The organism is Kitasatospora sp. NPDC004723, assembly GCF_040609255.1.
GTDB lineage: Bacteria > Actinomycetota > Actinomycetes > Streptomycetales > Streptomycetaceae > Kitasatospora.
In genome coordinates this window covers 1-47,600 of sequence record NZ_JBEXJT010000028.1, presented here as the reverse complement: position 1 = coordinate 47,600, position 47,600 = coordinate 1, and the positions used below count along the sequence as shown (strand labels likewise).

The 47,600-nt window shown below is 73.8% G+C and carries 47 protein-coding genes and 1 pseudogene; 26 read left to right on the top strand and 22 right to left on the bottom strand.

The window, feature by feature from the left end; translation table 11 throughout:
• Nucleotides 1–198: 198 nt before the first annotated feature.
• The 5 genes from ABZW10_RS24545 to ABZW10_RS24525 all read right to left on the bottom strand — a co-directional run bounded on the left by ABZW10_RS24545 (nucleotide 199) and on the right by ABZW10_RS24525 (nucleotide 5,376).
• Nucleotides 199–561, bottom strand: coding sequence for a hypothetical protein (locus tag ABZW10_RS24545; RefSeq protein WP_355369477.1), 363 nt, complete (start codon nucleotides 559–561; stop codon nucleotides 199–201).
• Entirely contained in the window at nucleotides 554–2,533 is a 1,980-nt protein-coding gene (locus ABZW10_RS24540) for an SAM-dependent methyltransferase (RefSeq protein ID WP_355369561.1), read from the bottom strand. The genes ABZW10_RS24545 and ABZW10_RS24540 overlap by 8 nt, the downstream gene beginning before the upstream one ends.
• Nucleotides 2,534–3,166: 633 nt before the next feature.
• The gene (locus ABZW10_RS24535) at nucleotides 3,167–3,526 is read right to left on the bottom strand and encodes a DoxX family protein (protein ID WP_355369475.1); all 360 of its coding nucleotides are present in this window, start codon (nucleotides 3,524–3,526) and stop codon (nucleotides 3,167–3,169) included.
• A 75-nt stretch (nucleotides 3,527–3,601) separates the two neighbouring features.
• Complete coding sequence (locus tag ABZW10_RS24530) at nucleotides 3,602–4,096, bottom strand: cupin domain-containing protein (protein ID WP_355369473.1); 495 nt, start codon at nucleotides 4,094–4,096, stop codon at nucleotides 3,602–3,604.
• Nucleotides 4,097–4,200: 104 nt separating this feature from the next.
• Nucleotides 4,201–5,376, bottom strand: a complete 1,176-nt coding sequence (locus ABZW10_RS24525) for a serine hydrolase domain-containing protein (protein ID WP_355369471.1) — start codon at nucleotides 5,374–5,376, stop codon at nucleotides 4,201–4,203.
• Between the two features lie 185 nt (nucleotides 5,377–5,561).
• On the opposite strand from ABZW10_RS24525, the pseudogene ABZW10_RS24520 reads away from it, so the two are divergent.
• From ABZW10_RS24520 to ABZW10_RS24495, 6 genes and pseudogenes are all read left to right on the top strand, one after another.
• A pseudogene (locus tag ABZW10_RS24520) lies at nucleotides 5,562–5,648 on the top strand (IS5/IS1182 family transposase); the annotation flags it as partial.
• A gap of 216 nt (nucleotides 5,649–5,864) precedes the next feature.
• The gene (locus ABZW10_RS24515) at nucleotides 5,865–6,002 is read left to right on the top strand and encodes a hypothetical protein (RefSeq protein WP_355369469.1); all 138 of its coding nucleotides are present in this window, start codon (nucleotides 5,865–5,867) and stop codon (nucleotides 6,000–6,002) included.
• A gap of 283 nt (nucleotides 6,003–6,285) precedes the next feature.
• The gene (locus ABZW10_RS24510) at nucleotides 6,286–6,501 is read left to right on the top strand and encodes a hypothetical protein (protein WP_355369468.1); all 216 of its coding nucleotides are present in this window, start codon (nucleotides 6,286–6,288) and stop codon (nucleotides 6,499–6,501) included.
• 155 nt (nucleotides 6,502–6,656) lie between these two features.
• On the top strand, nucleotides 6,657–7,109 hold the full coding sequence (locus ABZW10_RS24505) for a GyrI-like domain-containing protein (protein WP_355369466.1): 453 nt from the start codon (nucleotides 6,657–6,659) through the stop codon (nucleotides 7,107–7,109).
• Nucleotides 7,110–7,323: 214 nt separating this feature from the next.
• Entirely contained in the window at nucleotides 7,324–9,372 is a 2,049-nt protein-coding gene (locus tag ABZW10_RS24500) for a hypothetical protein (RefSeq protein WP_355369464.1), read from the top strand.
• Nucleotides 9,373–9,384: 12 nt separating this feature from the next.
• Nucleotides 9,385–11,199 carry a hypothetical protein gene (locus ABZW10_RS24495; RefSeq protein ID WP_355369462.1) on the top strand — a complete coding sequence of 605 codons (1,815 nt, stop codon included), beginning with the start codon at nucleotides 9,385–9,387 and terminating at the stop codon, nucleotides 11,197–11,199.
• Between the two features lie 32 nt (nucleotides 11,200–11,231).
• Here the strand turns inward: ABZW10_RS24495 and ABZW10_RS24490 are convergent, their stop codons facing one another.
• Nucleotides 11,232–11,744, bottom strand: coding sequence for a helix-turn-helix domain-containing protein (locus tag ABZW10_RS24490; protein ID WP_355369460.1), 513 nt, complete (start codon nucleotides 11,742–11,744; stop codon nucleotides 11,232–11,234).
• A gap of 89 nt (nucleotides 11,745–11,833) precedes the next feature.
• On the opposite strand from ABZW10_RS24490, the gene ABZW10_RS24485 reads away from it, so the two are divergent.
• The 4 genes from ABZW10_RS24485 to ABZW10_RS24470 all read left to right on the top strand — a co-directional run bounded on the left by ABZW10_RS24485 (nucleotide 11,834) and on the right by ABZW10_RS24470 (nucleotide 15,029).
• Entirely contained in the window at nucleotides 11,834–12,844 is a 1,011-nt protein-coding gene (locus ABZW10_RS24485; protein ID WP_355369458.1) for a S41 family peptidase, read from the top strand.
• Nucleotides 12,845–13,095: 251 nt separating this feature from the next.
• Nucleotides 13,096–13,770 carry a hypothetical protein gene (locus ABZW10_RS24480; protein WP_355369456.1) on the top strand — a complete coding sequence of 225 codons (675 nt, stop codon included), beginning with the start codon at nucleotides 13,096–13,098 and terminating at the stop codon, nucleotides 13,768–13,770.
• Nucleotides 13,771–13,917: 147 nt separating this feature from the next.
• Entirely contained in the window at nucleotides 13,918–14,538 is a 621-nt protein-coding gene (locus tag ABZW10_RS24475) for a DUF2867 domain-containing protein (RefSeq protein ID WP_355369454.1), read from the top strand.
• A 14-nt stretch (nucleotides 14,539–14,552) separates the two neighbouring features.
• The gene (locus tag ABZW10_RS24470; RefSeq protein ID WP_355369452.1) at nucleotides 14,553–15,029 is read left to right on the top strand and encodes an NTP pyrophosphohydrolase; all 477 of its coding nucleotides are present in this window, start codon (nucleotides 14,553–14,555) and stop codon (nucleotides 15,027–15,029) included.
• A gap of 18 nt (nucleotides 15,030–15,047) precedes the next feature.
• Here the strand turns inward: ABZW10_RS24470 and ABZW10_RS24465 are convergent, their stop codons facing one another.
• A complete protein-coding gene (locus ABZW10_RS24465) occupies nucleotides 15,048–15,926 on the bottom strand; it encodes a hypothetical protein (protein ID WP_355369450.1) in 879 nt (292 codons plus the stop codon).
• A gap of 708 nt (nucleotides 15,927–16,634) precedes the next feature.
• Here ABZW10_RS24465 and ABZW10_RS24460 point away from each other — a divergent pair.
• From ABZW10_RS24460 to ABZW10_RS24435, 6 genes are all read left to right on the top strand, one after another.
• Entirely contained in the window at nucleotides 16,635–18,305 is a 1,671-nt protein-coding gene (locus tag ABZW10_RS24460) for an ATP-binding protein (protein WP_355369448.1), read from the top strand.
• Nucleotides 18,302–18,709, top strand: coding sequence for a roadblock/LC7 domain-containing protein (locus ABZW10_RS24455; RefSeq protein ID WP_355369446.1), 408 nt, complete (start codon nucleotides 18,302–18,304; stop codon nucleotides 18,707–18,709). Before ABZW10_RS24460 ends, ABZW10_RS24455 begins: the two co-directional genes overlap by 4 nt.
• Complete coding sequence (locus ABZW10_RS24450) at nucleotides 18,706–19,065, top strand: DUF742 domain-containing protein (RefSeq protein ID WP_355369444.1); 360 nt, start codon at nucleotides 18,706–18,708, stop codon at nucleotides 19,063–19,065. The genes ABZW10_RS24455 and ABZW10_RS24450 overlap by 4 nt, the downstream gene beginning before the upstream one ends.
• Entirely contained in the window at nucleotides 19,046–19,666 is a 621-nt protein-coding gene (locus tag ABZW10_RS24445; RefSeq protein WP_355369442.1) for an ATP/GTP-binding protein, read from the top strand. The genes ABZW10_RS24450 and ABZW10_RS24445 overlap by 20 nt, the downstream gene beginning before the upstream one ends.
• 215 nt (nucleotides 19,667–19,881) lie before the next feature.
• On the top strand, nucleotides 19,882–21,294 hold the full coding sequence (locus ABZW10_RS24440) for a cytochrome P450 (protein WP_355369559.1): 1,413 nt from the start codon (nucleotides 19,882–19,884) through the stop codon (nucleotides 21,292–21,294).
• Between the two features lie 118 nt (nucleotides 21,295–21,412).
• A complete protein-coding gene (locus ABZW10_RS24435; protein WP_355369440.1) occupies nucleotides 21,413–22,063 on the top strand; it encodes a dihydrofolate reductase family protein in 651 nt (216 codons plus the stop codon).
• Between the two features lie 108 nt (nucleotides 22,064–22,171).
• Here the strand turns inward: ABZW10_RS24435 and ABZW10_RS24430 are convergent, their stop codons facing one another.
• Nucleotides 22,172–22,957 carry an alpha/beta fold hydrolase gene (locus tag ABZW10_RS24430; RefSeq protein WP_355369438.1) on the bottom strand — a complete coding sequence of 262 codons (786 nt, stop codon included), beginning with the start codon at nucleotides 22,955–22,957 and terminating at the stop codon, nucleotides 22,172–22,174.
• Nucleotides 22,958–23,173: 216 nt separating this feature from the next.
• Here ABZW10_RS24430 and ABZW10_RS24425 point away from each other — a divergent pair, with 216 nt between their 5' ends.
• A complete protein-coding gene (locus ABZW10_RS24425) occupies nucleotides 23,174–23,647 on the top strand; it encodes a hypothetical protein (RefSeq protein WP_355369436.1) in 474 nt (157 codons plus the stop codon).
• Between the two features lie 65 nt (nucleotides 23,648–23,712).
• Here ABZW10_RS24425 and ABZW10_RS24420 read toward each other — a convergent pair whose 3' ends face one another.
• Nucleotides 23,713–24,255, bottom strand: a complete 543-nt coding sequence (locus tag ABZW10_RS24420; protein WP_355369434.1) for a hypothetical protein — start codon at nucleotides 24,253–24,255, stop codon at nucleotides 23,713–23,715.
• Nucleotides 24,256–24,432: 177 nt separating this feature from the next.
• Here ABZW10_RS24420 and ABZW10_RS24415 point away from each other — a divergent pair, with 177 nt between their 5' ends.
• Together ABZW10_RS24415 and ABZW10_RS24410 are read left to right on the top strand one after the other, a co-directional pair.
• On the top strand, nucleotides 24,433–27,270 hold the full coding sequence (locus ABZW10_RS24415; RefSeq protein ID WP_355369432.1) for a BTAD domain-containing putative transcriptional regulator: 2,838 nt from the start codon (nucleotides 24,433–24,435) through the stop codon (nucleotides 27,268–27,270).
• A gap of 191 nt (nucleotides 27,271–27,461) precedes the next feature.
• A complete protein-coding gene (locus ABZW10_RS24410) occupies nucleotides 27,462–28,859 on the top strand; it encodes a carbohydrate-binding protein (RefSeq protein WP_355369430.1) in 1,398 nt (465 codons plus the stop codon).
• A 275-nt stretch (nucleotides 28,860–29,134) separates the two neighbouring features.
• Here the strand turns inward: ABZW10_RS24410 and ABZW10_RS24405 are convergent, their stop codons facing one another.
• Entirely contained in the window at nucleotides 29,135–29,779 is a 645-nt protein-coding gene (locus tag ABZW10_RS24405; protein ID WP_355369428.1) for a GNAT family N-acetyltransferase, read from the bottom strand.
• Nucleotides 29,780–30,020: 241 nt separating this feature from the next.
• Here ABZW10_RS24405 and ABZW10_RS24400 point away from each other — a divergent pair, with 241 nt between their 5' ends.
• Nucleotides 30,021–30,572 (top strand): YceI family protein, encoded by a 552-nt coding sequence (locus ABZW10_RS24400; protein ID WP_355369426.1) that lies wholly within the window; start codon nucleotides 30,021–30,023, stop codon nucleotides 30,570–30,572.
• Between the two features lie 101 nt (nucleotides 30,573–30,673).
• On the opposite strand, the gene ABZW10_RS24395 is transcribed toward ABZW10_RS24400, so the two are convergent.
• Nucleotides 30,674–31,099: a hypothetical protein gene (locus tag ABZW10_RS24395; RefSeq protein WP_355369424.1), complete on the bottom strand. Its 426-nt coding sequence runs from the start codon at nucleotides 31,097–31,099 to the stop codon at nucleotides 30,674–30,676.
• Between the two features lie 197 nt (nucleotides 31,100–31,296).
• The gene (locus tag ABZW10_RS24390; RefSeq protein WP_355369422.1) at nucleotides 31,297–32,250 is read right to left on the bottom strand and encodes a glutathione S-transferase C-terminal domain-containing protein; all 954 of its coding nucleotides are present in this window, start codon (nucleotides 32,248–32,250) and stop codon (nucleotides 31,297–31,299) included.
• Nucleotides 32,251–32,773: 523 nt separating this feature from the next.
• Here ABZW10_RS24390 and ABZW10_RS24385 point away from each other — a divergent pair.
• Nucleotides 32,774–33,133 carry a cyclic-phosphate processing receiver domain-containing protein gene (locus ABZW10_RS24385; RefSeq protein WP_355369420.1) on the top strand — a complete coding sequence of 120 codons (360 nt, stop codon included), beginning with the start codon at nucleotides 32,774–32,776 and terminating at the stop codon, nucleotides 33,131–33,133.
• A gap of 127 nt (nucleotides 33,134–33,260) precedes the next feature.
• Here the strand turns inward: ABZW10_RS24385 and ABZW10_RS24380 are convergent, their stop codons facing one another.
• The 4 genes from ABZW10_RS24380 to ABZW10_RS24365 form a co-directional block, all read right to left on the bottom strand.
• Complete coding sequence (locus tag ABZW10_RS24380; protein WP_355369418.1) at nucleotides 33,261–33,737, bottom strand: hypothetical protein; 477 nt, start codon at nucleotides 33,735–33,737, stop codon at nucleotides 33,261–33,263.
• A gap of 483 nt (nucleotides 33,738–34,220) precedes the next feature.
• Entirely contained in the window at nucleotides 34,221–34,529 is a 309-nt protein-coding gene (locus ABZW10_RS24375) for a hypothetical protein (RefSeq protein WP_355369416.1), read from the bottom strand.
• A gap of 59 nt (nucleotides 34,530–34,588) precedes the next feature.
• Nucleotides 34,589–37,105 carry a SpoIIE family protein phosphatase gene (locus ABZW10_RS24370; RefSeq protein WP_355369414.1) on the bottom strand — a complete coding sequence of 839 codons (2,517 nt, stop codon included), beginning with the start codon at nucleotides 37,103–37,105 and terminating at the stop codon, nucleotides 34,589–34,591.
• Complete coding sequence (locus tag ABZW10_RS24365; protein ID WP_355369412.1) at nucleotides 37,102–40,962, bottom strand: HAMP domain-containing protein; 3,861 nt, start codon at nucleotides 40,960–40,962, stop codon at nucleotides 37,102–37,104. The genes ABZW10_RS24370 and ABZW10_RS24365 overlap by 4 nt, the downstream gene beginning before the upstream one ends.
• A gap of 204 nt (nucleotides 40,963–41,166) precedes the next feature.
• Between ABZW10_RS24365 and ABZW10_RS24360 the strand changes: the two genes are divergently transcribed.
• Nucleotides 41,167–41,490: a plasmid stabilization protein gene (locus tag ABZW10_RS24360; RefSeq protein ID WP_355369410.1), complete on the top strand. Its 324-nt coding sequence runs from the start codon at nucleotides 41,167–41,169 to the stop codon at nucleotides 41,488–41,490.
• Nucleotides 41,491–41,736: 246 nt separating this feature from the next.
• Here the strand turns inward: ABZW10_RS24360 and ABZW10_RS24355 are convergent, their stop codons facing one another.
• Nucleotides 41,737–42,228, bottom strand: coding sequence for an ATP-binding protein (locus ABZW10_RS24355; protein ID WP_355369408.1), 492 nt, complete (start codon nucleotides 42,226–42,228; stop codon nucleotides 41,737–41,739).
• 5 nt (nucleotides 42,229–42,233) lie between these two features.
• Nucleotides 42,234–42,368, bottom strand: a complete 135-nt coding sequence (locus ABZW10_RS24350; RefSeq protein ID WP_355369406.1) for a hypothetical protein — start codon at nucleotides 42,366–42,368, stop codon at nucleotides 42,234–42,236.
• A 120-nt stretch (nucleotides 42,369–42,488) separates the two neighbouring features.
• Here ABZW10_RS24350 and ABZW10_RS24345 point away from each other — a divergent pair, with 120 nt between their 5' ends.
• The 3 genes from ABZW10_RS24345 (at nucleotide 42,489) to ABZW10_RS24335 (ending at nucleotide 44,729) form a co-directional block, all read left to right on the top strand.
• Nucleotides 42,489–43,019 carry a DUF6328 family protein gene (locus ABZW10_RS24345; protein WP_355369404.1) on the top strand — a complete coding sequence of 177 codons (531 nt, stop codon included), beginning with the start codon at nucleotides 42,489–42,491 and terminating at the stop codon, nucleotides 43,017–43,019.
• Between the two features lie 67 nt (nucleotides 43,020–43,086).
• On the top strand, nucleotides 43,087–43,599 hold the full coding sequence (locus ABZW10_RS24340) for an SDR family NAD(P)-dependent oxidoreductase (RefSeq protein ID WP_355369402.1): 513 nt from the start codon (nucleotides 43,087–43,089) through the stop codon (nucleotides 43,597–43,599).
• Nucleotides 43,596–44,729, top strand: coding sequence for a YbdK family carboxylate-amine ligase (locus ABZW10_RS24335; protein WP_355369400.1), 1,134 nt, complete (start codon nucleotides 43,596–43,598; stop codon nucleotides 44,727–44,729). Before ABZW10_RS24340 ends, ABZW10_RS24335 begins: the two co-directional genes overlap by 4 nt.
• A gap of 31 nt (nucleotides 44,730–44,760) precedes the next feature.
• On the opposite strand, the gene ABZW10_RS24330 is transcribed toward ABZW10_RS24335, so the two are convergent.
• The 4 genes from ABZW10_RS24330 to ABZW10_RS24315 all read right to left on the bottom strand — a co-directional run bounded on the left by ABZW10_RS24330 (nucleotide 44,761) and on the right by ABZW10_RS24315 (nucleotide 47,094).
• Complete coding sequence (locus tag ABZW10_RS24330) at nucleotides 44,761–45,855, bottom strand: serine hydrolase domain-containing protein (RefSeq protein ID WP_355369398.1); 1,095 nt, start codon at nucleotides 45,853–45,855, stop codon at nucleotides 44,761–44,763.
• Nucleotides 45,852–46,328 (bottom strand): Clp protease N-terminal domain-containing protein, encoded by a 477-nt coding sequence (locus ABZW10_RS24325; RefSeq protein ID WP_355369396.1) that lies wholly within the window; start codon nucleotides 46,326–46,328, stop codon nucleotides 45,852–45,854. Before ABZW10_RS24325 ends, ABZW10_RS24330 begins: the two co-directional genes overlap by 4 nt.
• Complete coding sequence (locus ABZW10_RS24320; RefSeq protein ID WP_355369394.1) at nucleotides 46,325–46,561, bottom strand: hypothetical protein; 237 nt, start codon at nucleotides 46,559–46,561, stop codon at nucleotides 46,325–46,327. The genes ABZW10_RS24325 and ABZW10_RS24320 overlap by 4 nt, the downstream gene beginning before the upstream one ends.
• A gap of 98 nt (nucleotides 46,562–46,659) precedes the next feature.
• Nucleotides 46,660–47,094, bottom strand: coding sequence for a hypothetical protein (locus ABZW10_RS24315; protein ID WP_355369392.1), 435 nt, complete (start codon nucleotides 47,092–47,094; stop codon nucleotides 46,660–46,662).
• A gap of 198 nt (nucleotides 47,095–47,292) precedes the next feature.
• On the opposite strand from ABZW10_RS24315, the gene ABZW10_RS24310 reads away from it, so the two are divergent.
• A complete protein-coding gene (locus tag ABZW10_RS24310; protein WP_355369390.1) occupies nucleotides 47,293–47,517 on the top strand; it encodes a hypothetical protein in 225 nt (74 codons plus the stop codon).
• The last annotated feature ends 83 nt before the right edge of the window (nucleotides 47,518–47,600 follow it).

Below are 47,600 nucleotides of genomic sequence, written 5' to 3'. Positions count from 1 at the left end.
AAACCCGATGTCGTCACCCGCAACAACGGCAACGGCAACCTCTACGTCTACCCCGGAGCCGGCGGCACCGGCCAAGTCAACCCCGCCCGCGAAATAGGCAGCGGCTGGTGACCCACCGAGCCGGGCCGGTCCGGGCCGTCGGACGTCCCGGCAGCCCGCCCTGCTTCCCTGCAGGGCGGGCTGCCGGCCTCCGGGCGGTCAGACGAGGAGTTCGACGACCGCGAGATCGACGATGTCGACGGGAATCGTGATGTCGACGAAAGAGGCGTCGATCTCGACCTCGATGGCGTCGACGTCAAGCCCCGCGAAGGCCTCGGCCCGCACTCCGGGCCGCTGCACCCGCGGGTACTTCAGCTGGGGCGTGACGTACACGCGCCGTGCCAGCGACTCTGCGGAGAGCCGGGACGAGTCACCGTCCGGCTGCCCCAACTGCGCGCCTTGCCGAGCCGCCGCCGCGGTCAGCGCCAGTGTCGCCGCGCGGGCCTTGCGCGCCAGTACGGGCAGTCCCGCCGCCGCGATCGCACCCGGGTCGAGCTGTTCGTCCTTGGCCGGTTCACTCATGATCCACCTTCTGTCCCACCGCGCTGATCTTCAACGCTCCAGGTTCCGATGCCCGCCGCCACAAGCGGCCCAGGAACACCGGTCCCGGGCCTTCGCCGTCGGGCTGGTGTGTGAAGAACGTGATGCTGCCGGACCACAGGGGCTCGGGCTGCGTCCATCCCAGCACGCCGTCCGCGTACTGCGGGTCCGTGACCGGCTGACCGTCGCATTCGAGTTGCGGGCGGCCGCCGTCCGCGCCGATGCTCCCGAGCGTGAGGGCCGGTCCGGTCTGCCATCCCGCCGACGAGGCGATCCGGGTCTCATAGGTGCCCGCCCAGGCCTCTGCCGGATCCGCCGCGAACGGATCGGCGGCATCGGCCACGGTGTAGACGCCCACCTTCCCGTGCACGTTGTCACGGGCCGGGGCGTCGGAGGCCGCTCCGGTCCAGATGACGCCGTGACACTGCGGACCGGTGTACGAGTCCGGGCGCGGCTCTCCCCCGGCGGGGTTGACAGGTACCGAGAAGCGGAGCGATCCGGACGACGTGTTGTCGTCCCGTTCGTTCCAGGTGAGCACTCCCGCGTCGAAGCGTGCGCCGTTGAGCGCGGTACCGTCGAGGAGGACTCCGTCGGGCCCGACGAGCAGTTCGCGGGCAGGCCCGCCATCGACGAACAGGTGGTAGCCACCCGCCCAGACCGAGCCGTCGCTGCTGAGCTCGTTGAAGGCCTCCGCGATCGCCCCGGGAGCGGTGTCGTACCCGAGGCTCTGCAGCCCCTTCCTGACCTCGTCGAGCGCTTCGGAGTCGTTCCGGTCCGCTGCCGCGGACAGCATGCGCTGGTAGCGCACCGCGAGGCCCGGGTGAGTCAGGGCGTCCGTCACGAAGGTCCGGGCGACATCGTCCTCGGACCTCTGGAACTCGGTCCTGATCCAACCGTAGTTCCCGGTGACGACCGCTTCCTTGGTGCGCTCGGACATTCCGGAACCGCTTCCGAGGAACGCCTCGGGGTCATCCAGGTACCGCGCGAGCAGTGCCGGCTCCAGCGCCAGGTTCCTGATCATCTCGTAGAACTCGCGCGGCGGCCGGGACTGCCGGTAGTCGTCCGGTGTCCGATGCGAGTCCAGCTGCGCGATGTACTGCAGCTCGACGTCGGAGTACGGCACCCGGTACGGCGCGAACGGGCCGGTCGACGTCGCCCTGGGCACCTCCTGCGGCGGCTTGCGGTCGGGAAGGCGCAGTCCCAGCGAGGTCGCCATGTCGAGGTCGATGGCCCGTTCGACCTTCGGGGGGACGTAGAAGGTGGAGATGCCGGTCACCCAGGGGCGCGTGTCGGGGTCGAGGATCTTCGAGAGCGCGATCGGCTGGATCACCGGGTCCGCTATGGAGTACTGGGACGCGATGTAGTTGATGATCTCGTAGTCCTCGCCGTAAGCGGCCTGCAGGTAGCGGACGAGAACACCCAGGTGTGCGTTCGGGAATCCGGAGAACTTGAATCCCACGTCGCCGACGCTGCCCACCTGCAGGAGGATCACATGGCTGTCCACCAGAAGCGGTCGCCGACGTACCAGGAGATCGGTCGCCTCGACGATCTGGCAACCCGGCCGCGAGGGATCGATTCCCAGGTCCGCGAAGAGACAGTCGAGCGCGGACACGGCCGGCAACATGAACGCGGCGTGTCCCTCCTGTCGCGCGATGGCGATCGCCCGGTGGGAGGGATTGACGAAGACGCCCGGATGACCGTAGAAGACGCCCACCACGTTGAGCCCCTCACGGACCGACCTCAGCATCAGCTCGGCCATCTGGATGTAGGTGATCCGGCGGGGTTTGTCGTTGTCGTAGAGCGTGTACAGGTCGACGCTGTCCGGCTGTTGATCGAGGATCCACTGCTCCGTCGCAGGGTCCGACACACAGTAGTAGACCTTGTCCGCCCACTTCAGATACGCCTGCGCCTCCAGCGAGAACTGACCGATCGCACGTATTCCCGAACCCAGCATCACGAGAGTTCCCGGACGCCGGCCCGGTGCCGGTGCTGTGCGCGGGATCGTGGGGCTGGACTGGTGAGGCTGATCGTTTGATGTCACCGTTGCCTCCTTGCTCGGTGCTGCGAGCTTTGGCTGCCAGGTGTCTTCGACGTCCGCCCGAATCGGAGTTGTCGGATTGGTAGGAGCACCCCATCGGACCGGGGCCCACCTCAGGTGTCGGGGACCGGACTTCTGACGCGTGGTGTGACCACACGCGCTGTGCAGAGCGGTGCCGGCCGTGGTCTCGACGTCCATGGCAACCACGCTCAACCCTCGCGCAGAAACCCGTAGTCGGCAACATGGGGCGAGAACGGACACCGGCCGGGCCCGGGCATCGGCCGGGCGGATGCCGGGGGGACGCTGTTGCCATGATGGAACGGAAGACCTTCTCCGCACCAGGTCCGCTCTCCTCGAACTCCACTTCAGCAACGCCGTCGTCGGCCTCGCCCGCCACCTCCACACCAGCGGCACCATCACCAGGATCTTCGACCGCCCACTGCCCGTCGTCGTGTTCGACATGGACCGCCCCGGGTAGGAGGAGGAAACCACCGAAGCCGCCGATCCGGCCGAGCCGATCACGGACTACCTGATGTGAGCCGTGCTCGATCACCGCCGGGTCGTCAACCATAGGGTCACGGCCGCGGTGACGACGAGTCCGGCGTTCAGTGCGATCCGACGGTCCTCGCCCCGCAGGTGGACGGCGATCGCGCCGGTCTGCAGGAGTACGAAGCCGATCGCCGCGGCCGGCGCCAGCGAGGGAGCGACACCGGTCAGCGGCGGCAGGACCAGGCCGCTCGCGCCGAGTAGCTCGACCGCCCCGAGCGCCCTGAGAACCGGCAGGGGTGTGCGGTCGACCCAGGTCATCATCGGCCGGAGCTGGTCACGGCTGCGGATCGCCTTCAGCGTGCCCGCGTAGAGGTAGAAGAGTGCGAGCGGTGCCGCGACGATCCAGTAGGCGGTGTTCATCGGTCTTCCGTTCATGGGCCGCCGGTTCACGGGGGGGTCGGTCTCCGGCGGGCTCGGTTTCAGGCGGGGTCGGTTTCAGGCGGGGTCGGTGGCGGGCTCGGTCGCGTAGCGGCTCATCGTGTCGGCGTTGGTCCGCGGCGTCAGCGGCCGGCCGTCGGCGAGCGCCTCCTCGAGGTCGCGGAAGTACGGCACGTACAGGTCGGGGGTGAAGGTGCTGAGCATGACGGCGGGCTCGTCGGCCGGGTTGGCGAAGGTGTGCGGAGTGCCGGGCGGAACCATCACGAGCGTGCCCGCGGTGGCGTCGTGGTCCTCGTCCCCGACGGTGAACCGCACGGTGCCGGAGAGGACGTAGAAGCCCTCGTCGTGCCGGGCGTGACGGTGCTGCGGCGGCCCCTGGGTGTGCGGGGCGAGGACGGACTCGGCGATCGCGAGGCGGTGCCCGGTGTGGCTGCCGTCCTCCAGGACGCGCATGCGCGTGCTGCCCAGCACGATCTTCTCGCCCTCGCCGGGCCCCACCACCCATACGGCGGGGTCGGCCTGCGGCACGGTGGTCTTCGCTTGTTCGGTCATGCTCACCAGTGCACCGCCCGGGGCCTGCCGGCGTCCAAGACCCGTTCCGCTGCGCCGATACCCCGCGGGTATCGGCGCAGCGTGCGGCTACCGACCCGACCGGCTCAGCGACAAAAGGCCTCGTCCACCGCCGCCACCACGCGTTGCTTGAGGTCGGGCGAGGCCAGCACGGTCACCGCGATGCTCACGGCGCGCCCGTCCTCCGTGACCCCGCCCCGGGTGACGTACCCCGGGATACCCCCGCCGTGTCCCCAGGACACCCCGCCGCACGACAGCGGGCGGCTTGCCAGGCCGAGCCCGTACCGCGAACCCGGGACCGCGGGATCGGCCGGCACGGTCGTCCGCATCTGGGCGAGCTGCGCCGGTGGCATCAGCTCGCCGCCGATCAGCGCCGAGAAGAACCGGTTCAGATCCGTGTTCGTGGACACCATCGCTCCCGCTCCCCAGGCCCAGGACGGGTCCATCTCCGTGACGTCCAGCAGCGGATCACCGGGCTTGTCCGCGAAGTACCCGTGCGGGTGGCGCTCACGGATTCCGGTCTCCCCCTGGGCCGGGAAGTACGTGTGCCTGAGCCCGATCCGGTCGATGACACGCTTGGTGACCTCCTCCCCCAGCGGCCGTCCGGTGACCCTCTGGACGATCAACCCGGCCACCACGTAGCCCGTGTTGCTGTACTTCCACTGCGTTCCCGGGGCGAAGTCGGCCTTGTGCGCGAGCGCCGCGTCGAGCAGCTCACGCGGCTCGACGTACTGGGTGGCACTGGAGATCTCCACGAAGTCCGTGTAGTCCGGCAGCCCGCTGGTGTGCTGGAGGACCTGGCGCACGGTGATCCGCCGTCCGTCGATGTCCTGGCCCCGGACCAGACCGGGCAGGTAGGTGTCCAGGGAGGCGTCCAGGTCCACCCTGCCCTCCGCCACCAGCTGCAGGACGACGACCGCGACGAAGGTCTTGGTGTTGCTGCCGATCCGCACCTGGCCGTCGACGGGCACCTTGGCGCCGGTCCTCAGATCGGCCACCCCGGCGGTGTAGTTGAGGCTGCGGCCGTTCCGGTCGCGGACGGCCGCCAGGGCTCCCGGCGCGCCGCCACCGGCGACGAGCGTGTCGAGCCGCTGCTGGAAGGGGTCGGTCCTCGTGACGGCGGCCGGGGAGTCGCCCCCGGGCGCGGCGACGGCCGGCGGGGCGAGCAAGCCGAGGGCAAGCGCTCCGGCCGCCACCGCGACGGCGACGGCCGCCGCGCCATGGCACGGGGAGCGGAGACGGTACGGGGAAAGGGAGTTCACAAGGCGCCTCCTGAGGCTGGACGTACCCGACAGACCGGGATCCTGGCCCACTCAGGACATCACGCGATCGTCCCGGCCGCCGTCGCCACGAAGGACGAACACGACTCCCCCAACCTCGTCCTGATGGTGTATCGAACCCCCGAACACCCCCAGGGAACACCCCGATCGCGGCGCCCCGCGCCCGATCTGGCCTCACGGCATGGCGCAGGCTACGGGATCGGGCTGAGGCTGGAGTGCGGCCAAGGCTCCACGCCGCTCTGCTCACCGAGCTGAGCACCCCGAACCCGGCACAGATCCCCGTCCCTGTTCCGGCTGTGGAACACCTGTCAGAGCCGGTCGCATCGCTCGACCCGATGCCGGCACCCTCCTCGCACCGCCCTCCACGTCGGCGCCTGCCCAGTCCGTGGTCGTCACCGCTGAGCCTGAGCCTGCTCCCGTGCCCGCCGAGAAGACCGTATCCACCGCGCTCCCGGCCGTCCCTGAGGCCCTTGCTGATCGCAGCCCGGCGCATCGCCGAGACGCATCACGCCGCACAGGGCGAGCACATCACGCCCGGTCAGCTGGAGGCCCACCTGAGCGTCACGCTGCCGCCTGCCGCCGCCGCATACGCTCGGCTCGCCGTCTGAGCCCCGCCGGACCCTTCCCCACCTGACCGGCCCCGCCCGACTGGGCTCTGCTTCCCATGCCCCATGCAGCTCCAACACGTCCTCCTGACTGGCTGGTTACTACTCGGGGCCACCCGCTCACAATCGTCTCCGGACGATCCAGTTCTCCGCGACTACTGGAGTCCGCGCCGCAAGACGCGAACCGCACCTCCGATGGACAGGATCAGTTCTCCACCAAGTCCCACTGCTACTCCGTGCCCAGAACCCATCCCGGCTGCAGCCGCACCTCCGCGACAATCGGTTCGTGCGCCTGAACTTCGACGGGACCACCCCGATGTCTCGGATGCTGCTGCTCAGTGCACTCCTCCTTCACTCCGACTTCCACGTCGTGCTGGAGCGGCCCGTGTTCGTCGCGGCGGGCGACCTCGTCTCGTACCGGGACGACACCCTCGTGGTGACGGACCCGGTCGGCGAGCAACACAGGTGCCCGGCCCGGGACAGCTACTGGATCTGCCGATGACCGCCCGGCCGTGAAGACCGTTGAGGGCCGGATCGCCGCCCCCGGTCGTGCGGACTACGCCGCTAACCACCGAGCCCGAATTTTTAAAAGCCCGTCAAATATATTTTTATACCTTGCTACCGTGGCCCCACGCCACCCGAAAGGAAAGCAAGGAAATGTTCACCCTGGAAGAAATAGCAGAATCCCGCATCGTCTATCTGAGGCGCACCGGCGCCTACGGCGCGGCGAACAACAACCACATGGAGAAGCTCAAATCCTGGGCCGCCACGCACAAGCTCCTGCGACCCGACACCGCCGTTCTGGGCATCGCCCACGACGACCCTGCAACGACCCCGCCGCACGCCTGCCGCTACGACACCTGCCTCCTCGTCCCCGACGACACCGGCATCCAGGACCCCGAGATCCGGGAGACCCGCCTCACCGGCGGTCCCCACGCCGTCCTCACCGTCCCGCACACCGCCGAGGCCCTCCAGCAGGCCTGGAGCACCCTCTTCCACGACCTCACCGCCCACGGCCACGCCCTCGACACGACGCGCCCCGTCCTCGAGCGCTACCGCCCCGACCTCCTCGCCCAGCACCTCTGCGAGATCTGCGTCCCGGTCCACTGACACCACACCCGGCCGGGCTACGGGTGCGGCTGCGACGAACGTTCCGGCGTTCGTGGCCGGCGGCCGCTCCATTGAGGTGGTTTGCATGCGTATCCGTCTCCCGGCGGCAGCGCCACGGGAACGGAGACCTGCAGCTGGATCAGCATCACGTCCAGGTCCCGACCGGTCCCCAGGCCGGCCGCCCCGCTTCCCCACATCACTGAAGGTGTCATCCATGACCGAGCCGCAAGGCCCCACCATGGCCGGTGGGACCCAAGCCATCACCTCCCAGGGCTACTACGTCACGTTCTTCCCCGACGCCAACAACTTCGACCTGATCAAGGAGGGGAAGAGCCCGCACTACTACTACTTGCCGACGCAGCTGCGCATCGCCCGCCGGGACGGTGAGAAGGGCGACTTCAAGTTCAGCCTTCTGCGCTTCATCGGCGGCATCACGAATCCCGTGCGAGAAGGGTCCGGCAACGGCGGGGAGAGCGGGGCGGGGCCCAAGGCCACGGGCGAGACGGTCGGCGGCCTGCTCAGCCTCACCACCACCGGCACGATTCCGGCGGCGGCGATGCAGGAGGCTCAGCAGCAGATCGTCAAGAACAACGCCAACAGCTCCAACGGGCTGTGGAACCACAAGAACCTGAAGCCCGAGTTCTCCCCCGTGGTTCTGATGTCCAACAACACCACACTCTCCAACATCACGCTCACTCACGAAGGCTTCCGCTACTTCGTACAGGACAAGGACGGCGGGGTGCCGGAACTGGTCACCCAGGGTGATCTCGCCGACCAGGACGAGAAGCTGCTCCTGCACGGGTCCCCCGAGAAGGACGGGGACATCGGCAACTGGTACTGGGTGCTGCAGGGCACCGGCGAGGCGGGGATCGACCCGGAGGCCGAACACGCGTTCACCGCCCTGGTCGGCAACTACCCGTCGCAGATCCTCTACGCGGGCTTCCAGGGCACTACGACCAGCCCGGTCTTCGCGTCCTCCGTGATGCAGATGCAGATGTGGACGCCCAAGGTCGAACTGACGATCACCGGCGCCTGGGATTCGATCCGCAAGCACTTCTCCGCCCACGCGAACGCCCACGGCTGGTTCTTCAGCGCCGACGTCAAGGCGCGCTTCGACGAACTCCGCAAGAGCGGGGACATCAAGGTCGTCATCAAGGTGCCCGGCAACTTCCCGGGCGCCGACAAGGTCGCCCAGCAGCTGACCGAGCGGTCCGACCTGCTGGTCGACAAGTTTATGGAGCTCGCCAACCACGTCATCTTCGAGCCCGTGGCCCCGAAGGAAACGGCAGCGGAGGCGTCGTCCTCCAGCTCGGGGGCCAGTCCGTGGGGCTTCGCCGTCGCCCTCAAGGCGAGCTGGGACGAGACCCATCTGGACCTGAGCTACCACGAGGAGACCCAGTTCAGCCACCTGCAGACCCACGTGGTCTCCAGTTCACTGGACGGCATGCTCCAGGAGATGGCGGCCGGCGGGGCGGAGGCGGAGAAGAAGTACTTCCCGCTGATCTACCTGGACGACTACCCCCACAAGCTGGTCCGGAACTGTATCCCCATCGTCAAATGGCAGACCGGGATCTTCAACAGCCTCTCCGTCCAGCTCGGGTACCCCGAGAAGAACGGGCAGCTCCTCTGGGAGGGCCACGTCTTCACCCGGCCGGCCGCCGGGGACAAGCCGGAGGTCTACACGTACCGGCAGGCGCAGAAGCGGGAGACGGACGTCAACAACCCGCCGGTCGGCTGGCATCCCGACGTCACCTTCGTCAAGCGGACCGTGCACTTCGACGAGCCCGACCCGAACGACGACTACGTCGTCGCACACCTCGAAACCGGCCTGGGGACGCTGGACATCGACCCCGGGCCCAACGGCACCCCGGTCAACGACGAGCTGGTCGAGGTCCGGGCCGAGTCCGCCAGACTGGCCTCGACCGAGATCGCGTTCAAGACCACCAAGAAGCTGTTCAACGAGGACTGGTACCTCGAATTGGTGCTCGAACCGGTGGACGACAAGGGCAACCCGACCGGAGGACCGTCCGCGACCTTCATCGGCCAGCAGGCCGACATCAACCGCAAGCGCCACTGGATCGTCTACCCGGTCGCCCCCGGTGGGAAGTTCGGCTACCGCTACAAGGTCACGGTGACGGACCTGGCCGAGGACTCGGAATGGACGTCCCCCTACCTGGTCAGCAACACCGACAAGCTCAGCGTCAGAATCCCGCGGAAGAACGATCCCGGAGTCACCTTCCGGTTCAGGAACTCCCAGGCATAGCGGACTGTCACCGTGAATGGCCCGACCGAGATCGCCGGCGCCCGCACCCACGAGGCCGGCGCACACAGCTACGTCCTCTACCCTGACGCGCGGAATCCGGCTCGGGCGGCCGGCCAGGCATCCGTCTTCCACTGGATGCCCGGCCGGCTCCACCTCGGCCGCACCACCACCGGCTACGACTTCCGCTTCACCCGCTACCCCCGGCGCGACATGGACGACCAGGAGGTCTGCGGCATCCTGCGGTTCGTCCTGGCGCCCGACCTGTCGGCGGCCGACGTCGACGACGCGCTGCGGGCGTTCCTGCTCTCCTGCCCGAAGGACGACCCCTACTGGGGCTGGTCCTCCTACAGCCGCGACAACTTCGTCCCGCTGACCTTCCAGTACACCCACACCACGCTCTCCAACATCACGGCCCGCGCGGACCGGACCGCCCGCGGCCTCGCCGGGATCACCCCCTGGTACTGCGAGACCCAGGGAGCGACCAGCGGCCCGATGTCGTCGGGCGACGCACGGACCTACACCACGCTGATGGGACGCGTCCCCACCCAGTGGCTGGAGGAGGCGATCATCGACGGCACCGCGCCGCTGGCCGTCAACCGCACCCTCGGCATCGAGTTCACCGCCCCGGTGCGGCGCCTCACGGCGCAGGGCGACTGGCACACCATCCGCTCCGGTCTGCTGGCCGAGGCCGAGGCGAGCGGAACCGGCACGCACCTCACGCTCGACGCCCTCAGCCGCGCGGTCGGCCGGCTGCGCGCCGACGGCGAACTCACCATGGACTACGCGGTGGACTCCACCGTCCCCGTGAACAGCCGCTACGACGGCCGCGTGCTGGACCGCACCGGCTGCGCGGACGCGTACTTCCTGGAGCTCGCGCGGGCCGCCGTACTGGAAGGCCCCCGGGCGACGGGCACCGCGCTGGTCGGATCGGCGGACGGACCCCCGAACCCCTGGGGGCCGAGCTGGCAGGTCGCCGCCGACGGCCCGCCGGAGCCGACGCTGGCGCACACGAGCGAAGGCGGCTACCGCTACCTCCGGGGTCTCACCCTCGACACCCGCTTCACCACGGAGTTCGACGAGATCCGGCGCGAGCCGTCGAAGTACTTCTTCAACGTCTACCCGGACGACGAACGGCACGACCTGACCCGGGTGTTCCGCCCCGTCCACGCCCTCGACAACCCGGCCGTCAGGGGGGTCGCCCTGAGCTGCCGCTACCCCGACGAAACCGGCACGTTCGTCACGCACCCCTGGAGTTCGTTCCCTCCGGCCGCCTCGCTGCGGGAGGATCCGCCGCCGTGGTACTTCAGCACGCGGTGGGTGCCGTACGAGGACGTCAAAGAGATCCCGGAACAGATGAAGGACTGGACTCCCAACACGACCTACGTCCAGCGGAACGTCATTGTCCAGTATCCGTCGGACGTGAACACCGAGCTCTTCGTGCTGAGCCGGAGCGACAGCGCCTCCGTCCACATCGAGCCCCCCATTGTCGGACGACCGTTCGACGACATCGCCATCGACGTCTCCCCCGCCATGCTCAACCACCTGGACGTCCACCCGATCCGGCTGCTGCCCGGTCTGCGGGCCGGCGAGCGGGCCGAGGTGCGGTTCGAAACGGTCGAGGGGACGTACGCGGCGACCTTCGCGTGGCCGGACCGGGACGACGACCGGCCACGCCGGTGGATCGTGTTCCCGGGGAACGGGGAGTCGTTCTCCAGGAGGTTCCGCTACCGGACGACCGTCCACGAGCACGGCGGCGGCACGCGCACCGGCCCCTGGCTCGAACGCCGCGGCAGCGGGGCACTGCACGTGCGCGTCCCCTGGACCTAGGAACCGGGACCACTGGTGAGGACGGCGGAGAGTCAGTCGCGGCCGGCGCCCTGCTCGTAGAGCGCCACCAGCACGCCGTGCACCGGCTCGCCGTCCGGGGCCTCGACGGCCTCGTCCACCAGGGCCTGGAGGGTGGCGGCGAGGTGGGCGGCCTGGGCGGCGGTCAGCCGGAGGTGGCGCAGCGACAGCAGTGGCTCGCGCGGGGCCTTGGCGCACTCCTCGGCCACCGCGCCGAGCAGGGCGGTGGCCGGTCCGGCGTCCCGGCCGGCCACGGTGATGCGGCGGGCGGTGCGCCGGTAGAGGTGCTCGCTGCCGCCGCGCACCTTGCGGGTCTCCACGATGCGCACGACGCCGGCCTCCTGCAGCACCTTGAGGTGGTGCGCCACCGTGCTCTTGCGGCTGTCCAGCGCCGCCGCGAGCTCGGCGGCCGTGGCGGGCCGCCCGCCGAGGGCCAGCAGCAGCCGTTGGCGCAGCGGGTGGGCGAGCGCCTTGAACTGCCGCGGGCTCTCGATGGTGAGGTCCTGCTCCGGGGTCTGTTGCTCCATGCGTAAAGCGTCCAATTTTCTTGACGCTTTCGCAAGTCGCGTGCTCTACTCCCCAGACCCGATCGATCACCACCAGCAGGGGACGGCACATGGCACAGCTTCAGCGGCTTCAGTCGGCCGAGATCACCGAGATCGTCACCGAGGTCGGCCGGCTGACGACCGGGCTCTACGTCTTCCCCGAGGTCGCCGAACAGATCGCCGGTCGGCTCGGCGAGGCGCTGTCCCGGGGCCGCTACCGCGGGGCCGAGGACCCCGAGGCGCTCGGCCGGCTGGTCACCGAGGACCTCCAGTCGGTCAACGGCGACGGCCATCTGCGGCTGAAGTTCCACCCCCGGGCGATCCCGGCGGAGCAGGAGGACGGCGCCCTGCTCGCCGAGTTGACGCGGGCCGCCGACCTCTCGCTCGGCGGCGTCCCCCGGATCGAGCGCCTGGAGGGCGGTGTCGCCCTGCTGAAGCTCGCGCCGATCCTCTTCCCGCTCGACATGACGGGCGAGTCGCTGAACGCCGCGCTCAACCTGGTCGCGCCGGCCGAGGCCCTGATCCTGGACCTGCGCGAGTGCGTCGGCGGCCACCCGTACACGACCGCCCACATCTGCGGTCACTTCTTCGACGAGCCGACGCACCTCAGCACCCTCTACGACCGCGAGGAGGGCGCCGAGCAGCAGTTCTGGAGCCCGGCACTGGTGTCCGGCCCGCGCTTCGGCGGCAGCAAGCCGATCTACGTACTGATCAGCAAGGCCACCTTCTCGGGTGGCGAGGCGCTCGCGTACGACCTCCAGCAGCGCGGCCGGGCCGTGGTGATCGGCGAGGCGTCCGGCGGCGGCGCCAACCCGCGCCGGGGCTTCACCCTCCACCCCCACCTGGAGGCCACCATCCCGACCGCCCGCTCGATCAACCCGGTGTCGGGCGGCAACTGGGAGGGCACCGGGGTGCTGCCGGACACCGGGACGGACCCGGCGCTGGCCCACGAGGTGGCCCACCGCGCGGCGCTGGCCGAGGTCGTCCGGCGCGGCGGTGACAGCCCGTCGGCCGAGGAGGCCCGGCGGGTGCTGGGAGGCGGGGCGGAGGACGACTCCGCGGCGGCGGGCGCCCGGCTCTGACGTCGAGGCCCTGACGTCGAGGCCCTGACGTCCGGCGCCGAGGTTCGGATCCGTACGTGCGAGCGGGTCCCAACGCGACGTTCGGGCAGGGGCGTTGGATCACGGGACCGATGGCGGCACGGACGATCGGCCCCGGGTCGGCAGGACGCCGGTTCCGACCGTCCGGGGGTGGGCCGATGTCGGCGGCGGGCCGTAGATTGCGGCGCGACCGAGCAGCTGCCGAACGATTCCCGGACAGGACACCGAGCCCGATGAACTCCGCGAACCCGATCCCCCCGAGCGACGCGCGCGACGACGCACACGGCGTGGCGCTCACCGAGCGTGCCATCGCCGCCGTCGTCGCCGATCCGCACCGGCCGATCCTGGACTACGGCCCGTGGGCCGGCCCCTGGCTGACCGGTGAGCCGGAGCCGATGGCGCCGGGCCTGCTCGCCGCCGCGGTGTTCCCGAGCGGGCGGCCGCTGCCGCCGAGCCTGCGCCGGTGGCTGGCCTTCGACGCCGGTCTGCTGCGCCGGTTCGGCTGGCTCGACGGGGACGGCCGCTTCACGCCCCGGTCGTTGGGCGACCTGGCGCGCGCGGAGTTCGGGGACGGCTGGGGCTCCTGCTTCGACACCGTCTCGGACCGCTTCGACGAGTGCTTCCTGCTCCCCGGCGGCTCGGACTCGCGCCGGGTGCTGGCGACCGGGGTGGGCGACGAGCACGGCGAGTACCCGGTGTTCGCGCTGGACATCGACGACATCCCGTGCGTCGAGCTGATGTATCCGGGCCTGGACGTCTACCTGGCCGACACCTCCGGCGCCCTCACCGTCGAGCTCGACGGGTACTCCCGCCTGGCCGAGGACGGTGTGTACGCCCGGCGGATGCTCACGCATGCGCACCACGTGTTCCGCGGCGAGTTCGCCGAGCAGTGCCTGCCGGAGTTCTGACCCGGGCGGGGTGGCCGGGAACTGTGCTCCGGCTCACCCGGCCCCCGCGTATACGCCACCGAATATGACCTCTAGTCTGCTCATATACGCTGGCGTACAGACGGGGCCCGCAGGTCGGCGCCCCGCGTTGGAAAGGCGGTACCGGCCATGCGACTTCCCCTCACAGCCCACACCCGTCGGCCGTGGCGCATCCACGAGTTCGCGCCCGACTTCCGGACCGAGGACGTCTGGGCCTTCCGCACCCCCGGGGCCGGACCGGGCGAGCTGGCCGTGATGCTCGCCGCCATGCGGGCGGGCGGCGGCTTCGCCCGGCAGTCCCCGGCCAACCGCTTCCTGTTCGCGGTGCGCTGGAAGCTCGGCGCCCTGCTCGGCTGGGACCGGCCCGAGGCGGGACTCGGCAACCGGGTCCGCTCGCTGCGCGAACGGCTGCCGCGCGAGCTGTCGGAGACCGTCGACCCCACCGCGCCGAGCCGGCTGCCGTTCACCCCGGTCTACCAGCTCCAGGACGAGTACGTGGCCGAGCTGGCGAACGGGACCGTCCACACCCTGATGCACCTCGGCTGGGTGCCGACCGGCAACGGCGAGCACCAGCTGCGGATGACTGTCCTGGTCAAGCCCAACGGCCTGCTCGGGCGGTGCTATCTGATGCTCATCGCACCGTTCCGCTATCTCATCGTCTACCCGGCGCTGACCCGACAGTGGGAGCAGGCCTGGCGGGACCACCGGACGGCGGTGCAGCGGGACGGCCGGGCAGCAGGGGGTGCGTGACAGACTTGCCCGCCATGGGCGAGAGCGATGCCGCACCGGGTGTGCCGCTGCTGGTGGTGGACGGGGCCAATGTCGTGGGCTCGGTCCCGGACGGCTGGTGGCGCGACCGGCGGGGCGCGGCGCAGCGGCTGCGCGACGCGCTCGCGCCGGTCGCCGGCCGCGGACTGGGCGCGGCGGCGGGCGACGACGGCCGACCGGACCTCCGCGATCGGCCCGACCGACCCGACCTTCCGCCGTGGGCGCGGACCGGGCCGCTGGAGGTGGTCCTGGTCGTCGAGGGCGCTGCCCGGGGCATCACGGCGACACCGGAGGTCCGGGTGGAGAGCGCGAGCGGCAGTGGCGACGATCTGATCGTCGACCTGGTCGCGACCGCGCTGGCCACCGCCCCCGGGCGGGCGTGCCTGGTCGTCACGGCCGACCGCGGGCTGCGCGCCCGGGTCACCGCCCTCGGCGCCGCGGTGGTGGGACCCCGCGCCGTCCGCCGTGGCTGAGCGCCGCCCCCGCGCGGGTCAGCAGCCCGGCGGCAGCCGGCCGTAGAGCTCGGCCACCGCGCCCGCCAGGGACGGCCCGCCGGGGTCCGCCGCCCGCCGCCCGGCCACCGAGGTGGGCAGCATCACCACCGCGACGATCAGCGCCGCGACGGCGAAGGCACCGAACCCGGCGATGCTCAACGGCAGTTGCATCCAGGTGCTGAGCCAGGTCACCAGCCACAGCTTCAGCAGGTTGCCCGCCGTGGCGACCGTCAGACCCGCCGCCGACCGCAGCCGCACACCGCGCCCCGGCAGCGACAGCCGGCTGAACTTGGGGCCGAGCAGGGCCCCCAGCGCGACCAGGGTGAGCAGTTGCCGCCAGCCGGGGCCGTTCGCCAGCGCGGCGCCGTCGAGCGCGGCGACCACCAGGCCGAGGCCGACGACGGCGAGCAGGTGCCGCGCGACGCCCCGCAGCGCCGCCCCGTCCCCGTCACGATCGGCCAGGACGGACCAGAGGTGGCGCACCGTGACGCCCACCAGCATGACCACCACGGCGGCGACCAGCGTCCCGCCCGGACCGGTCAGCCCGGCGGGCAGGCCGATGCCGTCGGCCAGCCGCACCGCCAGCCAGAGCGCCGCCGGCTCCGCCGCCAGCAGCATCGGGACCAGCAGCAGCGCCCCGAGGCAGGACGCGCACGAGCGGCCCGCCGGCAGGCGGCGCACCAGCGCGCCCCCGGCGGCGTGCACGGCCACCAGGAGCACCGCGGCGCCGAGCACGGCGGCGCACCGGTCGGCGGGCGGGCCGCCCAGGGCGAAGCCCGCCACCACCGCGGCGGCCACGGCAAGGCCCACGGCGGTGGCCACCAGGTCGAGCAGCAGGGCGGCCGGACCGGCCGCCGGCCGGGATCCGTTCGGCATCCGTCCCCCCGGACTCGGGCGTGTACGACGACGGTTCCCCGCCCACTCGTCCGCGACCCGTCCGACCGACCGTCGACTCCGGCGGACGGAAGCTCCGGTGGACCGCCGAACGCCCCGAGCGCCGGGGCGCACCACGACGCCTCTCAGCGCGCGTCCGACCATTCCCGCCGGGCGCGCGACGCCAGGGCGCACGCCCCCAGAACAAGGAACCGTCCTCGAACTCCCGTCAGCCGCCCGGAGGGCGGGCCGGGCGGCTCCCCCGGCCTTCGGCGACCGACGACAACGCGGTGTGGGGGTACCTCCCGGCCGCCGGGCTGGGGGCGGGTCGCCCGGCAGGCGGGAGGTCGGGGACAGCCCGTAGCACGAAAGGTCGCGTGCCGGCGGCAAGTTCACCGGGAGTCCGCTCGCATTGGCGAACTGGGCGTGGGCGCCCGTGCGTGGCGGGCGGCGCACGGTAAACCTGAGGCCGACACCGGCCCGGTCGCGGGCCCGGGAGTCCGGCCGGACCGCTCCCGCCGGCGCGCGCAGCGCACGGCCACGGCGGTTCCGGCGCCACCCGCCCCCGCCCGGACCGCACAGGCCTCCCGGGCCGACCGACCGTCCCCTCCCCCGTCCCCTCCCCGCCCGTCGACCTTCGACCTTCGACCGTTTTGAGGATGCTGAATGCTAGGTGCTGGTTCGTCACCCGGACGCCGGCGCTCCGCCCCCGTGCTCGTCTGGCTCCTGCCCACCCTCGCGACGGCCGCCGTCGCCTCCGTCACGGTGGCCGCGGCCTCGCCCGACGCCCGTACCGGGGTGGCCCTGTGCGCGGTGGTGGGCACCCTGGCGGTGGTCCTGGTCGCCGCCGAGGCCGCCCGCCGGGGCCGGGCGGCGGAGGAACTGCGTGCCCGGGCGAGCCGGCGCGAGGGCGAGTTGATCCGCCGGCTGGCCCGGCAGGAGACCGAGTACCTCCGGATGGCCAAGTCCGTCCTGCCGGCCGCGATGACCAGGTTCTCGGCGGGCGAGGGCCTGGACAGGGTCGTCAACGCGTACGCGCTGAAGGACGTCACGGTCACCGCCGAGTTCCGGGCGGCGCAGACGACCCTGCTGCGCTCCGTGCTGCAGACGGTCGAGAACGAGGAGGCGATGCGCGAGGCCGCCCAGCAGGCCTTCGTCAACATCGCCCGCCGCGTGCAGGCGATCGTCCACCGACAGGCCGCCGAGCTGCGCAGCATGGAGTACGCGCACGGCAACACCCCCGCCGTCTTCGACGACCTGCTGCTGCTCGACCACGGCAACGCCCTCATCGGCCGCCTCGCCGACAGCATCGCGGTGCTCGGCGGCGCCCGGCCGGGCCGTCAGTGGAACAAGCCGGTGCCGCTGTACAGCGTGCTGCGCGGCGGCATGTCCCGCATCCTCGACTTCGAGCGGATCGAGCTGCACCCGGTCTCGGACGTCGCCGTGGTCGGCCCGGCCGTCGAACCGCTCATCCACGCGGTGGCCGAACTCCTGGACAACGCCACCCGCTACTCCCCGCCGCACACCCTGGTGCACCTGACCGCGGTCGAGGTGCAGAGCGGCATCGCGATCGAGATCGAGGACGGTGGCCTCAGCCTCAGCGAGGAGGGCCGGGCCCGGGCCGAGCGGATGCTCGCGGAGGCGCAGGCCGGCATGGACCTCAACGACCTCGGCGAGACACCGCGGCTCGGCCTCGCGGTCGTCGGCCGGCTCTGCCGGGCGTACGGCTTCCAGGTCTCGCTGCGGCCGTCGGCCTACGGCGGGGTGCGGGCGGTGCTGGTCTTCCCGCAGCGCCTGCTCACCAGCGCTCACGCGACCGGGCGGGCGCACGGCATCGGCGTCACCGGGTCGTCCGGGCCGGAGCCGGTGGACGACCGCCGGCCGCACACCTCGCCGCCGCCGCGTCGCCCGCTCACCGGCCCGCCGCCCGGGCCGCTCGGCGGCGTGCGCATCGGCTCACCGGCCGGGTCGCTGAACCGGCCCCGCAACGGGTCGCCGAACGCGTCGCGGACCGGCTCGTCCTCGGGTGCGGACGACGTCCCGGTGGTGACCGAGTGGACCGCCACCGGTCTGCCCCGGCGCCGTCGGCACACCGGGCCGCCCGTCAGGTTCCGGTCCCCGGCCGGGAGCACTCCCGCCGGCGGCACCCCGACCGGCGGCACCCCGACCGGCGGCGCCCCCACCGGCGGCAGGCCGGCCGGCGGCAACGGTGCCGGCGCGCCGCCCGGGGAGCCGGCGGAGCCGGTGCAGCCCGGCCTCTGGCTGACCGCCTTCACCGAGGGCATCAACGGCACCGGGCCGAGCGACCACGGCAACGACCACACCAACGGCAGCGGCAACGGCAACGACGACTCGACCGGAACACGGAGGGACGAGCGGTGACTCGGCCACGGACCAACCTGGACTGGCTCCTCAAGCAGCTGGCGGACGAGGTCCCGCTCGTCCGCAACGTCATCGTGCTCTCCGCCGACGGCCTGCGGATCGCCCAGCACGGCACCGCGCCCGACGCCGCCGACCGGCTCGCCGCCGCCTGCGCCGGGCTGCAGAGCCTCGCCGCCGCCGTGGGCCACGAGTTCCCGTACGGGGACGGCCGGATGCGGCTGGTGGTGATCGAGCTGGGCGGCGGGTTCTTCTACCTGATGGCGGCCGGGGCCCGCGCCTACCTCGCGGTGCTCGCCGACGAGGGCGTGGACGCCGGGCTGATGGGCCAGCGGATGCGCGACCTGGTCGCCCGGATCGGCGAGCACCTCAGTACGCCTCCGCGAAGGGGCGAGCCCGTCGTATGAGCACCACCGGCCGGGACTGGGGCGAGGAGGCCCCGGAACGCTTCTACGTGGTCACGCGCGGGCACACCCAGCCGTCCGGACGGGCCGCGCTGGACCTGGTCACGCTGATCGTCTCCCGTGCGGAGCCCGCCCCCTCGATGCCGCCGGAGCACGCGGCGATCGTGCGCCTGTGCGGATCGCCGCTCTCCGTGGCGGAGGTCTCCGCCTACCTGCGGCTTCCCGTCAGCGCGGTCACCCTGCTGCTGGCGGACCTCGTGGCCGAGGAACGGGTCGAGGCGCGCGCCCCGGTCCCGGCCGCGCTACTCCCCGACCGTGCCCTGTTGGAGGCGGTGATGCATGGACTTCAGCGGCTCTGACACGGTGCTCGGGCCGGCGGACGAGGATCTGCTGCCGGACTCGGCCGCCACGGCCGTCAAGGTGGTGATCGTCGGCGGCTTCGGCGTCGGCAAGACGACCCTGGTCGGCTCGGTGAGCGAGATCCGCCCGCTGACCACCGAGGAGACGATGACCCAGGCCGGGGCGGAGGTCGACGACCTGGCCGGGATCGAACGGAAGTCCGAGACGACCGTCGCGATGGACTTCGGCCGGATCAGCATCACCGACGAGCTGGTGCTCTACCTGTTCGGCACCCCGGGCCAGGAGCGGTTCTGGTTCCTCTGGAACGGGCTCTTCGAGGGGGCGCTGGGCGCGGTCGTGCTGGTCGACACCCGCCGGCTGGAGATCAGCTTCGACGTCATCGGACGGCTGGAGGACCGCGGCGTGCCGTTCGTCGTCGCCGCCAACGCCTTCCCCGACGCCCCCGACTGCCCGGACGAGGAGCTGCGGCTCGCGCTCGACCTGCCGGCGGAGGTCCCGATCGTGGCGTGCGACGCCCGGGTCCGCGAGTCCGGACGGGACGTGCTGCTCGCGCTCATGCACTACCTCTACGACCTCGCGGAGCCACCGCCGGCGCAGTGAGCGCGCCCCCGTCCCTCCCCGTCCCTCCCCCGTCGACCACCTCCGGAGACACCGTGACCTCACCGTTCCGCGACGACGCCGCCCTCGCCCCGCCGGCCGGCTGCCCCGCCCACCGGGCCGGCGACCCCGGCGCCCGGGACCGGGCCCGCCTCGATACACCCGGCTCGCTCGGCTCGCTCGACGACCTCGGCCCCGACGAGCCCGGCCTCGACGAACTGCCCGTCGCGGGGCTCCGCCGGCTCTACGGGCCCGCGGCCGAGGCGGACCCGGCGGGCCTGTACGAGCAGCTGCGCGCCGAGTACGGCGAGGTGGCTCCGGTCCTGCTGCACGGCGACCTCCCGGCCTGGCTGGTCCTCGGCCACTCCGCGAACCTCACGGCGATGCGCACGCCCTCGCGCTTCTCCCGGGACTCGCGCCGCTGGTCGGCGTTCGAGGAGGGCCGGGTCCCGACGAACTCGCCGCTGATGCCCGTCATCGCCTGGCAGCCGCTCTGCGTCTTCGCCGACGGCGCGGAGCACCGCCGGCTGCGCGGAGCCGTCACCGACGGTCTGAACGGCACCGACCGGCGCGGGGTCCGCCGCTTCGTCACCCGCTACACCGCCGAGCTGGTCGACGGGTTCGGCGCGCGCGGCCGGGCCGATCTGGTGAGCCGGTTCGCCGAGCACCTGCCGATGCTGGTGATGACCCAGCTGGTCGGCATGCCCGAGGAGTACGGGCCGCGGCTGGTCGAGGCGGCCCGCGACCTCATGAAGGGCACCGAGACGGCGATCGCCAGCAACGACCACGTGGTCGCCGCGCTGCGCCGCACCGTCGAGCGCAAGCGCAACGACCCCGGGCCCGACCTGTGCACCCGGCTGATGCAGCACCCGGCCGGACTCACCGACGAGGAGGTGCTGGAGCACCTGCGGGTCGTCCTGCTGGCGGCGAACGAGACCACCGTCAACCTGATCGCGGACACCCTGAAGATGATCCTCACCGACGAGCGGTTCCGCGAGCACCTGTCGGGCGGTCACATGACCGTGCCGGACGCACTGGACCAGGTGCTGTGGGACGCCCCGCCGATGTCGCTGGTGGCCGGGCGGTGGGCGACCGGGGACACCGTGCTCGGCGGCCGGCGGATCAGGTCCGGCGACATGCTGCTGCTCGGTCTCGCCGCCGGGAACGTCGACCCGGTGGTGCGGCCCGACGTGGCGAAGCCGCTGCACGGCAACCGCTCCCACCTGTCCTTCGGCAGCGGCCCGCACGAGTGCCCCGGCCAGGACATCGGCCGGGCCATCGCGGAGTCCGGGATCGACTGCCTGCTCACCCTGCTGCCGGACCTGCGCCTCGCCGTCCCCGAGTCGGAGCTGGCCTGGACCTCGGCCTGGCTGTCGCGCCACCTGGTCGAGCTGCCGGTGGAGTTCACGCCGCCCGACCAGCAGCCGGGTGCGGCGGCGTACGCCAGGGAGGCAGCCGCGCCGGTGCCCGCCACCCCGCCCGCCGAGCCGCGTCCGGTGGACCCGGTCGAGGTGGTGGGGGCCGACGACGGGGACGAGGCGGGAGGGACGGGCGAGACAGGCGAGGTGCCGCCCGTTCCCCGGTCGCAGCGCGGGTGGTGGGACTCCCTCACCGGGTGGCTGCGGCGCTGACCGCCGTACCGGGGACGCCCCCGGTGGGCGCGCCCCCGGTGCGGGGACGGCGGGCGCGGCTAAAGTCGGCCCGGCCCCGCCGACCACCGCGCGGCGCCGACCGTCGAAGGGTGTCCCCGTGTCCCTGGTTCGCGTCCACAACCTCTCCCTCTCGCTCGACGGCTACGGCACGGGCGAGGGCCAGAGCCTGGAAGCCCCGTTCGGCCACGCGGGCGACCGGCTGCACCGCTGGTTCTTCCCCACCCGGACCTTCCACACCATTCTCGGCAAGGAGGGCGGCGACACCGGCGTCGAGGACGCCGTCGCGCACACCTGGAACGACGGCATCGGCGCGGAGATCATGGGCCGCAACAAGTTCGGCCCGCAGCGCGGCCCCTGGCAGGAGTACGAGTGGAAGGGCTGGTGGGGCCCCAATCCCCCGTTCCACACCCCGGTGTTCATCATGACCCACCACCCCAGGCCCAGTGTGGAGATGGCGGGCGGCACCACCTTCCACTTCGTCGACGGCTCCCCGCACGAGGTGCTGGCCCAGGCCCGGGAGGCCGCCGCGGGCCTGGACGTCCGCATCGGCGGCGGCCCGACCACCGTCCGCGCCTTCCTCGCCGCCGACCTGGTCGACCACCTGCACATCGCCGTGGTCCCGATCCTGCTCGGCCGCGGCGAGCGCCTCTGGGACGGCCTCGAAGGCCTGGAGCAGCGCTTCCACGTCGAGTCCTTCACCGCCCCGAGCGGCGTCACCCATCTGACCTTCACCCGCCACCCGGCCTGAGCCGTCCGGCGACCGCGAGCTGCGGCAGCCACCTCAGCGGTCTCGGCCCGCCCATCGGTGGCATGGGCTGCGGGGCCGGCGTGACCATGGGCGCTTGTCCTGCCCGTCCTACTCGGCGAGGTGGGGCTCCAGGACGGCGAGCAACTCGGTGGGGGCGTCGACCGGGACGAGGTGGCCGGCGGTGGGGAACTCGACCAGGGTGGCGCCGGGGATCGCGGCGGCGTAGCGGCGGGCGATGTCGCGGAAGTCGGGGACGTCGAGGGCGCCGGCGCCGACCAGGGCGGGGACGGTGATGGTGGCGAGGTCGCCGGTGGCCACGCCCTGGGAGTGCTCGCCGACGGCGGCCTGGTTGGCCAGGGCCGTCCGCAGCGGGTCGCGCAGGCGGTCGGCCGTGCCGGGCGCCACCTCGTCCCAGGAGCGGGCCGGGCCGCGCACCCACATGTCCAGGTTGACGCGGACCGCGGCGTCGAGGTCGCCCGCGGCCAGGGCCGCCGTCTCGGCCTCGTCGTAGGCGATCATCCCGGCCGACCAGGGGTAGCGCGGCCACGGTGCGGCGAGCACGGCCAGCGAGTGGACCCGTTCGGGGTGGGTGAGGGTGAAGTCCACGGCCACCCGGCCGCCCCAGGAGGAGCCGACCAGGCGGACGCGCTCGTGGCCGAGGTGGTCCAGGAGGCGGCGCAGGTCGTCGCTCTCGCGGAACGGTCCGGCCGGGGGCGCGGACTCGCCGAAGCCGCGCAGGTCGTACCGGATGACGGTGTGCCGCCGCGCGAGCGCGGGGGCGACCGCGTCCCACATGCGGTGGTCGGCGATGCCGGCGTGCACGAGCACCACGGGCGGACCGTCGCCGGCGACGACGTAGGAGAGGTGGCCGAGGTCGTCGGCGAGTGTGATCATCCGCAGATCGTCGCAGCGGACGGGCGCACGCGCCACCCGTTGACGATCGTCACGGTGCCGTCCGGTGCGCCCCCGGCCGCCCGGGTGCGCCCCGGACGGGACCCGGATGGGACCGCCCGGTGAGGTTTACCGTTCCCTCGGGGGTGCCATATCCGAGGCTGCGAGCCCGATCCGGCGGTCGGCCGGGCCGGGCCGACCGAGGGAGGGGACACCCGTATGACAGACACCCACCGGTCCGCGCTGCGGTACACCGCCGACATCACCGCGGAGGACATCGACGGCCTGGCCGGTTTCATCGGCCGGCGGATCGTGCTGCCGCGCGCGGCGGCCGGCGCGCCGGGGAGCGAGGAGGAGCGGATCGGCGACGCGCTGTCCCGGACGGTGGCGGCCCTGACCCGCAGCGCGCGGGAGGTGCTCCGCACGCTCACCGCCCTGGCCGCGGCCACCGCGGCGGCGGCCGGGGCGGCGGAGGAGGCCGCACCGGAGCCGGGCGGCCGGGCCCGGTCCGGCGACGACGCGGTGGAGGAGCTGATGGTCCGGCTCAGCACGCTGTGGCGCTACCTGCTGACGGCCGCCGAGGCGTGGAGCCACCTGCCGGACTACGACGTGGCGCGCTGGCGGCTCGACAACCACCTGGACGCCGAGCACGAGGCCCGAGCCCGCTGGCTGGCGGCCGGCGAGGCCTGGTAGCGGCGCAGGACCGGCCCCGGCCCGGGTGGGCGGGGCCGGCCACGGGAGTGGTGGGGCGGCGGCGGTCAGTCCCAGGGGTTGGCGGCCTGGTCGTTGATGTTCACCCAGAAGCGGACGTTCTTGGGCAGGTTGCCGTTGGCCCAGAACGTCCAGCCGCCGTTCTGCGAGTAGTTGGGGCCGTAGTGCCCGTCGTGGAACTCGGCCTGCCGCCAGTTGCGGCCGAACTGCTGGCGGCAGATGGTGTTGGCCGCCTCCGGGCTGGTCAGCTCCGTTCCCTTCACCGGGCGGCTGATCTCCACCTCGCCCAGGGCCCAGCCGTTGTAGAAGCCGATGACGATCCCGGGCGGGGCCGGGCGCCGGTCCTGGTTGAGGCAGAGCACCGGCAGCGAGTTCCAGGCCGGGGTGTCACCGTTGTACGGGTCACTGGCGGTACCGCCGGGGCCGCCGACCTGGACGGCGTAGCCCGCACCGTAGTTGAGGAGCTCCCAGGTCAAGCCGGGGTGGTTGGCCGTGGTGGTGGCCTGCGCGGCCGGAGCGGCGGTCAGCGGGGCCAGGGCGGCCACGGCGGTCGCGGCCGCGACGGCGGCGAAGCGCTTGATGCGGTTCATCGGTCTGTTCCTCCAGGGAACTCCGGGGCGGGGTGATCACGGTGCCGTTCCCCTGCGGGGCCGGCACACACCGACCCTCTCAACCGCTCGCACGATTCTGGCATGATCTAGTCATCAGATCGTCACCAAACGCGACGGTCCGACAGCGGTGTGCAGGACCCTGGGGAGGGGAAGCGCATGGAGTTCGCGATTCTGGGACCGCTGGAAGTCCGGACCGGCGGGGGCGAGCGGGTCCGGCTGGGGGGCGTACGGCAGGAGCGGCTGCTCGCCGCCCTGCTGCTCAACGCGGGCGGCGCCGTACCGGTGGCCCGGCTGGTGGACGCGGTCTGGGACGAGCGCCCGCCCGCCACCGCCGACCGCCAGGTGCGCAACCTGGCCGGGCTGCTGCGCCGCGGCTTCCGGCAGGCCGACCCGGCCGGGCCGCCCGCGCTGCTCACCGACGGACGCGGCTACCGCATCCGGCTCGACGGACACCGGCTGGACGCCCGGACCTTCGCCGACGCGGTCGCCCGCTCCCGCCGGACGGCCGCCGCCGGACAGCCCGCCGCGGCGGTGGAGGAACTGCGCGAGGCCCTGGCACTGTGGCGCGGGCCCGTGCTCGACGGACTGGCGGGGCAGTCGATCGCCGCGGGCGCCGTACCGCTGGACGAACTGCGGCTCACCGCCTGGGAGGAGTGCCTCGACCTGGAGGCCGGGCTCGGCCGGCACCGGGCGAGCGTCCCCGAACTCACCGCACTGGTCACCGACCATCCGCTGCGGGAGCGGTTCGTCGGGCAGCTGATGCGGGCGCTGCACGCCTGCGGGCGCACCGCCGACGCGCTGACCGCGCACCGGCGCTTCACCACCCGGCTGGCGGAGGAGCTGGGGCTCGACCCGAGCCCGGAACTGCGGCGGCTGCACCTGGAGTTGCTCAGCACCGAGGCGGTCCGCGAGGACGGGCCGGGCCCGCACCGGGGGGACGGGTCGCGCCGCGCACCGGCCCGGGACGTCCCTCCCCCGGTGCCCCGGGCGGCGCCGCCCCGGCCCGCCCAACTGCCGCCCCCGCTCGCCACCTTCACCGGACGCGACAGCGAACTCGCCGGCCTCGACGCCTTCGCCGACGCCGCCGCGCCGTCGGCCGCCCCGTCCGGCGCCGCCCGCGTGGCCCCCGCCGCGCCCGCCGGGCGAATCTGCGCCGTCTCCGGCAGCGCCGGGATCGGCAAGAGCACGCTGGTCGTCCAGTGGGCGCACCGGCGGCGCGAGCACTTCCCCGGCGGCCAGCTCTACGCCGACCTGCACGGCTTCTCCGCCGAACCGCCGCTGCCGCCGCACGCCGTGCTGGCCCGCTTCCTGCGCGCCCTCGGGGTGCCCGGCGAGCAGGTGCCGAGCGTCCCCGAGGAGGCCGCCGCCCTCTACCGCTCGCTGCTGGCCGGCCAGCGGGTCCTGGTCGTCCTGGACAACGCGCGCAGCGCGGAACAGGTCCGCCCGCTGCTCCCGGGCGCGCCGGAGTGCCTGACCGTGGTCACCAGCCGCTCCGGGCTGGCCGGGCTGACCGCCCGGGACGGCGCCCGTCCGCTGGCCCTGGACCTGATGCCGGCGCGCGACGCCGTCGCCCTGCTGGACCGCGTCATCGGTGGCCGGCGGGCCCGGTCCGAGCCGGCCGCCGTCGCCGAACTGGCCACCGTCTGCGGCCGGTTGCCGCTCGCCCTGGCCATCGCGGCCAGCCGGCTCGCCGAACGCCCCGGGCGGACCGTCGCCGACCACGTCGCCGAACTGCGCGACACCGGCGACCGGCTCACCGCGCTGGCGATCGACGGCGACGCCACCTCGGCCGTCCGCGCCGCACTCGACCTCTCCTACCGCGCCCTGCCCGCCACCGCCCGCACCCTGTTCCGGCTGCTGTCGCTCGCCCCCGGCCCCGGCCTGTCCACGGCCGCCGCCGCCGCGCTCTGCGGCGAACGCGCCGCCGTCGTGCGCCCCGTCCTGGAACAGCTGACCACCGCCCACCTGCTCACCCACGAGGGCGGGGACCGCTACCGGCTGCACGACCTGCTGCGCCTGTACGCCGCCGAGCGCGCCGAGGCCGAGACCGGCCCGGCGGTGCGCACCGCCGCCCGCGAACGGCTCGGCACCTGGTACCTGCACCACGCCGACGCCGCCGCCCGGCTGCTCACCCCGCGCCGCCGGCGGATCCCGCTCGCCCCGCCCGGGCCGTGGTACGAACCGCCCGCGTTCGGCACCGCCGCCGAGGCCCAGCGGTGGTGCGAGAGCGAGCACACCCACGTCCTGGCCGTGGTGCGCGCCGCCGCCGGGCACGGCCCCGACGACCTGGCCTGGCGGCTGCCGGTGGTCCTGTGGAGCTACTACTTCACCAGCCCGCACCTGGACGACCGGGAGGAGGCGGCCCGCCTCGCGGTGGCGGCGGCCGAGCGGTCCGGCGACCGCTACGGCGAGGGCCACGCCCGCAACGACCTCGCCACGGCGCTCGGCGCGCTCGGCCGGCACGACGAGACGCTGGCCGAACTCCGGCTCTCCCGCGCCCTGTTCGCCTCGATCGGGGACCGCGACGGCGAGGCCGATGTGATCGGCCACCTGGGCGACCACTGTCTCAGCACCGGCGCCTACGGTCAGGCGCGGCTGTACTACCAGGGGGCACTGGCGTTGCTCCGGGCGCAGCCGGAGGACCGGCGGGACGACTGGGCGATCCGGGTGTGCGAGACCAACATCGGGGTCACCGCGATGCTGACGGGCCGGGGCCGGGAGGCGGGCGAGTACCTGCACCGGGCACTGGACCGCCACCGCTCCACCGGGGACCCGGTGCTGGAGGGCATCACGCTCTACCACCTGGGGGACCACCACCGTCGGCTGGACCATCCCGAGCAGGCGGCGGAGCGGCTGCGGCAGGCCCTCGCGGTGATCGACGGGACGACCGGCAATCCTCGGCTGCGGGCCGACGTTCTGGCCGCGCTGGCCGCGCTGGGCGAGCCGGCCGACCCTGCGGAGCCGCCCGGGGCGGCGGGCCGGGAACCGTGCTGACGGGACGGGGGCGGTCTTGACGAAACGGTCCACGAAAAGGTGTTCTGTACCACGGAGCCGGCCCGTCGGCGTGCGCGCGGTCCCGGTGGGGGTATAGCCCGGGGCCGTACCCCCGGGTGACATCTCCCCCGTCGGCGGACGAGGCTCCTACGGTTTCCCGCAACCCCACACCCCGAACGCGGGAGACCCCCATGCTCCGACGACCCGCCAGGGCCGCGTGCGCCGTCCTGGCCACCACCGCCCTCGCGCTGACGGCACTTCAGGGCACCGCCGGTGCCGCCGCCGCGGACCCCGCCTCCGGCCCGGCCGTCCGGGCCGCCGCCGCGGCCGTGGCGGCCGCACCGGAAACCCTCGGCGTGGCCGCCGCCACGCCCGAGGTGCTCGACGCGTTGCAGCGCGACCTCGGACTGACGGCCGGCCAGGCGCGCTCCCGGCTGGCCAACGAGGCCCGGGCCGGAGCCAGGGCCGGGGCGCTCGCCCAGGGCCTGGGCGGCAGCTGGGCCGGCTCCTGGGTGGAGGGCGCCGACGCGGCCACGCTGGCCGTCGCCACCACCCGGGCCGCCGACGCCGCGACGATCCGCGCCGCCGGCGCCCGGCCGGTGCTCGTCGCCCACCCGCTGGCCGCGCTGGAGGGCGCGCTGGCCGCGCTCGACCGGGCCGCCGAGCACGGCGCCGCGGGCCGGACCGACGCGCTCGCCGCCGCGGTGCGCTACGTCGACGTGCGCAGCAACACCGTGGTGGTGCGGGCCACCGACCCGGCCGCGGCCGAGCGGCTGGTCTCCGCCGCCGGGGTGGAACGGGCGGCCGTCCGGGTGGAGGCGGTGGCCGAGGCCCCGCGCCCGCTCTACGACCTGCGCGGCGGCGACGCCTACTACATCGACAACAGCAGCCGCTGCTCGATCGGCTTCCCGATCACCCGGGGAAGCACCCAGGGCTTCGTCAGCGCGGGCCACTGCGGCCGCGCGGGCTCCAGCACGACCGGGTCCAACCAGGTCTCCCAGGGCACCTTCCAGGCCTCGGTCTTCCCGGGCAACGACATGTCCTGGGTCGCCACCAACAGCAACTGGACGGCGACCCCGTACGTGAACAGCGCGTCCGGCGCCGTGAGCGGATCGGTGCTCCAGCAGGTCGGCGCCTCGGTCTGCCGCTCCGGCTCCACCACCGGCTGGCACTGCGGGACCATCCAGCAGCACGGCACCAGCGTCACCTACCAGGAGGGCACCGTCTCCGGCGTGACCCGCACCACTGTGTGCGCCGAGCCCGGTGACTCGGGCGGCTCGTTCATCTCCGGCACGCAGGCGCAGGGCGTGACCTCGGGCGGCACCGGCAACTGCTCGCAGGGCGGTACCACGTACTTCCAGCCGGTCAACCCGATCCTGCAGGGCTACGGCCTGACGCTGAAGACGGACTCCCAGGGCCCCGGCCCCGGCGGCCCGGGCAACCCCGGCGGCACCTGGGCGGCCGGCACCGTCTACCAGGCCGGTGACACGGTGACCTACGGCGGCACCGCCTACCGCTGCCTCCAAGGCCACCAGGCGCAGGTCGGCTGGGAGCCGCCGAACGCGCCGGCGCTCTGGCAAGCCGCCTGACCTCCGGCGGAGGGCGGGGTGGCCGTACGGCCGCCCCGGCCGCAGGAGCACGGCGCGACGGCGGGCCGCAGCTGTGAGACCTTGGACGGGGGCGAACCACCAAGGAGGCCCGATGTCCTCGAAGCGTCGCCGCAAGAAGAGGGCCCGCCGCAAAGGCGCCAACCACGGCAAGCGGCCGCAGTGCTGAACCGGCGCCGAGCCGTTTGCTGCCGCCCTTGCCGTCGCCCGTGACGCCGCGCCGGTCCGGACCTCCGTCCGGACCGGCGCGGCGGCGTTCACGCCTCGGGCGCGTAGGAGAGGCTCGCCATGGGAGCGCGCACGCTCCAGCCGAGCGCCGTGTACAGCGCCCGCCCCTCGGGGGTGCCGACCAGGATGCCGGTGACGGCCCCGCCCCGGTGCCCGGCGTCCTGGAGGGCCCGCATCACCAGCGAGCCGAGCCCCCGGCGGCGATGCCCGGGGTCGGTCTCGATCTGGTCGGCGACGGCGGTCGCCCCGGTGACGGCGAGCCGGCCGCGGGCCGCGAACCGGCCGTCCCCGGTGCGGACCAGCACCTGGACCACGCCGCCGCGCCACCAGTTGGTGAGGGTGTATCCGGCCGGCACCGCCGGGCTCCCGGCGGCGAGCGGTACGGTCATCAGGTAGCCGGGCACGTCGTGGTGCCAGCCGGGGCCGAGCCAGGGGCGGACGGTGTCGTCATCGGCGAAGAGCTTCAGCCAGGTGCCCGGCGCGGTGGTGGCCGCGACCAGCTTCCGGACGTCGGCCTCGGTGGGTTCCGGCAGGACGTGCCGGGCCACCTGTCCGGGCTGCCCGACGTCGATGCTCCAGCCCCAGGGCTCGTCCACCGGATCGGCCGCGCCCCGCGAAACGATCCAGCCCTCGACCCATGCCCGCACCAGCTCGTTGACGGTGGGCTCGTCCACCTGCCACCCCCTGTAATAGCCACGCATCGAGTTCATATCTTACGCACCGCCGGTGGCACCGGAAGCGGAGCGGCGGTCCGCCCGGCCCCCGCCCGCCCCGTGCGCCGAGGAGTACGACATCGCCGCCAACAGCTGCGGGGCAACCTGCCGCAGGCCTTCGTACACGCGATGATGCTGGAGTGCGCGGCCGGACCGGCCGCGCCGCCGTCCTGACGGATCCACACCAGCACGGAGGCACACCATGACCGTCCCGCTTCCCGACCTCACCGGCGACTACGTGCTCGACCCCGCCCACACCCGGATCGGCTTCGTCGCCCGCCACGCCATGGTGACCAAGGTCCGGGGCTCGTTCACGGCCTTCGAGGGCACCGCCCACCTGGACGGCGGTGACCCGGCCCGCTCGGCCGGCCAGGTGACCATCAAGTCCGAGAGCATCGAGACCGGCGTCGCACAGCGCGACCAGCACCTGCGCACCAACGACTTCCTCGACGCCCCCACCTACCCCGAGATCACCTTCCGCAGCACCTCGGTCGAACCGCGCTCCGACAGTGACTTCCGGGTGACCGGCGACCTCACCATCAAGGAGACCACCCGCCCGGTCACCATCGACTTCGAGTACACCGGCAACGCCGTCGACCCGTACGGCAACCTGCGCGTGGGGCTGGAGGGTTCGGTGACGATCAGCCGCAAGGAGTTCGGCATCACCTGGAACGCGGCGCTGGAGGGCGGCGGCGTCCTGGTCGGCGACAAGGTCGTCCTGGAGTTCGACATCTCCGCGATCAAGCAGGTATAGGGCCTCCGGCACGCCGGACGGGGTGCCCCCGGGGCTGCCCGGGTGGGCCCCGTCCGCCCGCAGGTGCCGCTCCCGCGCGCCGACGCCGGAAGCGGCCGGGCTCAGGACGCGGCCACGCGCGCCGCCTCCAACTCGGCCACCAGCCGCTTGACCCGCCGGTTGGTCCCGCCCGAGCTGTGCCCCGACAGCATGTGCAGTTCGTCCGACCCGCCGGAGGCCAGCACCAGCTCCGGGACGTCGGACGAGTAGACGTTGCCCGACAGGACGGCCACCCGCACCTCCCGGATCTCCGACCACGCGTAGGAGCGCGCCCCGAGCAGTCCGGAGTACTTCAGCCCGGCCGGCCCGTAGGAAACGCCGAACGCCGGCGCGCGGAACGTCAGCACCACGCCCGGCACGCCCAGGACCAGGACCGGGATCAGGTGCTGCACCTTGTGCACGCCCATCGTCAGCACCACGGCGACCAGCAGGCACGCACTGCCCATCAGGAAGTAGACGAGGGCCGTGAGAGAGCGCCTCTTCCGCATGTCCGTCCCCTTTCCGGGGGCCCGCGCCGCCGTCCGGGATCCGGACGTGCCGCCACCGCCCGTGGACAAGCATACGAACGGTGCCGCGCGGCACCGCCGTCGCGGCGCCGCGCGGGACCGGTTCCCGGAGCGCGGAGGGGCCGGCGCCCCGGGGCCGCGACTCCCCGGGGTGCCGGCCCTCCGGGGCCGTGGGCGGGTCAGCGTGCCTGCGGCCGCTCGGCCGGGGCGTTCCAGTCCGGCAGCTGCGCGCCGGGCAGCGTGAAGGTGGCGAAGTCGGTGGTGCGGTTGAACGCCTCCAGCCGGTAGAGGTCGCGCGCGTACGCCCACAGGTGCGGGTACTCGGCCAGACCCGGGTTGATCGAGCGGTCGTGGTTGGACCTGGCGTCGTAGCGCACCAGCGTCACCCAGAGCCGCACGTCCGCCTCGGTGAGCCGCTCGCCCAGCAGGTAGCGGTGCTCGGCCAGCCGGGCGTCCAGCTTCGCGAAGGCGTCCAGCAGCACGGCGCGGGCCGCGAGCCCGGCCTCGTCGGTGCCCGCCGCCGCGCCGACCCCGTGGTTGACCGCCAGGTGCAGCTCGGCATCGAGCGCGTCGATCTCCGCGCGCAGGTCCTCCGGGTAGGTGTCGGCCCCGTTGCCCCACTCGCCGAACTGGGTGGCCAGGTCGATGCCGATGCGGGTGAAGTCGTTGCTGACCACCCGGCCGGTGTGCCGGTCCCAGAGCGTCGGCACCGAGACGTGCCCGTCGAAGCCGGGCTCGGTCCGGTCGTAGGCCTCGCGCAGCAGGGTGAAGCCGTTGACCGGGTCCGGGCCGTGGGTCTCGCGGAACGCCCAGCCCCGGCCGTCGCGCTCGCCGTCCACGTACGAGACCGAGACGACGTCCTCCAGCCCGTTCAGCGCGAGCTGGATGGTGACGCGCTGCGCCCAGGGGCAGAACCAGCCCGCGTAGACGTGGTACCGGCCGGGCTCGGCCTTGAAGCCGCTGCTGCCGTCGGCGGTGATCCGTCCGGTGAAGCGGTAGAGCGGGCGCTCGTCGCCCGGGGCCCTGGTGATCCGGTACTCGCCGTGGACGGCGGGGTCGGCGGGGTCGGCGTACACCGCCTTCGCGGCGTCGCTCCCGGTCCCGGGATCGGTGTGCTGGAGGGCCTCGCTCATGGCTGGCTCCTTGGAGGTGAAGGCATGGTGATGCGGCGGGAGCACGCGCGCCGGGGACCGTGTTCGTCCACCCCCCTGGGCGGACGCGGTGAGGGCAGGCCTGGCGGACAGCCGTCGCGGGGCGGGCGCGAGTGCGCGTGGAGGCAGGGGCGTTACGGGCGACAGAGGCCGGTCGGCGAGCCGACGCCGTCGATCCAGCGCCGCGCCACGAGACGGGCGCCGCGGCCGACGCCGAGAGCCCGCGGGGCCGACGGGCGGAACGCGGCCGCGCGCGATCGCGACGGGCGCCCGGAGGCCACCCGCCCGTCCCGCGGTCGGCGTGCGTGCATCGCCCGTCCGTTCGTTCGTTCGTCCGTCGAGGATCCGGCAGCTGTGGAGGTCCACCTTAGCGCTCGATCGGCTCCGCGCAGGGGCAGTTGCCCGTCCCGGTGCGAAGACGGCACGTCGCCCTCCATGGCCGGCCGCCGGTGCCGATCCTCCCTGCTCCGTGGCTGTCCCGCCCGCCTGCCGCGACAATCACCCGGTGAACGAAGCCCCCGCCTCGCCGACGCGCGTCATCCTCGGCATAGACGACCTCCGCCCCCTGCCCAGGGCCACACGGATCGCCCGCACCAGCCATGAAGGCATCCGGCTTCTGGAAGAGCACCGCAACTGCGTCATCGACGAGCTGTGGCTCGACCACGATCTCGGCGGCGACGACACGATCATGCCGGTGGTGACCCTCCTGGAAGAGGCCGCCTTCAACGGACAGCCCTTCCGGATCGGAGCCGTCCTCGTGCACAGCGCCAATCCCATCGGTGCCGAAACCGTCGTCAGGTCGCTCACCCGCTGGAACTACCGTGTCCGGCGGGCCATGGCCCCGTACTCCGGCGATGGATCGTGATCTTGAAGGCGGAGTTGTCCGGCCGCATCGGCGGCTCGGTGAGGATCCGTCCGGCAGGCCGGGATTCCGGATCGGGCCACGCGCCGGGCGCCGGCGCCCCGCGGGGATCCGGCGCCCGGGGTCGGCGTCAGTAGATGAGGATGTCCCAGTGGCTGCCCTCGTTGCAGTACAGGTTGCCCGACGCGGCCTGCCACTGCGGGTAGCCGTCGCTGCGGTTGCCGATGTAGGTGAAGCTGTTCTGGATGTAGCCGTCGATGCAGGAGTTGCGGGAGATGTCGACCTTGTAGCCGTTGTAGTGGCTGTAGGTGCCGGAGGCGTGGCCGACCTCGGTCCCGCCCGTGATGTTGATGGCACAGCCGCTGGCCTGCTTGAGGGTGATGACGGCGCTCACCGTGCCCGAGTTGATCTGGTCGAACGAGGTGCAGGTGGAGTTGGACCTGGTGGTGCAGCCCCCGCTGGAGCTCCAGGTGATGCCGGCGCTGCTGAACTGGCCGGCGGCCGTCGACTGCGACAGCTTGGTACCGCTGGCGCCGGCCGTGGGCGCCGCGACGGCGAGGCCGGCCACGGCCAGGGCGACGACGGTGGCTGCGGTGCGTGGCTTCATCTGCATCTCCCGGTGAGAACGGTGTTCCTCCGACTCGACCCCCGCCTCCCCCGCCACGCCTCGGCGGGACCGGAGGGCAGGAAGTCCGGCGCCGGGCCTGCGGAACCGGCCCGGACGACAGGGTCGTACGCAGTGCTGTGACGCGGCAGTGCTCCGGCGCGAGGGCCGACCGATCGATCCGGCACCAGGATGACCCACCATCGTCTATGCGGGTAGACCCCGGACTGTGAATTTCGCGTGACGGGGAGCGACCGTCGACGCGTCGAAACGCCCCACGAGGTGTGCGCGTCCTACGTGCAGGGCGTGGCACTGATCCTCGTCAGCGATGCGGAGGCGGAGCGGCAGTCGAGGACGGCCGCGGAGCACGGGGCGAAAACCCCGGACGACGCGCCGAGCCCGCTGTACGAACCCGGGGCCTGTCCCCGGCCGGCCCGCGCCATGCGTGCGGGCGCCGACCCCTGGGACCTCGACGCCCTGTTCGCCTCAGGACTCACCGGTGTCCTGGACGGCATCGCGGCCGATCTCGCGCGGCGGAACATCGACGTCTGAGCGCCCGGTGCGGCGGACGGCTCGGGTGCGGGCCCTGCGGGACCTGGCCATCAGCCACAGGCCGAGGCAGAACAGCAGCGCGAGCGCCAGTCCGGCGAGGAAGACGGCCAGGCTGTTGAGCGTCACCAGGTCGATGCCGAGGATGGTCACCTGGTACTCCGGCCCACCGGACAGGTTGTCGGCGATCAGCAGGCCGGTGAAGGCGCCGGTCACGGCGACCAGGAGGAGTCCGAACAGCAGCATGGCGGTGTCCCTTCGGTCCGGTCCCCCCTCGGGGTCAGGCCCCCTCCGCTGCGTGGTGCCTACCCGGGCGGGCCGGGCCGTTCGACACGGACGGCGACCAGGCAGGTGTCGTCGTCGGTGTCGGCCGGGCTCAGTTCCAGCAGCAGGTCCAGATAGCGCTCCAGGTCGGGGCCGGGGCGCCCGGCCGCCCGGATCAGGTGGTCGACGGACTCCTCGACCGGGCGGTCCCGGCGTTCGACCAGGCCGTCGGTGTAGAGCAGCAGGACGTCCCCCGGGTCCAGCCGGGCCGTGTACTCCTCGTACTCGGCGTCCGCCAGGGCGCCGAGCAGCACGCCGTGCGGCAGGGGCAGCACCTCCGCGCCGTCCGGGCGCAGCCTGATCGGCGGGAGGTGGCCGGCCCGGGCCCAGTGCAGCGTGCCGTCGTCGGGGCCGAGCAGCACGCACACGGCGGTGGCGGTCACCTGGCCCGGCTCGCGCATGGCCACGGTGTTGGCCCACTCCAGCAGCCGGGCCGGGCCCGCACCGGTGACGGCCAGTCCGCGCAGCGCGTGCCGGAGCGCGACCATGCCGGTGGCCGCGCCGACCCCGTGGCCGGCGACGTCCCCGACGGCGAGCAGCACCTGTCGGTCCGGCAGCACCAGCACGTCGTACCAGTCGCCGCCGACCCGCTCGCGCTTGGCCGCGGGCCGGTAGCGGACGGCGGCGCGCAGGCCGGTGGCGCCGAGCGGGGGCGGGTCGGCGGGCAGGATCGCCTGCTGGAGCCGCAGCGCCAGCTGTTCGCGCTCGGCCGACTCCTGCTCGCTGTCGGCCAGCCGCTCCCGGGTGGCGCCGAGCGCGACCTCCGTCCAGTGCTGCGCCGACACGTCGTGGTAGGCCCCGCGTACGGCGCTCAGCGCGCCGTCGGCGTCCAGGACAGGTTCGGCCACCACCCGGGTGTAGCGCTGCGTGCCGTCCGGGCGGATCAGCCGGAAGACCGCGGAGGCGGTGCGCCGGCGGTGCTGGACGGTGTCCAGCAGGCGTCGGACGGCGGGCTCGTCGTCCGAGTGGACGTGGCCGGCGAGGCGCGCCAGCGGGACGGCCGGTGCGTCGGGCGGCAGGCCGAACAGTTCGGACAGGCCCGTGTTCCAGAGGATCCGGCCGGTTCCGGGCTGTTCCTCGAACCCGGCCACCCGGGCGAGGCGCTGGGCCTGGCGCAGCAGTGCGCTCTGGTCGGACTCGCCGCCGGACGGGTCGGCGTCGCGCTGCCAGGTGAGCAGGAGCCGTCCGTCGAGCGGGGCCACGGCGATCCGCAGAGTGGTGGGCTGCTCGATGCCGCCGCCCTGGAAGACCAGGTGCAGGCGCTCGTCGGTGCCGGGCTCGCCGGTTTCGTGGGCCCGCAGCAGCGGTGCCAGCAAGCCGGTGGCGCAGGCCAGCGGGTAGGTCTCCAGCAGGGAGGTGCCGTCCAGGCCGCTGCGCGGGCGGCCGAGCGGGTCCCGGAACGCCGGGTTGGTGCGCAGGACGGTGAAGTCGACGGCCCGTCCGTCGCGCAGGACGGGGGCGAGCAGCAGGGCCGGGGTGAGCAGGCTGTCGAGGAGGTCGGCCTGCCGGTCCGGCGGGACGGCGGGTTCGGGGTCGCCGAGGACGGTGGCGCAGAGATCGGCGAGGGACCGGAGCTGGCGGCGCTGCGGGGTGCCGAGGGCGGGGCCGGGGACGGGTGCGGGCCAGAGCACTTCGAGCGCGCCGCGGCGGCGGCCGTGGTCGATCAGCGGGAGGACGGCCCGGGGCGTGTCGGGGCCGCCGACGCGGGGGCCGGGCGGTGACGGGTCGTCGGGCCAGTGCTCGTCGCCGGTGGCGAGCGCCTGCTGGGCGGGGGTCGGGACGCCGGGCGGCACCCGGCTCCAGGCCTCGGCCTCCCCGGCGGGCAGCCCGGCCTGGGCGGCGAGCGCGAGGGCGCCGGCGGGCAGCCGCTGCCAGACCAGGACGGCGTGGGCGCCGAGCGGCGCGGCGCCCTGCCGCAGCACGGCCTCGACGGCGCCGGCCAGGTCGGGCACGGCGGCGAGGGCCCGGACGGGGGCCGACGGCCCGGTCGACGTGCGCGGCGACGATCCGGTCGGCTTCGACGGCTCGGACGGTCGGGGCGCTTCGGACGGCTTCGACGGCTCGGACGGTCGGGGCGCTTCGGACGGCTTCGACGGCTCGGACGGTCGGGGCGCTTCGGATGGCTTCGACGGCTCGGGCGGCTCGGGCGGTTCGACACCCTCGGGCAGCAGGGCCGCGCTCGGCCGGCCCTGCTCGGCCGAGCGGCCGACGACGTCGGCGGCCAGGGTGACGACCGGCACCCCGGCCTCGCCGGCGAGCCGGGCCAGTCGGGCGGCGGCCTCGGCGGGCGGTACCGTCAGCCGCTCGGCGAGCATCCCGGTGGCGAGGTCGACGAGCGCGCGGGTGCCCTCCTCGGCGCGCATCCGATCGGCGGCCTGCTGGAGCCGCCGGACGGCGCCCGCGAGCTGCCGCGCGACGGCGTCCCCGGTCTCCCCGGAGCCGGGGACGCCGGAGCCGCCGGGGTCGCGCGGGGTGTCGCCGGACGGATCGGCGGTCATGACGCGCCCAGCCAGTGCCGCATCCGCTGCAGCAGCAGGGTGGTGTCCACGGGCTTGGTGACGTGGTCGTCGGCACCGGCCGCGAGGCTCTTCGCCCGGTCGCCCGCCATGGCCTTGGCGGTGACGGTGACCACCGGCAGGCGGGCGAAGCGCTCGTCGGCCCGGATGGCGGCGATGGTGGCGTAGCCGTCGAGGCCGGGCATCATCACGTCCATCAGCACCAGGTCGGTCTCGTCGTGGCGGCGCAGCAGGTCGAGGCCGGCGCGGCCGTCGGCGGCGTGCAGGACGGTCAGGCCGTGCTGTTCGAGGGCGGCGGCGAGGGCGAAGACGTTGCGGATGTCGTCGTCGACGATCAGCACGGTGCGCCCGGCGAGCGGTTCGTCGGCGGGGTCGCCGGCCCCGGTCGGCTCGGTGGCGACGGCGTGACGGCCGCCGAGCAGGGTGATCAGGCGTTCGCGCAGTCCGTCGAGCCCGGAGAAGAGTTCGAGGCGGTCGACGGCGGTTCCGGCGCGCGCGGCGGGGCCGCCGTCGCCCTGGTAGCCGAGGACGGGCGTGTTCTCCGGGAGGGCGGTGAGCAGCACGGGGGCGAGGTCGGCGGAGTGGGCGAGGTCGACGACGGCGCACCGGTAGGGGCCGTCGGCGATGGCGGCGCGCAGTGCGGGTTCGTCGCCGGCGCAACGCAGTCCCGCCGGCGGGTCGTCCCCGTGGGCCTCGGCTGCGGTGCGGGCGAGGAGGGTGAGCAGGCCCGGCGGGTCGGCCTCGGCGACCAGGACGCGGGCCCCGGCGGCGGGGGCGGCGGCGGGCCGGTCGCGGCGGGCGAGCGGGAGGTAGAGGCTGAAGCGGCTGCCCCGCCCGGTGGTCGAGCGGACGGTGATGGTGCCGCCGAGCAGGCGGGCGAGTTCGCGGCTGATGGACAGGCCGAGTCCGGTGCCGCCGTAGCGGCGGCCGGTGGTGCCGTCGGCCTGCTGGAAGGCGCCGAAGATGCTGTCGAGGTGGGCGGGGTCGATGCCGATGCCGGTGTCGTCGACGTGGAAGGCCACCGCGGCCCCGGTCCGGCCGAGTTCGGCGGGCAGGGCGGCGGCGTCGACGTGTTCGATGCGCAGGTCGACCCGGCCGCTGTCGGTGAACTTGATGGCGTTGGACAGCAGGTTGCGCAGGACCTGGCGCAGCCGGGCCTGGTCGGTGACGAGTTCGGACGGGACGGTGTCCGCGACGGTGATCCGGAAGGCGAGGTCCTTCTGGTCGGCGAGTGGTTTGAAGGCGGACTCGACGTAGGCCAGCAGGTCCTGGACGGCGAAGGGTTCGGGGGTGATCTCCATCTTCCCCGCCTCGACCTTGGAGAGGTCCAGGATGTCGTTGATGAGCTGGAGCAGGTCGGAGCCGGCCGAGTGGATGACGCCGGCGTACTCGACCTGTTTGGGCGTGAGGTTGCCGGCCGCGTTGCGGGCGAGCAGTTGGGCGAGGATCAGCAGGCTGTTGAGCGGGGTGCGCAGTTCGTGGCTCATGTTGGCCAGGAACTCCGACTTGTACATCGAGGTGAGGCTCAACTGGCGGGCGCGTTCCTCCAGTTCCTGCCGGGCCTGTTCGATCTCCAGGTTCTTGGCCTCGATGTCGCGGTTGCGGTCGGCGAGTTGTCCGGCCTTCTCGGCGAGTTCGGCGTTGGAGCGCCGCAGTTCCTCCTGGCCGTCCTGCATCTCCTCGGAGCGGGCCTGCAGTTCGGCGGTCAGGCGCTGGGACTCGCCGAGCAGTTCGTCGGTGCGGGCGTTGGCGAGCAGGGTGCCGACGTTGACGCCGCAGGCCTCCGCGAACTGCTCCAGGAAGTCGCGGTGGACGGCGCTGAACGGGTGGACCGAGGCGAACTCCATGACGCCGAGCAGCCATTCCTCCAGGGCGATCGGCAGGATCACCACCGAGCGGGCGTGGGTGGCGCCGGCGCCGGAGGCGATGGTGGCGTAGTCGGGCGGCAGGCGGTCCAGGGTGACGGTGCGCCGGGTGCGGGCGGCCTGGCCGATCAGCGACTCGCCGAGCCGTACCCGTTCGGGGGCGGTGGCCTGCTCGGCCGGTCGGCCGTAGGCGCTGATCCGGGTCAGCGCGGTGGAGTCGCCGTCCTCCTCGGCGAGGTAGAAGGCGCCGTACTGGGCGCCGACCAGCGGGGTCAGTTCGTCGGTGATCAGCTCGGCGACGGCGCGGATGTCGCGTTTGCCCTGCATGGCGGCGGTGAAGCGGGCGAGGTTGGTCTTCAGCCAGTCCTGTTCCTGGTTGGCGCGGGTGGTCTCGCGCAGGGACTCCACCATGAAGTTGACGTTGTCCTTGAGGTCGGCGACCTCGCCGGAGGCGTCCACGGTGATCGAGCGGGTGAGGTCGCCCTCGGCGACGGCACTGGTGACCTCGGCGATGGCGCGGACCTGCCGGGTGAGGTTGCCGGCGAGTTCGTTGACGGTCTCGGTGAGCCGTTTCCAGGTGCCGGACACGCCCTCGACCTCCGCCTGCCCGCCGAGCCGGCCCTCGGTGCCGACCTCCCGGGCCACCCGGGTGACCTCGTCGGCGAACGAGCCGAGCTGGTCGACCATGGTGTTGACGGTGGTCTTGAGTTCCAGGATCTCGCCGCGCGCGTCCACGTCGATCTTGCGGGTGAGGTCGCCCCCGGCGACCGCCGTGGTCACCTGGGCGATGTTGCGCACCTGGCTGGTGAGGTTGTGCGCCATGAAGTTGACGTTGTCGGTGAGGTCCTTCCACGTCCCGGCGACGTTGGGCACCCGGGCCTGGCCGCCGAGGGTGCCCTCGGTGCCGACCTCGCGGGCGACCCGGGTCACCTCGTCGGCGAACACCGAGAGGGTGTCCACCATGGTGTTGATCGCCCCGGCGAGCGCCGCCATCTCGCCCTTGGCCTCCACGGTGATCTTCCGGGAGAGGTCGCCCCGGGCGACGGCGTTGGCCACCTCGGACATCGAGCGGACCTGGCCGGTGAGGTTGGAGGCCATCACGTTGACCTTGTCGGTGAGGCCTTTCCAGGTGCCGGAGACGCCGCGGACGGTGGCCTGGCCGCCGAGGTTGCCCTCGGTGCCGACCTCGCGGGCGACCCGGGTCACCTCGTCGGCGAAGGCCGAGAGCTGGTCGACCATCGTGTTGATGGTCTCCTTGAGCAGCAGGATCTCGCCGCGCGCGTCGACCCGGATCTTCTGGGTGAGGTCGCCCTCGGCGACCGCCGTGGTGACCTCGGCGATGGCGCGGACCTGGGCGGTGAGGTTGTCCGCCATCACGTTGACCGACTCGGTGAGGTCCCTCCAGGTGCCGGAGACGTCGCGGACGTCGGCCTGGCCGCCGAGCCGGCCCTCGCTGCCGACCTCGCGGGCGACCCGGGTCACCTCGTCGGCGAACGCCGAGAGCTGGCCGACCATCGTGTTGACGGTGTTCTTGAGCTCCAGCAGCTCGCCGCGCGCGTCGACCTCGATCTTCTGAGTGAGGTCGCCGCGGGCGACCGCCGTGGTCACCTGGGCGATGTTGCGCAGCTGGCGGGTGAGGTCGCCGGCCATCGCGTTGACGGCGTCGGTGAGGTCCAGCCACGTCCCGGCCGCGCCGGGGACGTGGGCCTGGCCGCCGAGCCGGCCCTCGGAGCCGACCTCCCGGGCCACCCGGGTCACCTCGGAGGTCACCCGGGCGAGCTGTTCCACCATGCCGTTGAACACGGCGGCGATCTCGCCCGGCACGCCCGGCAGGTCGGGCCCGAGCCGGGTGCGGAAGTCGCCGTCGCGGACCGCCGTCAGCCCGGCGAGCAGTTGCCGCAGGACCTGGTCGGGCCGGTCCGCGCGGCCCGCGCCGGCCGCCGGCCTGCCGCCCGGCACCTGGTGCTCGTCCATCCGTCCACCGTCCGGATCGACCGCACGGCCGGATCGCCGACGGAGCGGCACCGACCGCGGGGAGCGGCGGCGCCGCCCCGCCTCCCACTGTGCCACCGTCCCGCGGCGGGGACACGTGGGGCGGACTGTCCGGTGCCGGTTTGCCCCGGGCTCCGCGGGTAGACGCGGGCGGCAGGAACGGGGGAAGCGGAGAGGAGCACGGCCATGCCCCGAGGATCGAGCCCCAAGCGGGAGCGCCAGTACGAGCACATCAAGGACAGTGCGCTGGATCGCGGCGAGAGCGAGAAGCGGGCCGAGGAGATCGCCGCCCGGACGGTCAACAAGGAACGCGCCCGGCACGGCGAGTCGAGGACGGCGAGCCGCAGTTCCACCCACGACATGTCCTCCGGCCGGCGCGGCGGGCAGCGCTCGCACCGGGGCGCCGGCGGGCCCACCTACGACCAGCTGTACAACGAGGCCAGGCAGCGCGGCATCAAGGGACGCTCGAAGATGAACAAGCACGAGCTGTCCCACGCGCTCGGACGGTGAGGGCCGTACCGATGAGGACCGTGAGGTGTGACATGACCCTTCCGACCGTTCCGCCGCCCGGAAATCCGGACACCGAGCCGTTCCCGCACCCGCATCCGCACCCGAATCCCGCGCCGGGGCCCGAGCCCGATCCGGCGCCGCCCCCGGTGCCGCCGTTCCCGCCGCCGGACCCCGACCCGGGCCCGCCGACCGCGCCGCGGCCGGCCGGCTGAACCCGCGTCCGAACGGCCGACCGATGCCCGGAGCTCACCGGCCCCGGGCATCGGCCGGCCGACAGTGGTCCAGCGGTGACGACACCTCCAGCCAGACCGACTTGCCCGCGCCCTCGGGCCGCGAGCCCCAGGCGCGGGCGAGTCGGTCGACCACGCGCAGCCCGTGCCCGCCCGGCTGTCCCGGGCCGGCGGGCGGGCGCAGCCGCGGCGGTACCGGGCTGGCGTCGCTGACCTCGACCCGCAGCCGGACGGTGTCCCAGTGCAGCCGCAGTTCGCGGGGGCCGCCGGGCGCGTGCAGGCAGGCGTTGGTGACGAGTTCGGAGACCATCAGCAGCACGTCCTCGAAGACGGCCAGCTGCTCGTCGTCGGGCCAGTGCTCGCCGTCGACCGCCAGCCAGTGCCAGTCGAGCAGCGCCTGGCGGCTGAAGTCCCGTGAGCGTTGCACCGCGCCGTCGGTGCCGCCCAGCGGCAGCCGTCGGGTGTCGTCCGTGCCGGGCGCCGCGGTGGGCTCGGGGCTGGTGGTCACGGCTCTCACGTCCCCGCCGGACCGGTTGGACCGGCCGGCCCGCCGCCGGCCCGCAGCGCGAGGGCGACGCCGGGGTGGACCCGCAGCACGGTGTCCGGCCCCTCCCCCGTGGCGCCGGGTCCCCGGGTCGTCTCGTCCACGGCCCGCGTCTGCCCTGCTACGGCCCGGCTACACGCGCGGCGTGCCCGGGCGGAGGATGATCCGGAAGGGGGCACGGAACGCGCGGGAGGGGCGCGGCGGACGGGACGGAGAGGGGCCGGATGGCGGCGGGAGCGACCGGGCCGGACGACACCGGCCCGCACCGGAGCGGGCGGCAGGAGACGCCGGAGGAGCGCGCGGACCGCCGCTGGACCGATCTGCTCCAGGAGGTGCGGGTCGCGCAGACCGGCTCCCAGGTCCTGTTCGGCTTCCTGCTGAGCGTCGTCTTCATGCCGCGCTTCGCCCAATTGGACCAGTTCGACCGGAATCTCTACGTCGCCACCGTGGTCCTGGGCGCGCTCGCCACCGGTTCGCTCACCGCGCCCGCCGCCTACCACCGCCTCCTGTCCGGGCGCCGGCTGAAGCCGCAGCTGGTCGACGCCGCCGCGCGGCTGGTCGGGGTCGGACTGGTGCTGCTGGCGCTCACCATCGGCTCGGCGCTGCTCCTGCTGCTGCGGGAGGCGGTCGGCGGCGCCGCGGCCGGCTGGATCACGGGCGCGGTGATGGCCTACTTCGCGGTCTGCTGGCTGCTCCTGCCGATGCTCCACCTGCGCCACCGGGACGGCCGGGACAAGCGCCCGCCGACGGGCTGAGCGGCCGGGGCACGGTGACACCCGCGCCCGCGGGTTTCACTGCCGCGCCTTCGGCAAGACGCCCAGCATGACAACCCGCAGCGATCTGTCGTCACGCACCGCAGTCGTCACCGTCGCCGTCGCCGGGGCCGGAGCGGATGGCGTACCGGTGGACGGCGCCGCCCCCGAGGCCTGCGAGGGCGTCGCAGCCCGTGCCGAAGAGGGGTTCGGCCCGGTTCACGGACGGCTTGACGGCGCCTTCGCGGGGGTCGTCACGCCGTTCGCGGACGCCACCGCCGCCGAGTTTCGCCGGGTCGCGGAGCTCACCTACCTTGGGTGTGTGAACGGCACCCGAGCCGCGCTGCACCGGATGCTGCCCCGTGACCGGGGCACTGTCGTCCAGGTGGGCCCGGCCATCGCGCACCGGAGGATCCCACCGGCGCGGCCGGCGGACGGGCCACCGTCCGCCGAGGACCGCGTCCGGCCGAGGCCGTGGAGACCGGCCGACGGCGGGCGCGGCCCGCGCCCGTGGGCCGCGCGGCACCTCGGCCACCACGACCCGCTCGCGCCCGCCCGCGGGGCGCCGGGGCGCCGGCCGTGACCGCGCACCCGACCCCCCGGAGGGTGCCGACCGTCGGCGTGGAGGAGGAGTTCCTGCTGGTCGACCGCCGCACCCGGCTACCGCTCGCCCGTGGGCCCCAGGTGCTCGCGGCGGCGGCCGCGGTGCTGGACGACCAGGTGCAGCCGGAGATCTTCCAGGTGCAGGTGGAGACCTCCTCCCGCCCCGCCCTGCGGCTCAAGGAGCTGGCCGACGACCTCGCCCGGCTGCGCGCCGTCCTGGTGGCGGCAGCCGCCGACGCGGACTGCCTGCTGGTCGCCGGCGGGACGCCGGTGCTGGTCGGGCCGGGGCCGGCGTTGCTCACCGACAACCCGCGCTACCGCTCGATGGCACGCCGCTACCCGGCGGCGACCGACGGCTACCGCGGGGCGCTGTGCGGCTGCCACATCCACCTGGGCACGCTCGAACGCGCCCTGGCGCTGGCCCTCGGGAACCGGCTGCGGCCCTGGCTGCCGGTGCTGCAGGCGCTCGCGGTCAACTCGCCGTTCGACGGGGGCCGGGACAGCGGGTTCGCCAGCTGGCGGGACGTGCGCTGGTCGCGCTGGCCCACCGTGGGTGCGGCGCCGCTGGTGGACGAGCGGGGCTACGAGCGGCGCGCGGACGCCCTGGTCGCGCGCGGGACACTGCTCGACCGTCGGATGATCTACTGGTACACCCGGCCGTCCGAGCACCTGCCGACGCTGGAGGTGCGGGTCGCCGACGCGAACGCCGACCTGGGGACGGTGGTGCTGCTGGCCGGGCTGCTGCGCGGTCTGGGCGCCGTCCTGCTCGACGAGGCCCGGGCCGGACTGCCCCCGCCCGCCGTGCCGCACGGCCGGCTGGCCGCCGCCCACCGCAGGGCCGCGCAGACCGGCCCGGTCGGTGAGGGCATCGATCCGTTCACCGGGTGGCCGGTGGCCATGCCGGCCCTGGTGGACCGGCTGCTGGAGCGGGCCGCGCCGGGGCTGTCCGCCGCCGGCGACCTGGCCGCCGTCGAGGCCGGGCTGGACCGGCTGCGCCGGCTGGGCAGCGGCGCCGACCGCCAGCGCCGGTCCCTGCGGCTGCGCGGGCGCCCGCAGGCGGTGGTCGACGACCTGGCCCGGCTGACCGCCTCCGCCCACCCGTCCGGCTGACGCCCGGGGCGGGCGCCCCGGGCGAGGGACCTCAGATGCCGCTCGGGCGGCAGAACTCCGCCCGGAGCAGATCGGTGAAGACGCCGATCGGGTCGTCCCAGCCGCCGTCGGTCCAGTCGCCGTTGGTATTGACGGCGACCAGCCGTCCGCCGTCGCGGGCCCCGTACGCGTAGGACCACGATCCGAACAGCGCTCCGCCCATGCCCCAGACCGTCTCCCCGCAGGGCAGTGCCACCGAGGACACGCCGAGGCCGTAGGCGGCGCCGGGGATCCAGTCGCGGGTGGGCACGGTGGTCAGCATCTCGCGCAGCCGGTCGGGTGGCAGAAGCCGTCCGCCCAGCAGGGCGCCGAGGAAGCGGTTGAGGTCCCCGGCGGTGGAGACCATGCCGCCGGCCGCCCAGAAGACGGAGGGGTCGAGCTCGGTGGCGTCGTGGACCGGGGCGCCGGGGTCGGTCAGGAACAGCTTGGTGTAGTGCCGGGAGTGCGGCCCGCGGATCGTCGGGTCGTCGCCCTGCGGCAGGTAGGTGCCGGTCAGGCCGAGCGGGCGCGCGATCCGCTCGTCGATCTCCTCGGCGAGTCCGCGGCCGGTGACCCGTTCGACGATCATGCCGGCGAGCACGTAGTTGGTGTTGGAGTACGCCCACCCCGAGCCCGGTGCGAAGACGGGCGGACGGGCCATCGCGGTCCGCACCAGTGACCGCGGGGAGTGGGTGGGGTGGCGGTTCAGCTCTTCCCGGTCGTCGGTGTAGTTGAAGATCCCGCTGGTGTGGTTGAGCAGCATCCTGATGCTCACCGCGGAACCGTCGTGCCCGTGGCCGTCGACCACCCCGGGGAGCCACCGCTGCACCGGGTCGTCCAGGCGCAGCCGACCCTCGGCGGCCAGCCGCAGCACCACCGTCGCCACGAACGTCTTGCTGATGCTGCCCACACGGAACCGGTCCTGCGCCGAGCGGCGGCGACCCGTCCCGGTGTCGGCCGCTCCGGCCGCGGCGAACCACGACCGGTCGCCGTCGCGGACCTCGGCGAGGATGCCCGGCAGACCGCCCTCCGTCACGGCCCGGTCGAGGAGGCGCCGGGCGGCCTCGTGGCGCTCGGCGCCCGAGGCCGGCGCGGACACCGCGCTCACCGCTCCCCGCCTTCGAGCGCCCGCCCGGCGCGCTGCGCCAGTTCGGCCCGGTCCACGCCGGCCAGGGCGAGCGTGCGCGGCACGGTGCCGATGCGGGCCTCCAGGATCCCGAGCAGCAGGTGCGCCGACCGCAGGTCCTTCTTGCGGGCGGTGGTGAAGCTCCGCTCCAGCGCCAGCTTGGCGGACGCGCCCAGTGCGGGGTCCTGGATGGCGGGGCTCGCGGCCGGGAGGTCGCGCGCGGCCGGAGCCACGCCGACCAGGCTCAGGCTGTGCTCGAACTCCCGGTCCAGCGCCGTGCGGACGGCGCCACGGTCGAGCCCGGCCGAGGCCAGCAGCCGCTGCGCGGTGGAGCCCTGATCGGCCGCCAGCGACAGCAGGAGGTGCTGGGCGTCCACCGTCGACGACCCGTCCGCGCGGGCCTCGTCCGTCGCCCGCAGGATGACGGCGTGCAGGTACTTGTCGAACGCGCTCAATCCGCGCGCCTCCTCAGTTCGACCCCGGCGGCGATGAGCCGCTTGGCGTGCTTCTTGTGGACGGCCTGGCGGGTGACCCCGAGCGCCTCGGACACCTGCGGCCAGCTCCAGCCCGCCCGCATCGCCTGCTCGACGGCGGCGTTCTCCAGTTGATCGGCGAGACGCCGCAGCGCCACGACGGCCGCCAGGCTGTCGGCGGGCTCCGGAGGAAGGGTGTTCTCTGCGGCGGGCATATAGGCAACTCTAGTTGACTAACAGGGATAGTCAACCGGAGTTGCCCAAGTGGACGAGGACGCGGCGCCGACCGTCGCCCGTCGTCAGCCGTCAGCCGTCAGCCGTTCGCGCCGGGGTCGCCGCCGCCCCCGTAACGGGCGCGCCACTCGCGGGCGCGGGCGTTGTGCCAGTCCACCCCGCGCTGCGCCTGCTGCTCGGAGAGGCCGCTGAGCTCGGCGACCACGCCGAGCGGCACCGGCTCCTCGCACCTGGCCAGGGCTCGGCAGACCTTGGCCGCCCACTGCTCCTCCGGGACGAACGGGCGGTTGCGGTAGACCGCGATCAGCGCGGCGAGGTGTTCGGCCGAGCAGGCGGTGACGAGCCGCCGGCCGTCGAGTCCGGGCTCCGAGACGTGGACGGCGGAGGAGTCGGGAACGAGCGCTCCGAGCAGTTCCTCGCGCGGGACGACCTGGCCGCAGTGGTCGCACAGGTCGTACCCGGCCGCGTCGTCCGCGCCGGGTCCGCCGCCCACCGGGGGTTCGTAGTGGTCCACGACCGGCGCCTACCCGGGCGGCGGCGGGGCAACCGTCCCGGCCCCGGCTACCGGCCAGGGCCGCCGGCCCGGGCGGGGGTCTGAGCGGATCGGGCGGGTCGACCGCCGGAGAACCGTCCCAGTGGGTGCCACCCGGTGGCCGACCGGCGCCGCCCGGGATTGCATGGGAAGCCCGATCCCCTGCTCCGGGAGGCAGTCGTGTACGAGATGTGGGCCGAGTCCGATCCGGCGGTGGAACCGTCGGGCCTGGTGTGGCACGTGGTGTCGAAGGACGACGCGTCGACGGCGCTCTGCGGGCAGCTGCTGGAGCTGTCCCGCCGCGTGGTCCCGAACGGTCTGGACGCGCCCGCCGGGCTGCCGGACCGCTACTGCGATCCGTGCCTGGTCACGGTGCGCGAGACCATGGCGGCCTCCGTCCGCTGACGGTGCGGTGGGGGCGTGGGCCGCCCCGGGGCCCCCCCCCCCCCCCAGCGCCCGCGCGCGCCGGGGCGCCGCCCGCGAGAGGA

Coding starts and splice junctions, on each gene's coding strand:
- ABZW10_RS24420 (WP_355369434.1), bottom strand. CDS start 24,255: ATGAACCGCATCAAGCGCTTCGCCGCCGTCGCGGCCGCGACCGCCGTG.
- ABZW10_RS24360 (WP_355369410.1), top strand. CDS start 41,167: ATGCCCCGAGGATCGAGCCCCAAGCGGGAGCGCCAGTACGAGCACATC.
- ABZW10_RS24370 (WP_355369414.1), bottom strand. CDS start 37,105: ATGACCGCCGATCCGTCCGGCGACACCCCGCGCGACCCCGGCGGCTCC.
- ABZW10_RS24540 (WP_355369561.1), bottom strand. CDS start 2,533: ATGCTGGGTTCGGGAATACGTGCGATCGGTCAGTTCTCGCTGGAGGCG.
- ABZW10_RS24475 (WP_355369454.1), top strand. CDS start 13,918: ATGCGACTTCCCCTCACAGCCCACACCCGTCGGCCGTGGCGCATCCAC.
- ABZW10_RS24320 (WP_355369394.1), bottom strand. CDS start 46,561: ATGCCCGCCGCAGAGAACACCCTTCCTCCGGAGCCCGCCGACAGCCTG.
- ABZW10_RS24390 (WP_355369422.1), bottom strand. CDS start 32,250: ATGAGCGAGGCCCTCCAGCACACCGATCCCGGGACCGGGAGCGACGCC.
- ABZW10_RS24450 (WP_355369444.1), top strand. CDS start 18,706: ATGAGCACCACCGGCCGGGACTGGGGCGAGGAGGCCCCGGAACGCTTC.
- ABZW10_RS24505 (WP_355369466.1), top strand. CDS start 6,657: ATGTTCACCCTGGAAGAAATAGCAGAATCCCGCATCGTCTATCTGAGG.
- ABZW10_RS24425 (WP_355369436.1), top strand. CDS start 23,174: ATGACAGACACCCACCGGTCCGCGCTGCGGTACACCGCCGACATCACC.
- ABZW10_RS24490 (WP_355369460.1), bottom strand. CDS start 11,744: ATGGAGCAACAGACCCCGGAGCAGGACCTCACCATCGAGAGCCCGCGG.
- ABZW10_RS24535 (WP_355369475.1), bottom strand. CDS start 3,526: ATGAACACCGCCTACTGGATCGTCGCGGCACCGCTCGCACTCTTCTAC.
- ABZW10_RS24485 (WP_355369458.1), top strand. CDS start 11,834: ATGGCACAGCTTCAGCGGCTTCAGTCGGCCGAGATCACCGAGATCGTC.
- ABZW10_RS24415 (WP_355369432.1), top strand. CDS start 24,433: ATGGAGTTCGCGATTCTGGGACCGCTGGAAGTCCGGACCGGCGGGGGC.
- ABZW10_RS24345 (WP_355369404.1), top strand. CDS start 42,489: ATGGCGGCGGGAGCGACCGGGCCGGACGACACCGGCCCGCACCGGAGC.
- ABZW10_RS24340 (WP_355369402.1), top strand. CDS start 43,087: ATGACAACCCGCAGCGATCTGTCGTCACGCACCGCAGTCGTCACCGTC.
- ABZW10_RS24410 (WP_355369430.1), top strand. CDS start 27,462: ATGCTCCGACGACCCGCCAGGGCCGCGTGCGCCGTCCTGGCCACCACC.
- ABZW10_RS24365 (WP_355369412.1), bottom strand. CDS start 40,962: ATGGACGAGCACCAGGTGCCGGGCGGCAGGCCGGCGGCCGGCGCGGGC.
- ABZW10_RS24480 (WP_355369456.1), top strand. CDS start 13,096: ATGAACTCCGCGAACCCGATCCCCCCGAGCGACGCGCGCGACGACGCA.
- ABZW10_RS24400 (WP_355369426.1), top strand. CDS start 30,021: ATGACCGTCCCGCTTCCCGACCTCACCGGCGACTACGTGCTCGACCCC.
- ABZW10_RS24465 (WP_355369450.1), bottom strand. CDS start 15,926: ATGCCGAACGGATCCCGGCCGGCGGCCGGTCCGGCCGCCCTGCTGCTC.
- ABZW10_RS24395 (WP_355369424.1), bottom strand. CDS start 31,099: ATGCGGAAGAGGCGCTCTCTCACGGCCCTCGTCTACTTCCTGATGGGC.
- ABZW10_RS24430 (WP_355369438.1), bottom strand. CDS start 22,957: ATGATCACACTCGCCGACGACCTCGGCCACCTCTCCTACGTCGTCGCC.
- ABZW10_RS24545 (WP_355369477.1), bottom strand. CDS start 561: ATGAGTGAACCGGCCAAGGACGAACAGCTCGACCCGGGTGCGATCGCG.
- ABZW10_RS24500 (WP_355369464.1), top strand. CDS start 7,324: ATGACCGAGCCGCAAGGCCCCACCATGGCCGGTGGGACCCAAGCCATC.
- ABZW10_RS24470 (WP_355369452.1), top strand. CDS start 14,553: ATGGGCGAGAGCGATGCCGCACCGGGTGTGCCGCTGCTGGTGGTGGAC.
- ABZW10_RS24375 (WP_355369416.1), bottom strand. CDS start 34,529: ATGCTGCTGTTCGGACTCCTCCTGGTCGCCGTGACCGGCGCCTTCACC.
- ABZW10_RS24530 (WP_355369473.1), bottom strand. CDS start 4,096: ATGACCGAACAAGCGAAGACCACCGTGCCGCAGGCCGACCCCGCCGTA.
- ABZW10_RS24445 (WP_355369442.1), top strand. CDS start 19,046: ATGGACTTCAGCGGCTCTGACACGGTGCTCGGGCCGGCGGACGAGGAT.
- ABZW10_RS24380 (WP_355369418.1), bottom strand. CDS start 33,737: ATGAAGCCACGCACCGCAGCCACCGTCGTCGCCCTGGCCGTGGCCGGC.